This is a genomic window from Rhodococcus pseudokoreensis, assembly GCF_017068395.1.
Lineage (GTDB): Bacteria > Actinomycetota > Actinomycetes > Mycobacteriales > Mycobacteriaceae > Rhodococcus_F > Rhodococcus_F pseudokoreensis.
In genome coordinates this window covers 57,672-115,342 of the sequence record NZ_CP070618.1, presented here as the reverse complement: position 1 = coordinate 115,342, position 57,671 = coordinate 57,672, and the positions used below count along the sequence as shown (strand labels likewise).

Here is a 57,671-nt window from a genome sequence, read left to right as displayed (position 1 = left end):
CGCGGTCCCTCGAGACCGGGAGCGTCCGATGAGTAGAGCGGGGAATCGGCTGATCGCGCCGATGCTGGCCACCCCCGGGCCGCCGCCCGAGGACACCGACGGTCTCTGGGCGGCGGAAATGAAGTACGACGGCTGCCGCATCCTGGCCGCGGTCGGCGGCGATCGCCCGCCGGTGTTGTGGACCCGCAACCTGACCGTCGTCACCTCCTCCTACCCCGAGGTGACGGAGGCGCTGACCGCCGCGTTCGGCGGCCGCGGCCGCATCGTCTTCGACGGCGAACTCGTCGCCCTCACGCAGGGCGGCCCCTCATTCGCGCGGCTGCAGAAGCGAATGCACACCGTCCGACCGGGCGCCGCGCTGCGCAGGCAGGTGCCGGCGACATTTCTCCCCTTCGACGTCCTCTCCCTGGACGGGGAGGACCTGACGCACGCCCCGTATCTCGATCGCCGTGCCGCACTCGCCGACCTTGCCCATCAGCTGCCCGTCGCGGGCCTGCCCATCCAGGTCCCGCCGCACTGGGTCCAGGTCGAGAGTGAGGTCATTCTGGCCGCGGCCCGCGATTCCGCGATGGAGGGTGCGGTGTTCAAGAAAGTGTCGTCGATCTACCTGCCTGGACAGCGAACCCGGTCGTGGCGGAAGGTGCTTTTGCGCAATCGAATTAGCTGCATAATTCTGGGTTGGATTCCAGGCGAGGGAGGCTGCGCAGCCGGGTCGGGGCACTGGTGCTCGGCGCCTACGACGACGACCACGTCCTTCAGTATGTGGGCACGGTCGGAACAGGATTCAGCATGGCCGTGCGCAGGCAACTTCGGGAGAAGCTGGCCATCCTGGAGCGCCGCACCAGTCCGCTCGGGGTCGACGCCGCGGCCGTGGAGGAGTACGAGGCGGTGCGCTGGGTCGAACCCGTCATCGTGGTCGACGTCGCCCGTCACCGTCACGGAGGGCTGCGGCACCCGTCGTACCAAGGGCAGAGACCGGACGTCGATCCAGTGACTGTCTTCGTGCCCGAATCGTAGAAGACGCCGTCAGCTGAGGAGGAGGAGTGACGTCGTTGCAGGAGTTCGTGTGGTGGTTGCTCGGGGATTCGGTGTGGTACGTCCCCATTCCGGGCTTTCGGGAATGGATGGGCTTCGGATAGTGCGTGGTGCGAGCGAAGGGAAGCCGCTGTCGCCCTTCCCCGGTGACAGCGGCTTCGTTTCCTTCCCGGGAACGCTACGCAATGCAGGTCTTACCCGGTCAGGGAGACGGTGCCGGTCATATCGCCTCTCGGCAAGTGGTCGCTCGCAGCGACTTTTCTGGTGTGGTACCCGGGGTATGTCCCGCCACCGTCAGCCTCTTCAACGACCGGGTGTCGGGTGATATTCCGGACCCGTGCGGATTGGGAACCACCTGATGGTCTAGACACCCTGGCTGGTGCCCATAGTTCTTTGGTGGAACTCCTGGCACTGACTCCACACCTACCATGCGCCACCGGAGACGGGCGGACGCCCGCGTGGTCGCCGAGTTCGGCGAATGGGTGACTTGTGACGACGGCAGGTCCCGGAGGAAGGACGAAGAGCGGTACCGGAGTGAGCGCAGGGTCGTTCGGATCGCCGCCTTCAGTATCGGCCAGATAATGGCTGGACACGACATCGTGCTCAGCTCGTCCGCCTTCGCCACGATTCCGCGCGCAACTGATGGATTCCACGAGTCCGCGCGCATCCCGATGCTCATCCTCGGACCGCAGGTTTCTGCACCATTTGACGCACCCATCCGGCAATCTTCACCGGACGGGTCAAATGGCGATTCGCCAGCTTAGAGCGGTACCGGTGAACGCCCCCTTCTGGGCCGTGCCGCTGGAGGTTCGGCTTACGAACAACTGCGGGACGATCAACAGATAATGGATGCGTGGCTGTCGATTCCTCACCTGTCTCCACTGCCATCGCGCACGTCAGCGGCCTCGCCCAGGGTGTCCCGCTCGATCGGACACTCCGTGTGACACTGCACTTCCACCCAGACCTCCCCTTCACCGACAGCTCGACGCTGGAAGCGATCGCAGACCGCGGCGCGTACTTGTCGCAGTTCGAGACCCAGACCGGAAACGGTGGACTGACTGCCTACCCCGGCGGCGTCAGGTGGAAGTGGGAAAGCCGCATGTTCGGTGGCGCCTACGACGAGCACGAGTCGGCAGAACGGCCGAAGTATGGATCGCTGAACTACCGTGCCGACCCCTATGGCGGATCACCTCGTTTCGGCTCCTCCTACTTCCTGCTGGCCGAGCACACCCTCGACCGCACCACTTTCTGCTTTCCCGACAGCGTCTTCGAGCCCGACCTGTTCGGCACCGCCGAGGCGATGAACTTGATGGAGGCCGCCGCCGCGGTGGACTTCGACGATCCGCTCGACGACTACATCGAGGCGCACGTCCACGGCACCATCGACATCGCGTCGGACGTCGAGGCCCTCGTTCTCGACCCCAGCTACCGCGACACACCCTTCGCCGAGATCGCCCGGTCGCTCGCCTGCCCGGTGTTGTGGCATGACGGGTACACCGTGGCCGTCGAGAAGATTGCACACTATCCTGACTACCGGGGACCCCACATCGTCGACCTGGCCCGAGGCATTGCCCACGATGGCGTGCTCACCCCGTCCATCCTCGGTCGCGCACGGGGTGCGTCCTTCGACCCGCAGGACCTGAAAAAGGTGTGGCACTACATCGCCCGATTCGGCACCAGAGCATAGGGATCGGCGCACTTGAAGAAAGGAAATGGCGGACGTCGATTCACGCTCGTCGACTGGTCCCACCCGCCTTAGGAATGGTCGGCCAGGACTGCCTCGATACCGCGCCTCGCCACCGTAGCCAGAGCGGGATTGGTGCCCTGGTAGTACGGCAAAGCGATCAACCCGACGGACAGGGCCCAGCCGCGTCCGCGAGCCCACGTCGTGTCGTCGACCGCGAGGGCATCACGGAAGACTTTCCGCGCCTGCGGACCGAAAAGAGTCCACCCCACCATGCAGTCGCATGCTGGATCCCCGATCCCGAGGCCGCCGAAGTCGATCACCGCGGTGAGTCGACCCCGGCGGGTCAGCAGGTTTCCCGACTGTAAGTCTCCGTGGATCCACACCGCTTCCGTACTCCACCCGGGCGCATTGAGGGCCGCGTCCCACGCCCGCTCAACGGCGCGGGTGTCGAGGACTCCGCGCAAGGATTCGATCGCGGACCGCGTGGGTGCATCCCGCTGCACCAGTGGCACACCGCGGTTGAAGTTGTGCGATCCGGGTAGCGGTCCATTCGTGGTGTCGATCCGATGGAGGGCGTTGACGAATCCGGCAAGCTCGAGCGCAGCGTGGTGGGAATCGGCAGGCGGGGCATTGGTCGCATTCTCTCCGTCGAGCCACCGATACACCGACCACGGCCAGGGGTAGCCCACACCGGCCACTACCACGGCAACAGGTATCGGAACGGGCAGCGGCAGGAGCGGCGCCAACGCCGGCAGCCAACGATGCTCCTTCTCCACCTGTGCGACGGCCGCTGGGGTCCGCGGGAGCCGAACCACCAGGGCCTCACCCAAGCGGAACATCGCGTTGTCGGTGCCCGCAGAACGAACCGGCTCGATGGACAGATGTGCCCACTCCGGAAATTGCTCCTGGAGCAGCCGTCTGACGCGGACCACGTCGACCTCGATTTCATCGTCGTGCATCCTGATCCCAGAATTGGAGTCCTGCGCCATCGGAGGAGCGTACGAGCCGCCGGCTGAACGGACAACCGGGTTTCGTCGACTCACCGGGCAACGATCCGCTGCCGGGCGGTCTTCGTGAAGTCGATCAAATAGGAGACTTCAGAGTCCTACAGCGCCGTCAATCTGTTCCCGCAGTAAATCAGCGTGGCCATTGTGCCGGGCGTACTCCTCCAGCATGTGCGAGAGCACCCAGCGCAGAGATACCGGTCCTTCGCCGGGTTCGTTCCCGGTGACCTCGAGATCTGACACGGAGTTGACGTAGTGTTCCGCGAATGCGACCTCTGTCCGCCACGCGTGAAATGCTGCGACGACCGTCTCAATGTTTGCGCCTGCCACGTCGAATTCGTCGCCTGGAGTTGAGAAAAGTGCGGAGGCTTCTTCACCTGCCATCACCCGGCGGAACCAAAATCGTTCGGACTCGGCGGCGTGCCGAAGAAGCCCCAACAGCGACAGCGAGGAAGGGCTCAGCGGCTGAAGCGCGAGTTGCTCAGGGGTGAGACCGGCACACTTGAGTTCCAATGTGTTTCGATGCCACCGCAGAAACGCCAACACGTTTGTTCGCTCGTTAGCTTGCGTGGGCCGTTTTTCTCGCACGATTCTACTGCTGGCGATGAAAGGCGTAGCTGCCATGTTTCATCCTTCTTGTCCGATCCTCGGTCTACGCTGGATCGACCCTGCGCTGCTTGTCGACTACTCCGCCGTCCGCCACCTCGGCAAAGATGCGGTATCGGAGCGGCGTGTTCACAGATGCTTCTCTACCGGCTTCACGCCGTTGGCGGAAGATTTTCGATCACCCCGCCGGCGGTCACTGGTCGACTTTGACGGAACGTCAGAGTTGCAGGAGCATCGTGATCGCCCCGCCCACCGTGCCGACTGGTTCGAATCCGAACCGCTCGTACAGACGCAGCGCGTAGTTGTCCGGCTCTACGCTCAAGCTCACCGCCGTGAGGTGCTTCTCGCGGGCAGCGTCGATCAACATTTCCAGCAGACGTGTGCCGACTCCGTGACCCCGCCACCTGTGCAGGACTCCGATGGTCAGTTCCGGTGTCACCGTGTCGACGAACCCGTAACCCGGGGTGCTTTTCGGCAGGAATCGCAGCCACGCTGCTCCGACCGGACCTTCATTCTCCGCGATGACGCCGAGATCTCCCGCACGCGGCCAGCCGGTGACGTAGCGCGCCAGCTCTGGCTTCGCCAGCACGTCCTCCACGCTCCCCGATGGGCTATTGGGGTGCCAATAGGCCGCTGCTGCCAGCATTTCCGCAAGAAAATGGGCGTCCGAAACTACAGCAGGCCGAAGGCTGAGTGTCACCGTCAAACCATACCGACGCGGCAGCCGGACATGTGACGACGGCGCGGAAGACTGGGATGGAGCCACACAGACGGTACCTTTTCCGTTCGATCGAGTCGGTGCCAGGTTCGGGTGGCTCAATCCGTCTGTCCGTTCCACGCACCGTGATTTCAACCCTGACCGCGGCTGATATCGGTCACAAAGTTGCAGGTCGACTCGATCGGGCCGCACCTCCGGCGTCGCGCATACGGTCACTGCCGTGCGGTGTGGTGGGCGCTCGTCTGGAAATATCCCTACATGGTGAACAGATCCTGCCCACGATCGTGCGTGTCATGACGCATGCGGTCACGGTTCCGGTCGCACCCGCTGGCAGTCTCGTCGGCAGATGCTGGCAGGTCTGGGCAGTTGCGTGGCCGATCATCATGGTGTCAGCGATCAGTTTGATTCTCAGTGCCACCGATACCGCGCTGCTCGGACACTATTCGACGCAGGCGCTGGGGAGTGCCGCGGTGGCTTTTCCGATCTGGATCCTGTTCACGGCGATCATCATTCCGTGTGGTTCGGCGACACAGGTTCTGGTCGCTCGATGGCACGGCGCTGGGGACAGTACGTCGATTGTCCGTCTTGCCGGGGTCGGGTTCGTCGGTGTCGTGGCGGCGGGAACAGTGCTTGCGATTGCGGGTATCGCGGGTGCATCGGTGATCGTCGAGGCTACGGTGCCCGGCCGGCCTGAGGGTGGTGTCGACCCTGGTGTGGCGCACGACACCACGTCGATGCTGCGCATCTTGCTGATAGGACTGCCGTTCACGGCGGTCACGGCGCACCTGCGCGGACTACTCGGCGGTGTGGGGGATACCCGGACGGCGGCGCAGGTCACTGCCCTCGTTGCATTGGTGAACATGCCCCTGGCGTGGGTGTTGATTTTCGAGGTCGGTCTCGGGCAGGTCGGTTCGGCGATCGCCACGACCCTCGCCACTGCTTTCGGCGCGGCGTATCTGACATTTCGTGCGCGGGAAACGCTCGGCGAGTCCATCGAAGCGGCGAAGCGGGCCTCACCGGAGGGTCGCCGGGATCTTGTACGAGAGTGGCTCCGAATCGCGTGGCCGGATTCCGTCTTCGGCCTGTTCAGTTACGGCGCGGATGTCGCGTTGGTGGGGCTTGCGGCGGGACTGGGGGCTGCGGGGTTGGCAGCTTTTCGAGTGATGGGCTCGGCGGTGTCGGTGGTCTGGGTGATCATCTTCGGGTTGGCGTGTGCGATCGCGATACTGGTGGGCCAACGACTCGGGGCCAGGGACCGGGACGGGCACGAGGCATTTGTTCGTGCCGGAGCGGTGTTGATGCTGGTCGGGTCCAGCGTGGTGTCTGTGGTGCTCGCTTCATTCCCGGGGCTGTTCTTCGGCGTGTTCACCGACGACCCCGAGGTTCTCGATGTGGTGTCGGGGACTGTCGTCATTCTTCCGGTCATGACACTGATCATGGTGGCTGAGCTGGTGTATGCGGCTCAGCTCCGTGCGTTGGGCGATACCCGGGGGATCATGTACGTCTCGGTGCTGGCCACATTCTGCGGAACGGTGCCCGCTGCCTGGTTCTTCGTGGAAGTCCTCGATCGCGGACTGTGGGGCATCTATCTCGGACTGTTACTGGGATGGATCATCCGGTCGTCGGCGGTATGGATCCGCTTCCGGCGAACGGTCCAGCCTGCCCGGTAGCGGATCGCTAATCGGTCCCCCTTCGGAAGGGCTCTGTGCGAGTGTCGGCTCATGCACTCTTGCGATGATGAGCCGACGGACGACGACCACGACCTTCTCGACCTCGAGGAACCGGTCATCGACGATGGCATTCCGCAGACGATCGAAGACTTCTTTCGCGACTCGAGGGCCGGGGCAGATCCACATGAGCCCTTCCAAGTTGTCGCCGGCTCGGGTTTCCGCCCTCGCGAAGAATCCACCCTCGACGACCTCAAGACGAGTTCGATTTCCGCCCGTCCCGAAACCGAGCACAAACGTGTTCCGAGTGAATTCAGCCAAGTGCAGGCTATTCCCGGGGCACTGCAGCTCATCGACTACGACCCAGGACTCGTCAGAGCGATCCTCACGCTGGACGCACCTACCCAACGCCACCTCGCCCACTGGTGCGCAACTCAGGCGTACGAGTTCTCAGGATTGGCCAGCAAGGAGTGGGTCGTTCCGGCTCTCGTGGCGATGCGAAACGGACGACCCCTACCAGCGCCGTTCGATGATATGCAGAGCGCGATCCAACGGTGGATCGCCGATCGAACCGAAGACGATGAGCCGCAAGGGGACCCCCACTATTCCCTCGCCACTCGGCGCAATCCTTTCGACAATGGCGGATTCAACGTCCCCTATCAGGCGATCCCCGCACTCTTCAGCGCGCTCGACCGCGACCCGGTGGCTGCGGCACTTCGCACGCTGTCATACGCGTCGCATACGTATGGCGCGAGCGTAGACGACCTGCACCGCGCCCTGAAGCAGAGCTTTGTTCCGTAAGCGGATCCGCTTGGGGGACGAGACGCCGGCGGCCGACGGCACGCGCTGGCGCCGAGCTCGTCCCGGTGCGGGTTTCACTACCGGTGAGCGAGGTTCGCTCTCAGGGAGGCGGCCACACCCTCCATGAGTGCGTCGAGCGGTGTCCAGATATGCCAGAGTGTGTGGAGTGAATCGTGACCATCGGCAACAGGACTATTCACTGCGCTTCGAGTGGGGACTGACCGGAGCCACCGCAGTGGCACCGGACGCACACGTCGCGGTCATCGTCGATGTTCTGTCGTTCACCACCACCCTGTCAGTCGCGATCGATGCTGGTATCGAGGTCCTTCCCTACCGATGGCGGGACACTTCTGCGGTGCGGTATGCCGCCGACCACGATGCCGTGCTTGCCGTGGGCCGGAGTTCGGCAACGCCAGGGTCGATCAGTCTGTCGCCCAGCACCATTCGTTCGGCACAGGGGGTGGATCGCCTCGTCCTTCCGTCTCCGAACGGCTCATCGATCGCGTACGAGCTGGAGTCCTCCGCGGGAACCTGCCTCGGAGCGTCGCTACGCAACGCCCGCGCGGTCGCCGAATGGATCGCCGACAACTACACGCAGGAAACGGTGGTGGCGGTGATCGCAGCCGGGGAAAAGTGGCCGGACGGCACCTTGCGGCCGGCAGTGGAAGACCAGTGGGGCGCCGGCGCTGTGATCGCTGAGCTGATCTCCCGGGGCTGGACGGCATCGCCTGAAGCCGAAGTTACCGCGGTGGCGTGGGAGGCGGTGTCCGGTCGAATAGCGTCGGCGCTGCACGGGTGTGGATCCGGTCGCGAACTCGTCACGGCTGGATATGCCGAGGATGTGGCGATCGCAACCGAAGTTGACCAGAGCCGTTCGGTACCCGTCCTCAGAGACCACCGATTCGTCGATTCAAAGAACACCTGACACCGCGTCGCGATCGGTGACCGGACGGGACACTCTCCTCACCATTCGTTTCGATCAGAGGTGATTGGAAGACGTGACCTTATCGAGCAGGCCTGGTCTGATCAACGGATGGACCTGGGACAGCTTTCGGACGAGGTAGAAGAGATCTCGAAACACTACGCCGAACGCTTCGGGATCGAACGTGATGCAGCATGGTTTCTGCTGAAGCTACAGGAAGAGGTTGGCGAGCTGACCCAAAGTTTCCTGATGGTGACGGGACAGGCTAGAACGAAGGAGCGCTCACCGGACCAGTTGGCGGCAGCACTCCGGAACGAAGTGGCCGATGTTCTCTGTCAAACGTTGCTGCTAGCGCGTTTTCATGACATCGACCTCGCCGCAGCGGTCAATGAGAAGTGGCTGGTCTGGAAGAGCGGAGACGCGAACGCTCAAGGTGTCCATATCGACTCCCGGTAGTCGATCCACGAGGAGGGCCTTCCGAGCACTGAACGTTCGTCGAGGGATGACCGGAACCGATCTTCAGTGCGCTGAGACGCGACCGTGTCGGTGCAAGTTCTGGTACGCGCGAGATACAGGTTCAATCAGATAATGGATGCGTGCCTATCGATACCCCTCCGGGGCACATAGCCATCGCACACGTTCGCGGCTTCGCCGAGGGCGTTCCGCTTGACCGGGCACTCCGTGTGACCGTGCACTTTCACCCAGATCTCCCCTTCAACGGTGCTTCGACGCTCGAGGCGATCGCGGACCGAGGCGCATACCTGTCACAGTTCGAGACCCGGACAGGCAACGGTGGTCTGACTGCCCACCCCGGCGGCGCCAGGTGGAAGTGGGAGAGCCGCATGTTCGTTGGCGCCTACGACGAGCTCGAGCCGGCGGAGCGCCCGAAGTATGGATCGCTGAACTACCGCGCCGACCCATACGGAGGATCTCCTCGTTTCGGTTCCTCCTACTTCCTGCTGGCCGAGCACACCCTCGACCGCACCACTTTCTGCTTCCCTGACAGCGTCTTCGAACCTGACTTGTTCGGCACCGCCGAGGCGATGAACTTGGTCGATACCGCTGCGGCGGTGGAATTCGACGATCCGCTCGACGACTACATCGAGGCGCACGTTCACGGAACCATCGACATTGCGTCAGATGTCGAGGCCCTCGTTCTCGACCCCAGCTACCGCGACACGCACTTCGGCGAGATCGCCCGATCGCTCGCGTGCCCAGTGTTGTGGCACGACGGATACACAGTTGGCATCGAGGAGATTGCACACCATCCTGACTACCGGGGGCCGCACGTCGTCGACCTGGCCCGAGGCATCGCCGACGACGGCCTGCTTACCCCGGCCATCCTCGGTCGCGCACGGAGTGCATCCTTCGATCCGCAGGACCTGAAGAAGGTGTGGCACTGCATCGCCCGATATGGCGCCCGAGCGTAGGTTTCAGCGTTCCGCTCGACGATCGGCTATCGGCACAGTGTGGCGCCGATGCGGCAGTGGGAGCACGATCGAATCGAACCTGACAAATATCGGCGGCTTGCACAGCGAAGCCGGACAGGTTAGTCATGTCTTATGACCGAGAATCCGGGGACCCACGCGGGTTTGGAGATCGGCGACAAGGTCAAGGTTCATTCTGAGGGCACCTCGGTGTTCACGACCCATGAGCATTGCGGCGACGACGCTCTGGTCGAGTCGGTTCTCAGCGCCCCAGGGACTTACCCATTCCACACCAAGCTCGACCGCCTGGTCCCGGTCGAGTCCTGACACCCGCACGATGCTCCTGACCTGCACAGACGACACGTCCCCTTTGGACGTGACCCTCACTGCTTCATGGCGGTGACCGCATCGCAGAGACTCGGGTGTGTTCTCGGTGATCTCGCGCATGACCACGACGCCGGAGGGGCCGACTCCCGTGCTGCGGTTCGGATGTGACGGCCGGGGGCCTGGCCTGCGTGGGTCACCACTGCTGGAGGGGGTGTGCCATGCTGGGGGCACAGTGTCGAAGTCGGGGGACAATATGACTGTTCATACGTTGGTGCGGTCCACGGGCAGGCGTGGGTGGACGGTGCGGTGCGATCTGTGTGAGCACACCTTCACCGCGGCCGGCGCCAGCCGAGCTCAGGCGGTGGCCTTCGCCGAGACGAACGGGTGGATCGTCGGCGAGCGTACGTGGTGCCCGATGTGCGCGGTCACCCACACCTGCAGCCGCACAGGCTGACTCACTGATCCACGGGCGCTGACCCGGTGCTGCGGGGCGGTTGCCGGGCTGTGAGGATGTACCGGAAGAACTGTTGGTCTGCATAGAGGGGACGGGTGTGATGGGGGAGCTGGCGACGGCGAACAAGGTGCACGTGATGGTGTCGTACTGGTGGAGCCGCGGGGACGGACTCGCCAACCATCAGCTCGGCCAGATCCTCACCCGCACATCCGGTGTGGACGAGTTCGACATCACCGATCCGCAGTCGATCGACCGAGCGTTGCGGATCGCGGTCACCGATCCCGCGGTGCTGGCCGAGCTGGACGGGTGGTGGCAGATGGCCGAAACCCGGAGGGCCGGCAACAACACCCGGAATCCGGGTCTGGGTCTGGACGCGTCGATTCGGTACCTCACCGACCGGCTCGACGCCGACACCGTCACCCCGGAAGCGGTCGGCGAGTGCCGGCGGCAGGTCACCGCGGTCGACCAGACGATCATCGGCGCGAAGGACCTGCCCGAACTCACCCACCCGGATGCCGAGATGCTCGATCTCCTGGCCCGCTACCTGGAGGCACGGTCCCGCGTCCTGGCCCTGGCGTGAACTCACCCGACTGAGCGGCAGTGGTGTGGGCAGGCTCGGACGGCGATGTCGGCGCACTGATCAGGTGGGGACGTGTCGTTCACACAGGTCACGGCGCCTATTGTTCGCGGTGGTTCAGAGGTTCCAGAGCCCGAGCAGGGCGGTCCGCAGGGTGGGGGAGGCGATGCGGTGATCGACCCGGAGCCGGGGATTGGGGTGTCCGAGGTCGGCGAGCATGCGTTCCGCATCCGCTACCGGGATGGGCGCAAGGTCGGCTCGGCTGCGCAGCAGATGCCCGGCGGCGCCGGGGGCGTGGAGGATCGCGATCGCCTCGGAATCCACCACGGCTGGGGGATGAACCCAACTATTGTCCGCGGTCACGAACAGCAGAACATCACCCCGCTCGAGGCGAGTATCGGATCTGTGATGGCGGAACCATTCGAGCTGGTACTTCGCCGCCGGCCCGGCCGCGCCGCGCTGCCGGCGCGCCTGAGTCGCCCACAACTCCTGCTCGGTCGGGCCCGGATCGTACTCGACGGTGTGGTGCACAAACATCCGCGGGATCTTCGCGGGCAGGAACCCGGGGTCGCCGCGCCCGCGGCTGGTGACCCCGGGCAGGGGTACCGCCCGCCCGATCTGCCATTGCGCGGTGGCGTTGTCGAGGAATACCTGGTCGATCTCGGTGGTCTCCTCGATCCCGTCGATGAACGCCCGGACGGAGGCAACGATGTCGGGGTCGTCGGTGATGACCACGGCCTCGTCGGCGAGGGTGGAACTGTGGGAGGCGTTCGCGGAGCCGATGACTGCCCGCCGGTCGGTGGCGATGACGTTGGCGTGCAGGTTCGGTGACGACAGCACCCGGACTCCGGCGTCCAGGTAGTGGGCGAGCGCGACCGGGGAGGTGGCGTGCGCGCGGACGGCGGCGCGGGAGGCGTTGACGATCAGGACGTCGCCGGCGCGTAAAGGGAGCAGGGTGGGGGCGTCCTGGCCGAGGTGGGCGATCGCGGCATGGCGGGGTCCGCGCGTGCGGATGGCGCGGGTGATGTGCGGCCACGGGCTCGGCCCGTGGAAGGCGGTCCCCATAGGAAAACGGTAGCGGGTCGCCGCGCCGGGTTTGTCCGATCCGCGCATCGCGGGCGCACGTGTCATTCGCCGCGGCGGGCTGGTGCGTCACCGGTGCCACGCCTGCGCGCGGCGGTCCGCGTGGCTCTCTTTCTGTTCGTCAGTGCACGGCATGAACATATGCCTTTGTGACGCAGCGAGACCCGTGTTGAATCGCAACTTGCACATAGCAATGTCACATTGTAAGGTGATGGAATGCTGATTCGAGGGGAGATGCACATGTCCACCACTGCAGTCATCGAGGAGTCCGCCGAGCTGGCGGCTGCACGCGCTCGTTACTGCGCGGCGATCGGAGGCGGCTCGCACGAGGAATTCGTGGCCGCCAAGGTCGCGCTCGTCGAGTTGGGGACCGGGCGCACGCTGTCCGGGGACGAGATCGACTACCTGTAACCGGCGAACGAGGCTCCTGCCGCCCGGTGGGGGCCTCGTTCGTGCGTCGCGGCCGGACGCACGGGTGCCGGCGACGGGTGTTCGACGCCTCACGACACGTTCGGAGGCCTTCACCGGGCCACGCCCGACATCCTGGCCCCGCCGACTGGCCCGGGCACACACCCAGCTCCCAGAATGCGCCCGGATGGATCCCGCGCGCCCGCCTGTCACCGAGAAGGGACCCGCCATGTCTGTGCTGATTCGCCCGACCTACCGCTACACCGACCCGGCCCTGACCCCGCCGACCCCCGGCGCCGCTCTGGTCCTGGAGGTGGGTCTGGTGTTCTCCCGTCCGGGCGTCGGCCCGAAGGGCGGCGGCCGGCACGGCGGCATCCCGCTCGCGGTCGGCCCCACCACCACCCTGCTGCGCCGTCACGACGGCACCCGGCTGCGTCTGCCGAACACCGATCTGCTGCTCTGGCACACCCCGTTCCTGATGGCTGGCCACCGCCACGGCGTGGTCGGCCTGCACCATCGGCCCGGCTGGGAATGGCTGGACTGGACCCTCGCCGACCACGTCACCCACGACCACCACACAGCTGCCGCGGCGCCTGCGCACGGGGTCACCCCGGTGCGGGCGGGGCAGTCGTCACCGTTGGTGATCGTTGGCTGCGGGTCACGAAAGCGGACGGGGGTCGGAGCGGTTCCGGCCGGTGCCCTGTACCTCGGTACCTTTCATCGGCTCTGTCAGCGGGCCGCCCGCCGGCTCGCCCCGGTCGAGTCCATTCGAATATTGTCCGGAAGGTTCGGGTTGCTTCCCCTCGATACCGTGGTCGCTCCGTACGAGATGCGTGTGGGGGAACCGGGTTCGGTCACCGCCGACACTGTCCACGCGCAGGCTAGCGCCCAGGGACTCCTGGATCTAGAGGACGTGATCGTCCTCGCCGGCCGCGACTACAGCCGCATCGTCACCGCGGTGTGGCCGCAGGCCCGGACCCCGCCCGCGGGATCGGCGAACAGCAGCAGCGCCTCGCGCGCATCGCCGCCATCGGCGACGCCGCCCTCGATACCGGTGGGTCGTATCCGAGGTCGGCATGACCGAAACGTGTGGGTGCCGCGCGATAGATTCCGACACGAACAGACAGCTGGGGTCAGGGAGGGAAAAGCAGAATGGCGACCGTGTTTTGTATCTCGCACCACGCCAGGGGAGCGGTGCCGGCAGGGCGAGGGATCGTCGAACCTTGCGGAAGCGACGGTGAGTAGGGCATGACAGCCGAGAAGGTAACTCCCGCACCGTCTGAGGTGCACTGGGATACCGTCGTTCTCCACCAGTCCGAGCCGCGACCCTCACCCCTGGCAGATGGTGTCGGGTCCGCCCTCGGCGTGGTCGCCGCAGTCGGGGCGGTCTCCGCGGCGGTCACCGCGGTGATGCTCGTGGCCGGAGGTGTGGGAGCGGCCTTTCTGCATCTTGTCTGGGGGACCACCGACCCGGCCCGGTCGGACGAGGTGATCGAGGATTTCCTCGCCGTCCTGCCCGAGGCCGCGACGACACTGCTGGTGACGTGGCTGCTGACCGGCGCCGCGGTCGGCGGACTGCACCTCGTGGACCGCAGCGACCGGAAACGGCAACCCGCCCGGATCCTCGGCGGACAGCTGCGGCAGGCCCCGGAGGAGTTACGGCGGCCGATGAGCGACGCCATCCTGGCGGTCGAGCGAATCAAGGGGTCTCGGGCGTTCCGGGACGGGATGTTCACCGACCTGGACCTGCGGGCGGCCATGTGGGACCTCGGAACCCAGGTCCTCGCCGCGACCGAACTGCACGAGGCGATGACCGCGGCCGCCGGCACCGGTTCGGGGACACTCACCCCCGAGGAGGGCCGGACGTACACCCGGGCACACGCCCAGATCGAGCAGGCCGCGCGGGAGCTGCGCCAGGCCGCGGACACCGTGGCCGACCTGGACACCGACCTCGCCGCCGCCGACACCGCGGCCCGCGTCGCCGACGAGCGTGCCCGCCAACTCGCCGAATCGGACGCGCACGTCGTACGCCTGGCCCACGCCCACACCGCCGCCCAGGCGAGCACTTCGACAGCCGCGACCACGGTCACCGACCTCACCGACACGATCACCACTCGCGCTCACGCCTACCGGACCCTGCCGCGGCCGTGACCGCCACAGGTCCAGCCCGGGTGCCGGGCTGATGGGTACGCTGCCGACACTGCAGCCGGGGCATGCGACATCCGGCGTTTGCACGGGGGATCGCGGGGGCGTCTCACGCGATCGACATGAGCTGAAAAGGTAAGGGGAGGAAGGCATATGAATTTTCTCGACTATCCGGAGGTCAGTGACCATCTGACGAACTGGACCGCCGCGGGGTGGTGGGGTGGATGGGCGACGCTGCTGCTGGCCGTGCTGGTGGGGGCGGTGGCCGAGTTCACCGCCCGCACCGCCTGCTGGAAGATCGGTGGCGAGGACCGGTGGTGGCTGTGGCCGCTCGCCGCCGCCGTGCTGTGGGTGGCCTCGATCTGGGTTCTCGCCGTCGCGCTGAGCGACCTGGGCCGGCACAGCACCAACTCGCAGGTGGTGGCCTCCATCTGCCTCGGTGGTGCGCTGGTCGGTGCCGCCGCGTTCTATCCGGCGATCAAGGTCGCCGATACCGTGTTCGGGGACCCCTACGACAGCAGCGGATCGCGGCTCCGGTTCCTGGTCGGTGCCCTTCCCTCGGTCGTGGTGGTCGTCACCGCGGTCGCGGTCATCGTCAGCGAGTACTCCATTCGCGGCGAGTTGTTTCAGGCGTTCCTGCGGATGACCCTCGTCCTCGCGTTCTTCGGCATCGTGGTCGGGGGTGTCGTGAAAGTCGTCTCCCGGCCGAAGAACCGCTCCAGCTACCGCTACTGACTGCCGGAGGAGGTTCCAGGTCCGTCGAGGGGGCGGTCCAGTGCGATGACCTCGTAGGCGGGGGCTGCTTGCAGAGAGTGTTCTTCGGCGTCGACGGGCAGGGTCAGGTGCCGTGGTGCTCTCTGCCGTCGATGGCCGAGAGCAGGTAGTGCGGGCAGGTGAGCACCTGCCGCGGCACCGCAATCGCCTGCCGGTCGGTGTCGAGGTACAGGCGGTAGGCGAACTGGCCGGGCCTGTGGGTGCCGGTGTCCGGGTCGACGGCGCCCAGGAAGTATCCGTGCGCGGTGCCTGCGGTGGAGAAGATCGCCCGCACCCACTCGGCGGGCTCGGCCGGCGGCAGATACCGTGGCCCGCCTGTTGCCGCGTCGACGGTGTGCACGATGACCGTGACAGCAGCCCCGGCCGCTGCGGGGAACCCCTGTCCGGCCGGCACGTCGAACGGGGTAATCGAGGTGTGGATCCGCAGTGCGATCTCCGCCGCGGTGCGCGCCGTGACCGTGACGGTGTGCGGATCCACCCACGTGTCGTCGAGGGCCAGATTTGGCAGCGCCGAGTCGGGATCGGCGCTGAGATCTCCGGTCTGCTCGGACATGGGGGCAAGGATACGGTCCACCGGCACCGGGTCGAGAGGAGAGGCTGCACCTCGCCCGGCCGGCAACTGCTGTCGAGAATGACGCGCTGACCTGCGGTGACGGCACGTCCCCTGATGTGTCGCCCCACCCGCGGCGTGCTCGAAGACGCGCTCACTCTCGCTGCCATCCGCGACAACCTCGACCCGTCGCCTACCGCGACACCCACCTGTCTGACACAACGCACACATGCGGGCGAGCGTGGAATGCGTTGCCCTTAAGGTGATACGGAGGCAATACGACAGGGGAGGGATCACCAGCGATGTCTCGGTGCGCCGCTCGTCCGATGCACCACGCGCGCACGACCTACCCCGATGAGGAGGAATCACCCCATGGTCAGTGCCCAGGCGGCACACCACGCCAGCCGGAACACGAGCAGCCCGGAAGAACTCGCCGCCCAGGCTCTGGCCCTGCACGCGCACTACTACTCCGGCAATGGGTCGCTTTCGCGGAGCCGGGCAGCGCAGGACGCCGTCGACCTGTTGCCGGATCTGGCGTCGGCGATCACTGCCCTCCTCGGACCGGCTTTGCCCGCCCCGCTTACTCCTGTCACACCGACTCCCGTCCCGCCTGTTTCTCCTGGCGGCCCGGCTCACCCAGTGGCCGATACGTCCCCGTCAGAACTTCGTGGCAAGGCGGAGGAGCTGCTGCGCGCGCTCGCCGGCCCGGACGCCCGCCTGCGCGACGACCAATGGACCGCGATCGAAGCACTGGTCGTGCACCGCAGCCGCGCGCTGGTGGTGCAGCGGACCGGGTGGGGAAAATCCGCGGTGTACTTCCTGGCCGCGCAACTGCTGCGCAGCCAGGGGAGGGGCCCGACGGTGATCGTCTCGCCGCTGCTCGCCCTGATGCGCAACCAGGTCGCCGCCGCGCAGCGCGGCGGCGTCCGTGCTGCGACCATCCACTCCGACAACGTGAAAGAGTGGAAAACCATCCACGCCGACATCGACGCCGACCGAGTCGATGTGCTGCTGATCAGCCCCGAACGTCTCATCAAACCGGGCTTCCGGGAGAAGGTCCTGCCCGTCCTGGCCGCCAACAGCGGGCTGGTAGTAGTCGACGAGGCGCACTGCGTGTCCGACTGGGGCCACGACTTCCGGCCCTCCTACCGCGGCATCAGCGCACTCCTCGCCCAGCTCGGCGGCGACGTCCCGGTCCTGGCGACCACCGCCACCGCCAACGACCGGGTGATCAGCGACATCGCCAGCCAGCTCGGCGTCGGCGCCGACACCACCGGCACCGTCGTCCTGCGCGGCGGTCTGGATCGGCCCTCGCTGCACCTGTCCGTGATTCACCTCGACGACACGGCCGCCCGGACCGCATGGCTGACTGAGCGACTCGACGAGCTGCCCGGGTCGGGCATCATCTACACCCTCACGATCGCCGCGGCCACCGAACTGGCGGCGGTGCTCACCGAGCACGGGTACCGCGTCGCCGCCTACACCGGACGCACCGACGCCGCCGACCGCGAACGTTTGGAAGCGGATCTGCTGGACAACCGGGTCAAAGCGCTCGTCGCGACCTCCGCGCTCGGGATGGGTTTCGACAAACCCGACCTCGGATTCGTCGTCCACATGGGTGCCCCCGCCTCCCCGATCTCCTACTACCAGCACATCGGCCGCGCCGGCCGCGCCCTGCCGCGGGCGGAAGCCATCCTGCTGCCCGGGAGCGACGACCGCGAGATCTGGGACTACTTCGGATCTCTCACCTTTCCCCGCGAGGAAATCGTGAGGCAAGTACTCGACGCCCTCAGTGAAGATCGGGCCCAGCGGCTCAAGACGCTGTTGACCAAGGTCGAGCTGCGACGCACCCGGCTGCTGATGGTCCTGAATGTCCTCGAAGTCGACGGTGTCGTCGCCCGGGTCCGGAACGGGTGGATTACCACCGGTGCACCCTGGTCCTACGACGCGCAACGGTACGACGGTCTCGAAGCCGCACGGGAGGCCGAGCAGCAGGCGATGATCGACTACCAGCACACCCACGGCTGCCGGATGGAGTTCCTGCGACAACAACTCGACGACCCCGACCTCGACGACGGCCTCAATCGGTGCGGTCGCTGCGACAACTGCGCCCAGGGGTGACCACTGCTGTGCCGCAGTGATGAGGCCGCGCCGCGTGGTGACCATCGACGACTGATCGCGGCGTGGTCGCTGACGGACACGTGAGACGGTCGGCTTCTCGTCCGAGCGTGCCGATGCGGGCCGTGCGAGACCGGTCTGATCCCACCTCGGATACACCCTGCCGAGCTCCCACATATCAACGGCCGGTTCCTCTGCATTGCAGACGATATCGACGTTCGGTCCGGTATGCCGGCCACGGTCGAGGTGGTGGCTGATGTACCAGGGGACGAGCTTGCCGGCCCGCCAAAGGTCGTACTCGTCGCTGCCCGGTTCGACGAAGGGGCCACTGACGGTCAAGTCGCCGGCGAACAGTGTCAGGTGCGCGCGGGCCTCCGGTGAGTCCACACTCTGTTCGCCGCTCGGCAGTTGCGGTTCGGTCTGATCGGCGGCGGTCGCGGATCTGCGACGAAAGAACGTGAACATGGGGTGTCCTGTCGGTGTGAGGGGCGGACGGAGCTGGCGCTGCACCAGCGGCGGGTCATGTGTCGTTGTCGTCGATCCTAGGGGCGGAACCGACTGTCATCGCCTCCGCCCGTCGTGCGGAATCCAGTCTCGATCCGCCGGCGGGCCTGGGCCGGTGGGCCCGGCGCACCATCGGCTGTCGACGGCTATGGTCTGGTTGCGCATCGGATGCTTCACTCTGGCGGTGGGCGGGATGCGAATCAGCGGTGAACAAGTGGAGGGTCTTGTGATAGAGGTCTATTTCAAGGACATGATCGAGGGTGTGGCTGATGCGCTCGACCGCATCAACGAATCACCGGACGGTGCGGACCCGGCGCCGACCGCGCGGCCGTCCTACGACGTTGACGGGCGGAAGGTCTCTCCGACGGAGGGCGCCCGGATCGCTGGCCAACGAATCTGGGATTCGGCCAACGGGCATAACCCGACTTCCCGCCGACCGGTTCAGGCGCGGATCGATGAGCTGGAGGATCTGCGGGAGCAACTGAACGTGGCGATCGACCATGCAGTGGCCGAACTTTCGGGTTTTGTGCACCCGGAGTTCCGGACTGGATCGAACCGGCCTAGCTGATTTCGGTAGGCTGGCCGGCGCGGGAGTACGGCACTGGTTTGGTCACCGGATTGCTGCCCCCGTGGTAGACCCGCCTTGTGGGTCCGAGCGTGGCAGGCCGTCAATTGGGGCAACTCATGCTGCCACGCTCCGTCTTTTCAGGGTGGGATCGGCTCGGGGAGGATGATCGGCGGCGCACAACAACAGATGTCGGTGCGCTGATCGCGCGGGGACGTGTCGTTACGCAGGTCACGGCACCTATTTCTCGCGGTGGTTCAGAGGTTCCAGAGCGCAACGCCGTCCGCAAGCTGGGGGAGGCGATGCGGTGGTCGACCCGGAGTCGGGGATTGGGGTGTCCGAGGTCGGCGAGGGTCTGTTCGGCGTCCTGCACCGATGGGGGAGAGGTCGGCTCGGCTGCGCAGCAGGTGACCGATGGCGTGGGAGGCGTTGACGACGAGCACGTCGCCGGCGCGCAGCGGCAGCAGGGTGGGGGGCGTCCTGGCCGAGGTGGGCGATCGCGGCATGGCGGGGTCCGCGCGTGCGGATGGCGTGGGTGATGTGCGGCCACGGACTCGGCCCGTGGAAGGCGGTCCCTAGAAAAACGGTAGCGCGGGGCGGGAGTGCTGAACCGACATTGGCTCTGACCGGGTCGCACGATGCAGTTCTGAGATCGGTTGCACCGTCCGTATCTGCGTAAGTAGTGATGAACTGCGAAGACGACACGTCCCATTGGTAATGGATGACGGGCCACTCGACGGGGGCGAGGCGTCCAAGCGGTGCGAGAGGGGAAGTCGCTCGCACCGCTTGGTTTCCGGGTTGCAGTGTCAGGACAGGCGTTCGATGATCATCGCCATTCCCTGGCCGCCACCGACACACATGGTTTCGAGGCCGAACTGCTTGTCGTGGTACTGCAGGGAGTTGATGAGGGTGGTTGCGATGCGGGCGCCGGTCATGCCGAACGGGTGTCCGATCGCGATGCTGCTGCCGTTGATGTTGAGTTTGTCCATGCTGATGCCGAGTTCACGGGCGGAGGGTATGACCTGGGCGGCGAACGCCTCGTTGATCTCGACGAGGTCGATGTCGTCGATGGACAGGTCTGCCAGCGCCAACGCTTTGCGGCACGCTTCGATTGGGCCGAGACCCATGATTTCGGGGGACAGCCCGGACACCCCGGTAGAGACGATGCGGGCGAGTGGGGTCAGGTCGAGTTCGGCGGCCTTGGTGGCGCTCATGATCACCAGAGCGGCGGCGCCGTCGTTGAGGGGGCAGGCGTTGCCGGCGGTGACGGTGCCGTCCGGCCGGAAGACGGGCTTGAGCTGCGCCACTGCCTCTAGGGTGGTGCCCGCCCGGGGGCCGTCGTCGCGGCTCACCACTGTGCCGTCGGCCAGGGTCACTGGGACGATTTCCCGGTCCCAGAAGCCGTTGGCCTGCGACTTCTCCGTCAGGTTCTGCGAGCGGACCGCGAACTCGTCCTGCTCGGCGCGGCTGATGCCCTTCAGTTGTGCGACGTTTTCGGCGGTCTGCCCCATTTGGATGTAGACGTCGGGCAGTAGTCCGTCGGCGCTCGGATCGCGCCAGGTGTCGGCGCCGGACTGGGTGCGGCGGTCGGAGCGTTCGAGTGCGGCGGCAAAGCGCTGGTTCGTGGTGCCGGGCAGGCCGTCCGAGCGCCCGGCGGCAATGGAGCGGCTGACCGATTCCACTCCGGCCGAGATGAAGACGTCGCCTTCACCGGCTTTGATCGCGTGAAACGCCATCCGGGTGGTCTGTAGGCTCGAGGAGCAGTACCGGTTGACCGTGGTGCCGGGGACCTCCGTCAGGCCCGCGAGGATGGAGACCACGCGGCCCATGTTGTACCCGGCTTCGCCCGCCGGCTGTCCGCAGCCGAGGATCAGGTCGTCGATCTGGGTGCGGTCCAGCGCGGGGATCTTGTCCAGCGCCGCCGTGACCATTTGCGCGGTGAGGTCGTCGGGACGTAGATCCTTCAAGGATCCTTTGACGGCCCGGCCGATGGGGGAGCGGGCGGTCGAGACGATGACTGCTTCAGGCATGAGTGTTCGTCCTTCTCTTGAATGCGGCTGCGGCGGAACCGATGAGCGCGCTGGGGTTTCCGTAGTCGGGGAATAGGGATTTCAGGTGGCGGACGACGTCTCGCGCGGTGTCTTTGTCGTTCACGGCGTCGGTGAACGCGTCGATGTATGCGCGGGTTCCGTCGAGGGAGGCGGCCGGGTCGTCGTCGGGGAGGTCGGGGCGTTTGTGGCCGGCGACGACGATGCGGGGCGCCAACGCAGCGACCTCATCGATACTGGCGATCCACTGCTGCCACTCGTTCGGGCCGGAGGCGGCGAGAAACGGGTTGATTCCGTTGTAGACGATGTCGCCGGCGATGACCGCCTCGATCGCGGGAATGTGGACGACGGTGTTGTGCGGGATATCGCCCTGTCCGATCGTGAGGATCCGCAGTTCGTGACCGTCGACGGACAGTACGGTGCCCTCGAGCGGCTCCGGGATATACGAATTGTCCAGTGCGAGTCCGTCGAACATCGCGGTCCAACGCGTGCGGGTGATATCGAGTTCTTGTGCGATCTTGTCTGCGACCGCGGGAACGGCCACTGCGCGTGCCTGGGGGAAGCGTGTCAGTAGCCACTCGAGTCCGAGGTAGTGGTCGGGGTGCGCGTGGGTGATGTAGATGGTGGTCAGCGAACGACCTGAGGTCTCGAGGCGACGGGCGACTTCGTGCACGTCGTCGAGGGTGTATCCGGTGTCCACCAGGATCGCCTCGGTCGGCCCGAGCACCAGGGTCGCTGTGGTGGGGGAGAACGAGCCACCTGCCGGCAGGTCCCGTTGCGGGCTGGTGTAGACATCGAGTGAGAGCGTGGGCATAGGGTCACCTTGTGGTCGAGTGGATTTCGGTGCGCAAAGGTTGCCAGTCGGGGACCAACAAGATCAGAACACAGTCAGAAGCAGCATCCTGATTGGGATCATCTGTTCCGCAATCTGGAGCAGAGCTTCCCGTGGGTGGAACCCCGCCGCCCCGTGGTGAGGGTGGCGGGGTTCCCATCGACGGTCCCGAGTCGGGTCAGTCAGACCGTCGAAGCGTGGAAGACCTCGTCAGCCAATGCGGGGGTTTGGCTGACGAGGTCAGCGCACCAGCGCGCGTAGCCGCCACACGGCGAGCGGGTGCGGGTCAGGGTGTATTCGCATTCGCCAACCAGCTGACCGCTACTGAGGATGGCGTGGTCATTTACGTTCAGCGCCGAGCTCGGAACTTGTTGTGGTGCCGTCGGCCATGATCTGTGATTGCGCTCTCGCTGTCCGGAGTCGATGCAGTCACTCGATCACGTAACCCCCTGTGCGCCTTTTCGGTAGCTGCCGCAACCAGGAGGGCGAACCGGCGGCGGCCCCGACTATCCCGTATAGCCGGGCGGCATGAGGACGGACTTGGTCTCGCAGAAGGCTTCGAGTCCCTCCGGCCCGTTCTCACGGCCGATGCCGGAGGCCTTGTAACCGCCGAACGGTGATCCCGGGTCGAATGCGTACCAGTTGATGGCGTACGTGCCGGTCCGGATCTGCTTCGCGATCGCGAGTCCGTGATCGATGTCGGTGGTGTACACCGAGCCGGCGAGGCCGTAGTCGGAATCGTTGGCGATCTTGATCGCCTCGTCCTCGGAATCGTAGGGGATCACGGAGAGGACGGGGCCGAAGATCTCCTCGCGGGCGATCGTCATCGAGTTGTCGACGTCGGCGAAGATGGTCGGCTCCACGTACCAGCCCCTGTCGAGACCCGCCGGACGGCCGCCGCCGAGCACCACACGGGCACCCTCGTCCTTGCCCTTGGCGATGTAACCCTCGACGCGGTCGCGCTGCTTCTCGGAGATCAGCGGCCCGATTTGCGCGGCCGGGGCGGACGGATCTCCGACGGCCATGAATCCGGCACCCGCGACAAGGGCGTCCAGCACCTCGTCGTAGCGGGACCGCGGGGCGAGGATCCGGGTCTGCGCGACGCACGCCTGCCCGGTGTTCATGAGCCCGGACATCACCAGCATCGGCATCGTGGACGCGAGGTCGGCGTCCTCGAGGATGATCGCCGCCGACTTGCCGCCGAGTTCGAGGGAGCAGCGTTTGAGGTTCTGTGCGGCGATGGCCCCGATCTTGCGGCCGACAGGACTGCTGCCGGTGAACGTGATCTTGTCGATGCCGGAATGCGACACCAGGTATTCACCGGTCTCGGCGCCGCCAGGCAGAACGGAGATGACGCCCTCGGGTACCCCGGCCTCGGCGAAGATCTCCGCGAGAAGGTGTATGGAGAGCGGGGATTCGGGTGCCGGCTTCAGCAGCACCGTGCACCCGGCGAGCAGCGCCGGGGACAGCTTGTTGACGGCGACGAACAGTGGCACGTTCCAGGCGAGAACCGCGGCCACCACACCGACAGGCTCCCGCAGCACCTTCGTCTGGCCGAACACGCCGGTGCGGGTCTGCTCCCACTCGAAGTCGTTCGCGAGGCCGGCATAGAAGTTCAGGGTCGCGAGCGACGGCGTCTGCTGCATCATCCCGACCATCGCGGGCGGCTGACCCATCTCCGACGAGATCAGCGCGTTGAGGGTCTCGCCGCGCTCCTCGATGAGCTTCGCCGCCTTCGCGAGGATCTCCCCGCGCTCCGCGGGCGTCGTCTGCGGCCACGGACCTTCGTCGAATGCCTGCCTGGCGACGGCGACGGCGTCGTCGATGTCGGTAGGCGACGCGACGGGACAGCGGCCGACGCGTTCCTCGGTGGCCGGGGAGAACACTTCGAGCACCTGGTCGGTGGCCGGGTCAACCCATTTGCCGCCGATGTAGAGCTTGTCGTAGTCGGTCATGAGTCCATTCCTGTCGCGAATGTGTGCTTTTCTCTTGAATGCGGTAGACGCACTGTCTCGGTCGGTTCGAGAACCAGGGTGGCCGTTGTTGGTGAGAACGGGACTCCTCCCGGCAGTTCACGTTGTGGGCTGGTGTAGACATCGAGTGTGAGGGTCGACATGTCGATTTCCATTTCCATTTCCGTTCGATCGCTCGCGCTATATCACTCGCTGCGGGAATGGTCTGCTAGGTGTTTCGTCACTGGTCGACGAACGGATCTGGTGCCGGATGGTGGTCGAGGACAGCGCCGTCCGCGCCCGGTCGAGTGTCGCTGGATCTACGTCAACCAACAGTATGGCGACGTCGATACCCGCTGCTCCTCCATCGTGTACCCGCAACTCGTATCGGTCCTGTAGACCGGCGCCGTCCAGCATTCGCGTAAAGGAACGTTCGACCGTGTCCACCCGTAAGCGGTTCTTCAGAATCTTGCCGACCGCCGATTTCGGCAGGTCGTCGACAATGAAGAACTCCTTCGGCAGTGCGGCGCGCTCGCGCACTCGTTCCTGCATGTGCGCCGTCAGATCGTCCAGGTCGAATTCCGTGCTGTCGGTTACGACGACGTACGCGACCGGTACCTCACCGGCATCCGGATCTGGCATCCCGACCACCGAAGCTTCGGCGACGAAGGGGTACGCGAAGAGCGCCTCTTCTACTGGTGCCGGGTCGATATTGTGGCCACCACGAATTATCAAATCCTTGGCGCGGCCGGTGATCCGGAGCGCACCGCCTTCATCCATGCTGGCGAGATCGCCCGTATTCAACCAACCGTCGGGGAGTAGTACTCCCACATTCTGCAGCGGATTGAGATAGCCGGCGAAGACAGCGGGACTGCTCACTAACAGAATGCCTGCCTCCCCGGCCTCACACTCGAGGTACTCACCCTCCGCGGTCTCCCGGACTACCTTTGCGGCTGTATACGGCACCGGTAACCCAATAACGCCGGGCGTGGGTTCCATACCGCGGGGGGAGGTGACTACCGCACCGGACGTTTCGGTGAGACCGTATCCTTCTGCGATGCTGACTCCCGTCAGCCTTCGGAACCGGTCCGCGACTTCCATGGACAACGGCGCAGATCCGCTCGATACCCTGTCGACAGGGTGGAACGCCGGAATCAAGTCGGGCCGCTGAACGAGCCGATTGGCAATCGTGGGAAGCAAGGGCACGCTCGATATGGAGAATTCTTGCGCGATTGACCAGAAGTTGTCGATCACTCCGGGCCCTCGCCACCCCGCCGATGTTGGGAAGACGGCGGTGCCTCCGAGTGCAAGTCCTGTGAGTTGCGTGACGGCAATGCCGTGGACATGGAACAAGGGGGAGGCACAGATTCGAACGACCCCTATGGGCGCTTGATGCGCCATAGCCGATGACCAGCATGCGTAAATTTGGCCGCCGTGAGTTACCCGTGCCAGTTTCGGTGCACCGGTGGTTCCTCCGGTGCCGATGAACGCGCCGACGGTGTCCCACTCGATGACCCTCGACTCCGCCAGCACATCGCCGTCGTACTGGTCGAGTACGTCCATCATTTCGATAAAGCGCACACCCGGCGGAACCACGCCTGACCGCGATCCGCCAGCCCGGATCACCGTTTTGATGGTTGGGGCATGGTCCAGAATGGAAGCGATTTTCGGCCAAACATCTGTCGCAACATCTCCACCGTAGCTGACGAGAATCGTCGAACCCGCGGCGGTGATGAGCTCGCCGATAAGTTCGGGCTCGAGCATCCAGTTCAATGGATTCGCAATTCCAGCTGTCTGCGCGCCCCACAGCGCGAACTGCGGCTCCGGAGTGTTCGCTGTCAGGATCGATACGGAGTCTTCTGCACGAACGCCAAGATCATTGAAGAGGTTGGTGGTTTGCGTGATTCGCTGCAGAACATGCCGATGCGTGAGGTGTACAGCAGTGGTTAGGTCATATGCATCGGGAATGTACGTCAAGGCGATCGCGTCCGGATCAATCAGCGCACCGTTGCGGATGAACTCGTACACGCTCGTAGGCAAACCTCGCTCGGACAGCGGAGTTTGCTCGAATTCCTTGATCCTCGCCCGGCTTGAAAGGTCTACCGTTGCCCAGTACGGCGGAACGAAGTCAGCCGCAGCGATCGGTGCCTTCGCCTCGGTGTCGTGTCGTCCTGTCGCAGATCGGCTAATACTCATCTCGGTTCTCCGTCGCTTGAATAGTGGCTGTCCTCGCGATGATCGCGTTACGCCTTGCCGGCGAAGCGCGTGAAAGCTGCACGCGCGTGACCTTGGGCGAGCCTCTCTTGCTGCTTTCCACTGCAGCGATCAACAGCGTGCAAACGGTGACGATGCTGTCGAACGGGAGCGAGGGTCTCCGCTCGAGGCTCAGGGCACTGGTTGGACCGGAAGCCCCCATACCGTTGTCCGCTTTCACGCGGATGCCTGTCGAGGCGTCGCCGATTCGAGCACACGGTCACGGTCCCGGCCAGGATTCATGAACAGCAATGCGAGGATGGCAAACACCCCGGCCGCTGCACCGAGGATCTGGAAGGCGAGAGCGAACCCGTCTGCCTTCGTTTCGGCATGGTCGACGATGACTCCGGCCAGCCACGGCGCGATCAGGCCGCCGACTGCCATGATCGCCATGTAGACGCCTAAGGTTCCCGCCAGTTGCCGCTGCGGGCAAATCACACTGACGGCGGTGTTGAGCAGTGGCGCGGCCCCCGAGGCCACACCGTAGGCGATCGAGATCATTGCCACGACGAGCATCGGTGTATCGACGTAAGGAACGAACAGCAAGATTGCCGCGCACAGCAAAACCCCCGCAGCAGCCACCGCAGCCCGCGCCCGGCGGGCCGTCACACCGCGGGCCACCATGCGGTCACTCACGCGCGAGATCGTCAGCATGTACACAAGAGCGACCATGCTCGGGATTGCAAACATCGAACCGGCCTGTTGAGCGGAGAATCCCAGTCCGAGCTCGAAGTACGACGGCAGCCACGTCAGAATGACCGTCTGCAACGCGTAATAGGCCATGAACAGCAGGGCGCCGAAGACAAAGGTAGGGGCGCGGAAGATGCTCAGCCACGGCACGGTCGTGTCGTCGTGCCGCTCCACCGTAGCGTTGGCGACCGGCGTCAAATGGGGACCCTCCGACCAGCGGGTCACCCACAGGATGCACCACAGGACACCCATGATCGCCATGCTGATCAGGGCCGCCCGCCAACCGAACGAGACTGTTAGGTAGGTGAGCAGCGGCGCGAAGACAATCTTCGCAACCGAAGTTCCGCCGAGTAGAAGAGCGCTGGGAAAGCCGCGCTTGTCCGGTGCATGCCAGGAGTAGACGGCAGCGTGCATGAGCGCCGAGCTCGGGCCTTCGGCGATACCGAGGAGCATCCGACTGGCGATCAGCACAGCGAGCGTGGACGACAACACGACCGGCAGCACCGACGCGGACCAGAGCAGAGCGAGCGCCAGCAGTGCCCACCGCAGTCCGAGCCATCGGCTCAGGAGCCCTGACGTGAAGCCGCCGATGGTGAACATCAGGAAAAACAGGCTGCCGACCATTCCGATCTGCGACGACGTCAGGCCCAGTTCACGAGTAAGCGGCTGTGCGATGATGCCGTACACAGCCTTGTCGGCGTAGTTGATCATGTACAGGAGAATGACCACTGCGGTCATGGACCAAGCACTTCTACGAGTTCCGGACGACTGCGCGACTGCCGCTGTCTCTTCGACCTTTCCAACGGTCACGTGAATGTTTCCTTTCGAACCCAGGGCCAATCGGTGTCCGACGAGGACGACAACCCGATAGCCGCGGCATGCGATCCGCAATGATGAGAATTGGGGGTCCCGTACCGGCTCGGTGTCTGTAGGACACCGAGCCCGGACCGCGCGGCGCGGGAATTCCGACATCGCGCCGCGTCAGGTCGATCAATCGGGGCAACACGGTTCCCGCAACCGATGTCACGACGGTCCGGTGTCGGCACCCCCATTTTCGGCGTGTCGACACCGGCTCGGACCGACACCGCATCCGTCGTGGAACAGCGGCCTACTGGAAGGAGGTACTCCCATTACGGACGGCCTGTTCGAGCAGCGGGGCTGGAGACCAATACTCCCCATGCACCACCTCGAACTCCCGGATCCTGCGGAGCACCTCCTCGAGTCCGAGGTTCTGCGCGTAGTACATCGGACCACCCCTGGAGGCAGGGAAGCCGTAACCATCGACGTAGACGACGTCGATGTCGGACGCGCGCTGCGCGATGCCCTCGCCAAGGATCTTCGCGCCCTCATTGACGAGCGCGAGGATGCACCGGTCGACGATCTCGGCGTCACTGATTTCCCGGCGATCGATTCCGGCTTCGGCGGCGCAACGACGAATGACCGCATCGACTTCAGGATCGGGAACGGGGGTCCGGCTACCGTTTACGTACCGGTAGTAACCCGAGCCGGTTTTCTGCCCGAACCGGCCGCCCTCGCAGAGGACATCGTCGACCCGGGAGTACCGCAGGTGCTTCGGCCGCGTCGGTGCGAGGCGCTTACGAGCCGCCCATCCAATGTCGAGCCCGGCCAGGTCGGACATCGCGAACGGTCCCATGGCGAGACCGAAGTCCTGAAGAACCCGGTCGACACGGTCAGGTGTCGCGCCCTCCTCGAGCAGGAAGTCCGCTTCGCGCCGGTACGGGGAAAGCATACGATTCCCGATGAATCCGTCGCACACCTTCGAGAGCACCGGAACTTTCGCGATCTTCTGCGCGACAGCCAGACTGGTGACGACGACGTCGTCCGCTGTCGCATCGCCGCGCACCACCTCGAGCAGCTTCATCACATTCGCCGGGCTGAAGAAGTGCAGACCGATGACGTCCTGGGGTCGGGAGACCGTCCGGGCGAGTTCGTTGACGTCCAACCGGGAGGTGTTCGATGCCAGCACCGCGCCGGGCTTGCAGATTATGTCGAGTTTGGCGAACACCTCCCTCTTTACTGCCATGTCCTCGAAGACCGCTTCCACAACGAGGTCGGCCGTGGACGCGGCATGAAGGTCGAGATGTGGTTCGATCAGTGCGAGTCGCTGCTCTACCTGCTGCGCAGTCAGCCGACCCTTTGCGGCGGTGGCCTCGTAGTTGCGGCGGATCGTCGCCACGCCGCGGTCGAGAGCCTCGGTGTTCTGCTCGATCAAATCGACAGGGAAACCTCCGTTGGCGAAGGCCATCGCGATGCCGGTGCCCATAGTGCCGGCGCCGATCACGGCAACCCGCTCAATTGGCCTCGGAGCAGTGGCACGGTCGATGTCGGCGACCTTGGCAGCGTGCTTTTCGGCGAAGAAGACGTGTCGCAATGCCTTCGCCTCGGGGCTGTCGACCAGGCGCACGAAAGCCTCGCGTTCGAGGGCCAGCCCGTCGTCGATCCGGTGGGTGGTGGCAGCCTCGACAGCATCGATGGCCGCGAGTTGCGCAACCCGGTTGCGGGTGCTGGGGCGAACACGCCTGCGGGCGGCGTCGAAGTCGACACCGTCACCGCTGGCTGGCGGACGCTGGTCGATGACCGGGGCCGCGGATCCCCGCGGGACACCGTTGCTGAGGAAGGCCAGCGCGGCGTCGAGGGGGTCGCCGGGCACACAGTGATCCACAATGCCGAGTTCAGCGGCGCGGGCCGCCGTCACGGTGGTCCCGTTCTGGATCATGTTCAGCGCCTCGGCGGTGCCGATCAGCCGAGGCAAGCGCTGGGTGCCGCCGGCACCGGGGAGCAGACCCACGTTGACCTCGGGAAGTCCGATCGTCGCCCCGGTCTGGGCGATACGGTAGTTACACACCAAGGCCAACTCCAAGCCCCCACCGAGTGCGAAGCCATGGATGGCGGCCACCACTGGTTTGGGCAGTGCCTGAATCTGGTCGAAAACGTCCGGCACGGACGGCTTCACCGCGGCGGCCGGCGTTCCGAACTCCCGCAAATCTGCACCGCCGCAAAAACCCTTGCCGGCACCGACGATGACCACCGCACGGACCACATCATCATGCGCTGCAGTGATACCCGCCGAGAGCCCGGTACGGATCGAATCACCAAGACCGTTCACCGGGGGATTTGCGAGCCGAATCACCGCGACATCACCACGCACCTCGTACTGCACGGCCGGTGACAGGTCCACGATATGCTTTGTCTCACTCATAACGAAAAAGACTCTTTCTCTCTGAATTCGGCTCAGCGACCCTGGAACACGGCTTCACGCCGCTCGATGAAGGACTGAATGCCTTCCTTACAATCCTCGGAGTTCAGCACCTGCTCGCGAATGACCGGGATTTGGGCGATCGCGGCCTGCTCGGCCGCATCGAGGAACGCCATCGCACCGACCTTCGTCGCACGGATCCCGAGCGGCGCGTTCTTGCAAATCTCCCGGGCGAGTTCGATCGCTCGCGAGATCTGCTGCCCGAACGGTACGACCTCCTGAACGAATCCCATTCGCAGGGCGGTATCGGCATCGTACTCATCGCACAGCAACAGGTGATACATCGCGTTGCCCCAGCCTGTGCGCGTCAGGTAGCGGAAATGGGCGCCACCGATCGGTGCGATGCCTCGCTTGGACTCGAGTTGCTGGAACCGTGCAGTTTCCGCCGCGACGACGATGTCGGCGGCGAGCATCATCTCAATCCCCACCGTCAGCGTGAGACCCTGCACCACCGCGATGACCGGCTTGCGGCATCGTCGGCCGAGCCCGAACGGATCGACCTTCGTAGGATCACCAGGCTTCGACGTCGCACCTGGTCCGAAGAACTTCGGCATGTCCAAACCGGCCGTAGTATCCTTGCCCGCCGAGCAAAACACGGCCACCCACAGGTCGTCATCATCGTCGAACGTCGTCAGATGGTCGCTCAGTTGCTCCATCATCTCCGGCGTGTATGAGTTCTTTTTCGTCTCGTTCTCTACCGTGATGACGGCGATCCGGCCGTCGATCCGCATGGTGACTTGACCAGGCTTCGTCTCGGTGCTCATCGATCTCTTACCTTTCGTGACTGACAGGGGTGGGACAGGTCAGATCGCCGTTGCGCCGCCGTCGACCGCCAGGACCTGACCGGTGATGTGCTTGCCCGCATCGCTCGCGAAGAGCAACGTGGCGCCCTTGAGGTCGCTCTCGTCCCCGATCCGGCCCTGCGGAATGCGCGCCGTGATCGAGTCGAGTTGATTCTCCAGCGTGCCGCGCGTCATGTCCGAGGGAAAGAAGCCGGGTGCCAGGGCATTCACGGTGATGCCGTGGGGTGCCCACTCAGCGGCGAGGGCGCGCGTGAAGTTGATTACCGCAGCCTTGCTGGTGTTGTAGGCGATCGTCTTCGCACCAGTAGGAGGATTACCTTTCATGCCTGCTATCGAGGCGAGATTGATGATCCGCCCGTAGCCGGCCGGAAGCATGGATCGCTTGCCGATCTGCTGCGACAGCAGGAACAGTGAACGCACGTTCAAATTCATGACCTTGTCCCACGCGGCGAGCGGAAGGTCCTCGGTCGGCGATCCCCAGGTCGCGCCGGCGTTGTTGACCAGGATGTCGATCGTTCCGACTCGCTCGAGGGCCTCGTCCGCCAGGCGTGCGACCTCTTCCTCGCGGCTCGAGTCAGCGGCGATCCATTCAGCCTTGATTCCTTTGGCAGACAGACGTTCCTGTGCGCTTCGCAGGGAGTCTGATTTGCGTGAGCTGATCACGACGTGCGCTCCCTGCTCACCGAGTGCCTCGGCAATCTGCAGGCCGAGGCCACGCGAACCTCCGGTGACGAGTGCGGTGCGTCCGTCCAGTGCGAACAAGTTCTTTATGTCGGGCATGGTGTGAGGCCTATCTCTGATGGTTCTTTTGAAGAAGGTGCATTCTTCGACGGCTGGAGTGTGGGGAGTCCTATGGTGCGGTGCCGAAGCTGCACACTTAGAAGGCGATGGCTGCGTCGTCCATCAGAATCGCAGTGTCCGACCGAGCACGAACCAGCAGCGAGAGGGTATCGGGCAGCAATTTGTCGAAATAGTAGCGGGCGACGGCGAGCTGCTGCTTGTGAAGGTCGGTGGCCTGATCGCCCAGTTGCACGACCGTGTCCGCTGCACGCGCCCAGAAGTAGGCGAATACGTAATAACCGACGAGATTGAGGAAGTCGACCGCACTGGTTCCGACGCGAAGGTCGTCATCTTGTGCCCATCGGGCGAGGTCGGTGGTGAGAGTGTCGATTTCTCCGGCCAGCGTTATGAGAGCGACTCGGAAGAGATCCATTTCCTCGCGGCCCTCGAGCGTGTGCGCGTAGTTGCTGACCATTTCGAGCAACTGCTTGAGTCGGCGTCCCCCGTCGTTGAGGACCTTCCGCTGCAGGAGGTCGTGGGACTGCACGCCGTTGGTTCCCTCGTAGATCGGGAGGATCCGGGCGTCCCGAAGGATCTGTTCGGCGCCGTAGTCGATGATGTAGCCGGCGCCACCGTGGACCTGCATCCCCAATGAGGCAGACTCGACCGCACGATCGGAGACAAAAGCCTTGGCCACCGGGGTCAAGAGAGACAGCATGTCTTCGGCGTACTCGCGGATCGCCGGATCGGACGACGACTTGCGTAGATCGACCTGTAATGCCAACCAGTACAGGAAGAGTCGAGATCCACCGACCCAGGCCTTCTGTGTGAGCAGCATTCTCCGCACATCCGGTTGATCGATGATCGAGTCGGCGGCCTGATTCGGCGTTCGGAGCGACTCCGGTGCCCGTGACTGGATGCGTTCACGGGCGTATGCCGTGGCCTTCTGATTCGCCCTCTCGTTCATACCGAGCGCTTGCACGCCCGTGCCCAGCCGGGCGCTGTTCATCATCACGAACATCGCCGCCAAGCCCATGTTCACCTCACCCACGAGGTGCCCGACGGCGTTCTCGAAGCGCAGCACACAGGTCGAACTTCCATGCAACCCCATCTTGCTCTCGATGCTGTCGCAGTACACGCCGTTGCGGTCGCCGACGGCGCCGTCTGAGCCGACCGTATGCTTCGAGACGGCGAACAAGCTGATACCGCGGGTGCCCTTGGGTGCATCCGGAGTACGGGCCAACACGAGGTGCACGATGTTCTCTGCCAAGTCGTGTTCACCGGACGAGATGAACATCTTCGTTCCCGAGATCAGGTAGCTGCCGTCGTCGGCAGGTACTGCGCGGGTGGTGAGCAGACCCAGGTCGGTGCCGCAATGCGGCTCCGTCAAACACATGGTGCCGGTCCACTTGCCGGAAGCCAGCTGCGGCAGATACCGGCGCTTGAGGGCGTCCGACGCGTTCACGTTGAGGCACCAGTAGGTGCCGGCGGAGAGGCTGGTGTAGAGGCTCCACGAGGGATTGGACGCGGCGAGCATTTCCTTGATCACCGAACCGACGGTGGACGGCATACCACCACCGCCGTGCTCGACCTCGCAGTCCACGGCCGGCCATCCGCCGACGACGTACTGGTCGTACGCCTTCTTGAATCCCGGGGGAGTCACGACGGTGTCCCCGACCAGCCGGCACCCTTCGCGGTCACCCACAGCGTTGATTGGATCAAGCACGCGAGCACAGAAATCGCCGGCACCCTCGATCACTCCGTCGATGGTGTCGCGGTCGATGTCGATCCCGCCGCCCTGAAGCGTACCGGCGGCGTCGAGCACCTCGTGCAGCACGAACTGCATCTCACGGATCGGAGGCGTGTAGTTCATCGGTTTTCGGCCTTCCCACTATTGTTCTTGATCTGGTCCGATTGTTCCCTCGCATTCGCCCGCTTGTATGTCGGAAGACGGCGACGATCCTTGTCGGAAATTTCTGACAAACCCCGATCCGTTTGCGACTGACCGGGCGGTTGGTCGGGGCGACCCGGAAGACTTGACTACTCCTCCTGTGAGGAAGAGCATTGCCATGTTGTAGAACTGGCCGCTGCGAAACGATGGCTGCGCGGGCTCGGTAGAGAAACCGATCGCGGGTTGCTGATCCACCCATATCCACTTCGCACGGCCGACCGTCCATACGTCAACGGAGTAATTTCCCGTCGTCAACACCGATAATGCGATTCAGGAAAAACAAGTGCAGGAATTTGATTCGCCGAATATTCTCCAGCTGTTCAATGGCATCGTGGAGCAATCCGTTGCGGGCATCTACCTTCTGCAGGATGGTGTTCTGCAGTATGTCAACAACAAGTTTGCCGATCTCTTCGACACAAAACCGGACAGGATGATGGGGCGGTCGCTGGTAGATCTTGCCCCGCCAGATCAGAAGGAAAGCTTGGTCGCTCAATATGAGCGGAGAATAGAGGGCACCGATCCGGAGTCGCACTTCATTATCCGCGCCGCACTGCGTAAAAGTGGTGTGAGATTGATCGAGATCCACGGAAAGCGAGTTGAATACAGAGGCCAACCCGCCGTGGTCGGCGTCGGGATCGACGTGACCGACCGTGAACGCGCGCACGTCGAACTCGTTCGATCCCGAACACAATTGCAGGCACTGATGTCCGAGATCGAGACGATTCAGGAGACCGAGCGGGCTCGTATCGCGATGGAACTGCACGATGACGTCGGCGGCATATTGACGGCCTTGAAATTCGACGTTGCACGACTGAAGCGACGAATTGAACGCCTCAGTGGCCAGTCTGGACAGGTTGTGGACACTTCTGACCTCCTCGATCTCACACTCAGCGTCTCGGAACTTGCGCAGGAAGCAATAGATTCAGCTCGCCGTATCTCCGACGAGCTGCGTCCGACCGCACTCGAGCATCTCGGCCTGTTCGCAGCAATCCGCGACTACATCGATCGGTTCAGGATCCGTTTCAATATCGATTGTTCTCTGATTCTGCCGCATAGCGAGTCGGCGGCCAGCTCAGCAGTGGAACTGGACCTCTTTCGGATTATTCAAGAAGCTCTGACCAATGTGGCAAGACATGCGGATGCCACCAAAGTGCGAGTCAGCATCGCTCGCGAGGGCGATCGTCTCGACATTGCCATCGAAGACAACGGCCGGGGTTTGCCTGTCGGAGATGCACGCAACACCGGTTCTGGACTCATCGGCATCCGCGAGCGGGCGCACCGGGTCGGTGCTGAGTTCACAATCGACAACGTCGAGACCGGAGGGGTGCGAATCGAGTTGCATGCCCCGTGGGAGTTCACCCACTAGCATGGAAGATGTTCAGTATTCAGAAATCGTGTCGTGAGGCGCATGACCTTCGACGTCTGCCGGTTCGCTAGTCGACAAGACGATTTCTCAGCGTGTACTGCGCGAGTGCCGCATTGCTGTCGAGTCCCAACTTCTTGAGCACGCGTGATCGGTACGTGCTGACGGTTTTTACACTAACGTGCATGTCTTGCGCGATCGCGGTTAAGGCTGAGCCATTCGCGATCTCTATCATGACAGCAAACTCTCGTTCGGACAGACGCAGATGCCGGTTTTCGCCCTGCAAAGCCCCGATTCCCTCAAGCATCTTCTCCGCAACTTCGGGCGTGATATATCGGCCGCCCTCGACTACCTTGTGAATGGCGGCGACAAGGACCTCCGCATCCATGTCCTTGGAGACGTATCCGCTCGCGCCGGCTTCATATGCTCTTAGGGCGTACTGCTGTGCGGAGTACATGCTGAGCACGATCACCGGCAATTGTGGTGCGGCGACACGGAACGAAGGGAGGAACTCCAGTCCACTGCGAACTGGAAGGTTGATATCGAGCAGGACAGCGTCGAAATGATGCGTGCGAACCAAGTTGAGTGCTGTCGCACCGTCTGATGCTTGCATGACGGTTCCGATGTCACGTTCTTCCTCAAGTAACCGGACAAGGCCAGCTCGAAATATCGTGTGGTCGTCGACCAGCAGCAGATCGATCACGGACGGCGCCCTTCCATCGGTGAGGGGACACTGGGGAGTGAATCGGCCAACTTCACCGCATCCATGATACTAACCGCCGATTCCGCGGCCGCTCCTCATAGGTGTCGTTGGCGTACCAGTCCGGAAAGCCCTCAAGGCTTCGGGCTACATACACCACACCGTGTCCGACAACTGTTGAGCGGCGCCCGTTATCGACAAACCGTCCCACGGGCGCGTATCGAACGGGCCAGAGTGGCGATCAGGGGTAAATCGGACGGTGCCGGGTGCAGCGTCACCTCCACGGCTCGCCGCGTCAGGCGACGCGCGCCTCATGTGTCGATGCAAGTACGCATCAACCCACTGCCGACGGTGGAACGGTTGGATGGCGGTGCCGGGCTCATGGATTCAGTCTAGCCAACGATATGTATCGGTGGTAATTTACCCACGAGTCATATCACTGGAGGCTGTCATGCACGAGCTGTTCGACCCCTTGGGGAACCCCCTTGTCTACGCGATTCCGTTCTTCGTATTGACGATGCTGATCGAGCTCGCCGCGCTCAAGTGGCTCGACCACGACGACGAGCTGACCGGCTATTCGGTGAAGGATTCACGCACCAGCTTGCTGATGTTCGCCGGTTCAACGGTCACCCTGACCGTGTTCAAGCTGGGCTCGTTCGTCATCTTCAACCTGGTCTTCGTGTATCTCGCGCCCGTGCAACTCGATACCGGGGCGTGGTGGTACTGGCCGGCGATGCTGCTCGCGCTCGATTTCGCGTACTACTGGCAGCACCGGTTCGTTCACCGAGTGAACGTAGGATGGGCCGCCCATCAGGCGCACCATTCGAGCGAATACATGAACTTCGGCACGGCACTGCGGCAGAAGTGGAACCCGTGGTTCGAGTTCTTCTTCTGGCTTCCTTTGCCTCTGTTGGGTTTTGCGCCCTGGACACTGTACGTGGCCTTCAGTGTGAATCTCGTCTACCAGTTCTTCGTGCACACCGAGATGATCGGCAAGCTCCCGCGTCCGATCGAGTTCATCTTCAACACACCCTCACACCACCGGGTCCACCATGGCTCCGACCAGGAGTACCTCGATCGCAACTACGCCGGCATGCTGATCATCTGGGACCGGATGTTCGGCACGTTCATCGAGGAACGGCAGCGACCCACCTACGGACTGACCAAGCAGGTAGACACGTACAACGTGCTCACGTTGGAATACCGCGCGTTCGCCGACATCCTGCGCAACGTGCGATCGAGCACCCGATTCCGCGACCGGCTCGGCTACGTATTCGGCCCACCGGGCTGGGAACCGGCCAGCAACCTCACCACCACACCCCCCACCCTGGACACTGGAAGGCCGGAATCGCGACCAATGCCGGCGCCGGAGGCTCCGTCGCGGTAGCGCACAGCACTCACGCGGGATACCTCGATGCGAAGCGGTGTTCGTCACCGGCAGAGTTCTCACTTCCACCAAGTAGCTCGACGTGAGCGGGTATCGTTCGCCGCGATTCTGCTGCGGCACACCGCACAGTTGGTGCGTGAAGCGCCCCCGTACAGCAAATATCAGGTGGGCACACCTTGAGTTGGATGGAGACACCGGAGGGCGTGGTCCCGAACTCAATGGATCGCGTTTCGTTCAAGATCGTGAAACCGAAGGATGATGAATGATGACAGGTAAGAACCGGTCATGGTGGGGTTGGGGGAACGTCGAGGACGCCGTCGCTGACGGGGAGTTATCGCAATTGATCGACCGGGTAAGAGCGTTGTTTCCCAACGCAGACCTCACCGAGCACACTGCTCCCGATATCGGGTCTTTCGATGTACCGCAGAGCAGGATTCGCCCCCCGAAGCCCTTGGCGGAGCTAGCGTCGACGGCATCCGCCGAACGAATGGCGCACAGTCACGGTCAGGCTTTTCGAGACGTGGTTCGTGCACTGCTAGGACACCTGCACGACATTCCCGACGTTGTTGTTCGGCCGCGTACCGAGGACGACGTCGTCGCGGTTCTCGACTGGTGCAGCGACGCTGGAATCGCGGTCATCCCCTTCGGCGGGGGGACCTCAGTGGTGGGGGGTGTGGAACCACGTGTCGGCGATGAGTACACCGGAGTGGTGAGCCTAGACCTCACGGCGCTTGATCGAGTCCTCGAAGTCGACCCGGTCAGTCGGGCAGCGCGCGTTCAGGCCGGCGTCCTTGGACCTGACCTCGAACAACAGCTGCGGACACATGGGTTGACCCTTCGATTCTTCCCACAGTCCTTCGAGTTCTCCACGCTGGGCGGATGGCTCGCGACACGAGCCGGCGGCCACTATGCAACGGGCCCCACACACATCGACGACCTCACCGAGTCCATGCGAGTGGTGACACCCGCCGGTGTCATCGAGTCACGGCGCCTCCCAGCATCGGGAGCGGGACCGTCGCCGGACCGGATGTTTCTCGGTTCAGAGGGCACACTTGGTATCATTACCCAGGCCTGGATGAAGCTCCAGGACCGTCCTCGTTGGCGCGCCACCGCGTCGGTGTCGTTTGCTGATTTTGACCGCGGCGTCGAGGCGGTACGAGTCATTGCACAATCCGCTCTCAACCCGTCGAACTGTCGGCTACTCGACCCCGCCGAGGCCATGATCAACGCCGGAACAGCGACCACCGTACTAATTCTCGGGTTTGAATCGGCACATCATCCGGTCGAACCCTGGATGGCACAGGCCCTCGAAGTATGTCTGGACCACGGGGGAACGCTGCCAGAGCCCGTGCGTTACACCGACTCCGAGAACGCGACGGCGCGCAATGGAGCCGCTGGGGCCTGGCGGTCGTCGTTCCTTCGGATGCCCTACCGACGAGACGCTCTTGCGGCGCGCGGCATGATCGTAGAGACCTTCGAGACTGCCTGCACTTGGGATACATTCCCACAGGTCAGGGCTTCGATCGAGGCTGCAGCCCGCGAGGCGATGCGCGAGGTCGGAGCAGAAGGCGTGCTTACTTGCCGGTTCACCCATGTGTACCCCGACGGTCCAGCACCCTATTTCGGCATCTACGCAGCCGGTACCTGGGGCAAGACCGTCGAGCAGTGGGACGGGATCAAAGCCGCAGTTTCCGAGGCAATATGCGCGTCCGGAGCGACAATCACCCACCACCACGGGGTGGGTCGTGATCACCGGCCATGGTACGACCGGCAACGCCCCGACCTCTTCGCTACCACGCTCGCGGCAGGAAAGTCGGCGCTCGACCCGGCTGGCATTCTCAACCCGGCTATCTTGATCGATCCGTCATGATCCATCCGTTCTCGCATGCACCCCAACGCGAACATACGGGGGTTAAGGCGACCGACCGGCAGTCAAGCCCCCACCCACCCTCCGACCACCGCGACTCGGGCCCCGATCGCGACACCTCTCGCATCCTCGACCCCAGTGCACCGCACCTCAGTGGCTTCGCGGCGTCTGATCTGACCGACAGGGATGCGCCCGTGGTGCTGGTGATCGGCGCCGGGCCCGGCGTCAGCGGTTCGGTGGCGAAGCGATTCGCCCGTGAAGGTTACAAGGCTGCCCTGGTCGGGCTCGACGAGCAGGTGCTTGTAGATCTCGCAGCGGACCTGGAGTCCTCGAGCGTCGGGTACGCAGCAGTCGATGTCACCGACGAAGATAGTCTCAGTGCGGCGGTGAAGCATCTCGGTGACCGCGTCGGACGGTTTGACGTGCTCCACTTCAACCCCAGTTCATACCGTGCGAAGAACGCACTTGCCCTGACCGCCGAGGAACTGGCCCAAGACATCAGTCTCGGGGTCGGTGCACTGTTGACGGCCTTGCACGCTGCCAGGCCGTACATGTCTGCAGGCGGACGTATCACTGCAACTGGCAGCATGGTCGCGGACGTGCCCAACGCGATGGCTGCCAGTCTCGGGGTACAAAAGGCAGCGCTGCGCAACCTGGTGCACAGCATCGACTCGACACTCAAGGACGACGGGATCAGAGCGGTATCTGTGACGGTCCGCGGCATCCTGGCAAAAGATGGCGCATTTACACCCGACCATGTCGCCCAGGCGATCTATACCGCGGCCACTCAGGACACAACCGCTTGGCGAACAGAGGTGCCGTACTCAGGTCTGCCTTGAGTGCGTGGTACCAGTTGCACGAGGCCGATCAGGTGTTCATGTTGATCTCGCAGTACCGCGCGTTCGCTCAGCCACCGTGCGGGTGCTGACAGTGCGTTCCCATGGCATCGAATGGGGAGAACGTTATCCGGTTGGTAAAGAATCAGATTGAGACAGGAGATATGGTGCAACGCACTATCGACGGGGAACAAGAACCGAGCGCGGACCGGCGCACGTGGAATGTCCTTCGGGCATCGCGGTTCTGGATCACTCCGATTGTTCTCGTTTGCATCGTGATGACGCTACTGGTAGCCCTGTACATGGGCGGCATGCTCGACCCCACCAAGCACTTGCGCCACTTCCCGATCGCGCTCGTCAACCAGGACGAAGGCGACACCGTGCCAGGCTCGTACCCGCCGACTCGGCAGACACTCGGCACTCAGATTGCGTCCAGGCTGATCGACGGGGTGGACTCCGAGAAAATTGATCTGCGGCCTATGGGCATAGCCCAGGCACAGTCGCTACTCGATGAAGGCAAAATTTATGGCGCCATTGTCATTCCCAGCGACTTCACCAAGCGCACCTTCATCCTGGCGCACGCCAGTATTACCCCCGGTGACGTTGAAGAACCAATGATCACGGTCTACACCAATCCGCGCACCGGCACGATGAACACGAACTTGGTGCAGAACATCGGTGAGATGACCTTACGGCCTGTCAATCAGGCCGTGGGTGAGCAACTCACCGCGCAGGTCAATCAGCAGCTCGGTTCGGGCAGCGAGACGCCACTGTCGGGGGCGAGCCGGCTCGTGCTCGCCGATCCGATCGACGTGCGAACCGTCGCCCACAACCCGCTGCCCGACGGAACGGGATTCGGGCTGGCCGCCTTCTACTACGCGCTACTGCTCGTCCTGGCAGGATTCACCGGGGCGACCATCATCAGCGCCCTCGTCGACGGCATGCTCGGCTTCACGCCCACCGAGGTGGGGCCGCTGTATTTACACAACGAGGCGGTCCGGATCACCCGGTTCCACACCCTTTTGGTCAAATGGGCCATCATGGTCGCCCTCGGACTCATCGTCTCAGGGTTGTACCTGTGGATCAGCTCCGCCCTCGGGCTTCCGATCACCGATCCGCTCATGCTGTGGGAGTACGGGGCGTTTGCGATCACCGCGGTGGGCATCACCGCGGTATCCGTCATGGCGGCCTTCGGCAGCCTAGGGCAGGTCATCAACCTGATGATCTTCGTCGTTCTTGCGCTGCCGTCGTCGGGCGGAACGATTCCGTTGGAGGCCACCCCGTCGTTGTACTGGTGGCTTGGCGAGTTCGAACCCATGCATCAGATCTACCTCGGTGTCCGTGCGATTTTGTTCTTCGGCGCCAGCGGCGACGCAGGACTCTTCCACGCCGTGTGGATGACCCTCGCCGGACTAGTCATCGGCCTCACGTTCGGCGCGGTAATCACTCGGTTCTACGACCGCAAGGGTCTGCGCCGCAGCCACAAGGCTCCTATGCCCCTTCCAGCAATAGTGTCAGACTGAGTCAGCTATAGCGTTGCCCAGTGAAAGCGGTTTCGTCACCGCCAATCAGATCGGAAGCCGACGCAACAAGGAGCACGTCTCTGCGTGTGTCCGGCAGATGGAGAATGTGGTATCCGCGGCGTGACGGCAATTGTTGCGTAGTGCGTGCAAAACAAGGGGGAGCCGTTCGGCGACACCACGCCTGCACGTGGAGTGGAGTGTTGGGCGAATGTGCTGCACTGTTTCGGACTGGCGTGCAGCGCAGTTCTCAGTCGACGACCGAGACCACTCGGGGCCACTGACATGGGTAGCACGGAATTTCCGGCTACCGCATGTCTTCTCCGCGGTAGGGGAGGTGTGATCGAAGGCGACCAAAAGCGGGTTCCCACAGGATGCATCGCCGTCCGATTGCGTCGAACGAAGAATTGCGCCAAAGGTAACAAGGTCGTCAGTTTCGAGGATTTAATCCGGACGGATCTGCGCGGGGAGGATCGTGCGCTCTCGTCGCGCGGCATGGCCCACACCGGGGAGTTTGAGGTTCTTCAGTTGCGTTGTGGGTAGACTTTCGTCGCCGCAGAACAGTTGGCACCTTCATCGCCAACCAGCTCACAACGCTTTGAGCGCAACGAATCCGATCTACATCGACAATTGCTATGCGGCGGACTGCCCATCGCGGTCAGCGTCGATCGATCCACTCGACGTAGCCGGTCCCGGAGATGGCCCTGCCTCGGTATGTGCCGGAGTATTGGTAACTGCCGACGTAGCCTGCGCCGAGGCCGTAGACGAAGTCGTCGTTGCTGATTCCCTCAATCGTGACTACGTCCCGTCCCGATTGGTCTCGCACCGCCCAGCTGAACCGCCGTGGCAGTTGCATCCTCCTCCCGTCAGGGGTTAGTACCGCCGGCTCAGCATGCTCGAGGACGTCAAACCGGAACTTGTTTGTGAGCTCCTCACTGGTGCCGTCGCGATTGCGGACATAAACGGAACGTTGGAGCGGCAGACCTTGAGGTCCCCGCTGTTCGGCCAGCAGTACCTGTACGTTCGCATCGATGTTGAGCACATGGTAAGTGAAGAAGCGCACCGGCATAGGAAGATTGACGGCACGTGCGTACTCGTAGGTGCACAGTCCGGAAACTTCGATTTGCTCGCCGCCTGTGGTAAAGCCGCCGCGATAATCGCACAGCACACTCCAGTGGTCATAGAGTCCACTCCGGCGTGCAAATTGGGACACCGCCGAGGTCGGCTCGAGCACCAGCTCGATCTCCACGTCGGGCCGATTCACCGCCAACTTCACGCAGTCAGTGCTCCTTTCGAGAGTGACGCCCCCCAAGCGCAAGTGGCTGCCATCAGCGGCCAGGTCGCCGTCGTCCGCGGCGCTGTACAGATGGAAACCGTCCGTGATCGCGGCTGAGCCCAGCAGTAACCATGCCGAGTCCGCCGGTGTGGTCGTCGTATACCCGCGGTTGTCAAACACCGGAATGCGAGCGTCGCCGAGGATGAGAATTGCGTTGAAGAACCGCAGCGGGTCGGGGAGTCCTGGCACGATAACGCCGTAGTGGACCAGTCCATAGCGGCCGCGAGGGGTGTGGATCGGGGTGGTCATGGCGTCGAAGGGGCGCGAATTAATTCTGCGGTTGATACTGCCGAGGATGGCGGTCATGGCTTCCTATGGGAGCTCGCGGGTCGGGACCGTCGACCCCACGCTCTGTCGTGGGGCGCGGTCACTGCGTCATGGTCGGGGGGCGACGAGGATGTGGAACCTTTGCGATTGTGCGGCGCACTACAGCCGCGGTACCCAGCAGCTGCGGCTCGGTTGTTGCGTCCCCGCTGCGGGTGACTGTTCATTTCTTGGAAGGATGGCGAACCGAACTGCCTCAGCCCGGGATCGGACGTCGATCAGAGTCACCCACTGGAACGGCGTGGAGTCCAGACCCAACCGAGTCTCGGGAGGAATCTCCCACGGTCGCGTCAGTCGTGGGCTCCGCCGAGAGATTGCACTCGAGGGTGGGGGGTGTGGTGGTGAGGTTGCTGGCCGGTTCCCAGCCCGGTGGGCCGAATACGTAGCCGAGCCGGTCGCGGAATCGGGTGCTCGATCGCACGTTGCGCAGGATGTCGGCGAACGCGCGGTATTCCAACGTGAGCACGTTGTACGTGTCTACCTGCTTGGTCAGTCCGTAGGTGGGTCGCTGCCGTTCCTCGATGAACGTGCCGAACATCCGGTCCCAGATGATCAGCATGCCGGCGTAGTTGCGATCGAGGTACTCCTGGTCGGAGCCATGGTGGACCCGGTGGTGTGAGGGTGTGTTGAAGATGAACTCGATCGGACGCGGGAGCTTGCCGATCATCTCGGTGTGCACGAAGAACTGGTAGACGAGATTCACACTGAAGGCCACGTACAGTGTCCAGGGCGCAAAACCCAACAGAGGCAAAGGAAGCCAGAAGAAGAACTCGAACCACGGGTTCCACTTCTGCCGCAGTGCCGTGCCGAAGTTCATGTATTCGCTCGAATGGTGCGCCTGATGGGCGGCCCATCCTACGTTCACTCGGTGAACGAACCGGTGCTGCCAGTAGTACGCGAAATCGAGCGCGAGCAGCATCGCCGGCCAGTACCACCACGCCCCGGTATCGAGTTGCACGGGCGCGAGATACACGAAGACCAGGTTGAAGATGACGAACGAGCCCAGCTTGAACACGGTCAGGGTGACCGTTGAACCGGCGAACATCAGCAAGCTGGTGCGTGAATCCTTCACCGAATAGCCGGTCAGCTCGTCGTCGTGGTCGAGCCACTTGAGCGCGGCGAGCTCGATCAGCATCGTCAATACGAAGAACGGAATCGCGTAGACAAGGGGGTTCCCCAAGGGGTCGAACAGCTCGTGCATGACAGCCTCCCGTGATATGACTCGTGGGTAAATTACCACCGATACATATCGTTGGCTAGACTGAATCCATGAGCCCGGCACCGCCATCCAACCGTTCCAACGCTGGCACCAAGGGTGTCGCTCGCGCCTATCGTGAAGCGCAAATCGTCGAGGAGGCTTGCCGGTCGTTCGGCGAGGGTGGATTCATTGGCACGTCCGTCGACGACATCGCGAAAGCCGCCGGAATCTCCAAGGCGTTGATTTACAACTATTTCGGATCGAAGGAAGGGTTGTTCAGCGCGTGCCTGGTGCATGCGGGTAGTTTGCTGGCCGCCGATATGGAGCGGACCGCAGCGAGCGGCGCTGTGGGACTGCAACGAGCTGTTGTCACTCTTGAGGGTGTTTTCACGGTGCTTGAGTCGAGGCCCTGGCTCTGGCAGCTATTCTTCGATCCGACCGTGCCTGGAACTCCTGAGATCGACGAGGCGATTGCCCGCTATACCCGTCGGATCACTTTACTTGCCGAAGACGGGGTGGGTGAATTGATGGAGCTCTCCGGTAATGACGATCCGCTTGACCGAGCCGCTATGGTTGCGGTCTGGTCAAGTGTCTTCAATTCTCTGGTTACCTGGTCGATATCGCATCCCGAAGAGTCACCCGAACAGATGACCCAACGTTGTGCACGACTATTCGCAGGGCTTGCGCCGGGTCTTCAACCGCGGCGGCCGACACCACACTCGTAGCGGTGTGATTTGTATCCGGACCGGCTGGTAACTCCTGTGCAGGTAGGTGTGAGCGTGCGCGGCATGGGTGATCGCTCTCTCGGACGGAGCGATCACAGCGACTAGGATCTGCCAGTCGGCGGCTGCTCGATGTGACCTTGGTGAGCGCCGAGAGGGCGGTAGCGGTAGGTCGAGTCTTTCGAGGTGCGGAATTCCACCGGTCCGTCGACCTCAAGCCGATTGTCGAGGGTCCATACAGTCGAGCGTCGCTATGGTCGAGCGCCTGAATAACGATCGCGGGAGTGGCGTTCAGGGCTCGCCATCGTCAGACCCCCACTGCGGGCGCGGCCGCAACCGCGCTGGCCGCGACGACGAAGTGACGCAGGTGGCGGCTGCGGGCCGCCTGACGGCGACGAATGCAAGCGGATCGAGGCATTTTCTGCCGAGGGTTTCTTCGCCTACCAACAAGCTTGGTTAAACGCCAGGCCCCGCGCTGGCCGACATCGGCGACATCATCCCCAATCACCCGACCGGGGCCACTTCAGACTGGGCAGACGCACCCACTACGCCTGGCTGCCGAAGGCACCCACACTGTCCAACCGGGAGCCGGCCTCGACCCTGCGCTACAGCAGCACCCCACCGAGAGCCACGCAGCATATGCCGCGCTACGTCAGGAGTCGCGAGGTCGTCGCTGTCAGCTCACTCCGCACGCTGGGCGTAGGTTTCATGCTACGGCTTTGATGCTTCAGACTTCATGGCCTGTGGAATGCATGTGAAGCGCGTCAAGATACATTGCGGCGTTGCGTTTTATGCTGTCACGCTCGGCGTCGGTTATCTCGCGGCGTACCTTGCCAGGGACGCCCGCCACCAAGGAGCCCGGGGGGATCTCAGCGTCTTGGAGGACCAATGCGTTCGCGGCGATCAATGTGCCGGACCCAATCTTGGCGCCGTTGAGGACCGTGGCACCCATGCCGACAAGCACGTCATCTCCTATCTCACAGCCGTGCAGGATGGCATTGTGTCCCAGTGATACGCCGCTTCCGACGGTTAGCGGAATACCTGGATCGGCATGCAACACGCAGCCGTCCTGGATGTTGGTCTGATCACCGATGGTGATCAATTCCATGTCACCGCGAATGACTGCGTTGTACCAAATTCCGACGTATTTACCGAGGCACACCTTGCCGATGACCGTCGCGTTGGGGGCGATCCAGCTTGTGGCATGTACATCCGGGCAGTGGTTGCCCAACGCAATCTTCATCGATCGAATCCTTCGAGTTTTCGACACTGAGTAGGCGGTGCACCCGCTAGCTTCCGGCTGCCATTTCATCGCACAGCGGGTCGAGACGAGTTTTGCGAGCGCAATCCCTGAGGGAAACCGCATCTGCAGTCGGTGGTGCTGAACAGCTAGATGCGGGGATAGTTGCTTCGGTATTTCCGGGAGTGTGATGTGTGGTGGTCCCGCCCGGCCAGGGTGCGATTTGACCGGACGAGACCACGCGCGGACTTGGTGTTGGCGCTATCGGGGGTCGACGAGCACGCCGGGGTTCATGATGCCACTCGGGTCGACCGTCTTCTTGACCGACTGAAGCGCTGAGGCGAACAGTTCGGGACGCTGCTGGTCGTACCACGGACGGTGGAAACGGCCGACGGCGTGGTGATGGGTAATTGTCCCGCCCGCCGCGAGGACGGCCTCTGATGCCGCGGCCTTGATCGCCGCCCATTGCTCGACCTCGGCGCCCTGCTTGGCCGGGGCCAGCACGGTGTAGTAGGGCGCGGGCCCGTCGGGATAGACGTGGGTGAACCGGCACGCCACCACACCGTCACCACATTCACGCTTGGCGGCCTTGGTGGTTTCTTCCACGACACGAGCATGCAGTTCAGGGAACGCGCTCCACGTACACGCGGTCTCGAAAGTCTCCCTCAAGACACCCATCCGGGTGTAACCCTCCTTGAAATAGGGTCCGCGGACGAAGAAGTCGCGCCACCGGCCAGCCGCACCGGAATGCCCTGCATCTGGTGACGAAACGCCCTGCAGCGCTTCCTTGCTGACACGTCCGCCGTGATCGGCACAGATTTGTGCGGCCCGTTGCATCCAGGCATGTAGTTCGTGATCGGCGGACTCGAACGCCACGACGAGGATCGAGTCGGACTTCGATGCTCCCGACAGCAAGCTTTCGGTGGGATCGAGGAGCCGGCAGTTGGAGGGCTGAAGGCCTGATTGCGAAAGTGCCCGAATTGCGTTTACGGCGTTGGTGAAGTTGTCGAACGGCACCGAGGTTGCCACCTTGAACGTAGGCTTGTCCTGCAACCGCATCCATGCTTCGGTGATGATGCCGAGTGTGCCTTCCGAGCCGATGAACATGCGATCGGCGGACACTCCGGCGCCGTCACAGGGCAGGCGCCGGGTTTGCATCGTCCCGGATGGGGTCACCACTCGCATCGACTGTACGGAGTCATCGATCTGTGTGGCGCCGGTCGCGAAGTGGCCGGCTGCGCGGGTCGCGATCCAGCCACCCAGGGAAGAGAATTCGAAAGCCTGGAGGAAGAAGCGCATCGACAATCCGTGCGGGCGCAACTGGTTTTCCATGTCCGGCCCCAGCACACCGCCCTGGATTCGGGCGGAACGAGATTCTCGATCGATTTCCAGCACCTGGTTGAGGTGTCGAAGGTCGACGGTGATTGCGCCCCGGTAGTCATCGGTGACGATGGGCTCAATGCCCTGTGCCACCGAGGACCCACCGCCGTAGGGAATGACGGCGACGGCGTTGTCGTGCGCCCAGTCCAGGATCGAGACGACATCACGCTCGTTTCTGGGGAAGGCAACGAAATCAGGGGGATTGTCGAATTTGCGTTCCAAACCGCGAACGAAGTCGCCCAGATTCTTGCCCAGGGTGTGCTCTGCTCTCGTCCAGGTGTCTGACTTGCAGATGTGGGCCAAAGTGTCGGGCGGTGTGACACGAGGATCCCGCAGTTCGATCTCATCGATGGTCGGCGCCTTCGCGAGATCGTGGATGGGAAATCCGAACTTATCCCTGATCATTGTTCCCAGGGTGTCGACCTCTGCGTCCGTGATGCCGGTGTCGGCGAATCCCCAACCCCAGAACTTTCTGGTTCGTAAGTCCAGGTTTTGCTCGGCCATTTCTACCTCTTTCTCAATAATGAGTGCCACAATTGAGCGCTCGTGATTCGTTGATAGATGGTTCAGAACAAGCCGGTTATCAACCCGTAGGCCGCCCACAGGCCGATGCCGCCGACGATGAGCAAGATGACGTTTTCCCACCATTTGTTGGCGTATCCGGGCAGCATCCGACGTTTGTCGTTGGTCACGATGAGAGTGCCGACGATGATGACGGGCGCGAGGATTCCGGCGGTCGCGCTTCCGGCCACTGTCATGGCGACGACATCGGGAAAGACGGGTAACGCGAACAGGGTCGGTATGCACAGCATAAGCCCGAGTTGCACGACGCGGAATCCCAGGGTGCGGTCGGTGGGGATGTCGGCGTTCTTGCGAGAGGGAAACGCGTGATGAATGCCGGTGAAGAAGATTCTGGTGTAACCGCGTGCGTAGGTGGTGCACGAGCAGAAGGCGGTCATCATCAGGCCGAGCCACAGCAGCCACGGTCCGATCGGGCCGAGTGCAAGTGACATCATCTGGCTCAGGTCATCGAGGGTGGCGATCTTAATCCCTGCAGGGCGCAGCACCTCTGCCCCGACGATCCAGATGGAGAGGTTAACCACCACCACGGCGATAACTCCGCTCAACAGGTCGATGCGCTGCATGCGCAGGAATTCCGGACCCTTCCAGCCTTTGTCACGGATGAACTCGGGATACATGAGGTTGCCGGCCGAGCCGCCCACCGCACCGATGATCGCGGCGGCCACAAGCAAAGTGGCGAAGGCTCCAGTATCAGGAGGCGCTGAGAAGGCCAGCCCGTGAACGATATCGCCGGGTTTCGGCTGGGACTTGATGGCGGCGTATAGGAAGACAATGACAAGGATGGATACCTTGATTCGGGCGATGATCTCCAAAATGGAGTAGGCCTTCGGCCGCGTGAGGACCAGCCATCCGATCGCGGCGGCGAACACGCTCCATAGGAACGGTCCCCATGTGGACCCCCCGAATCCGCGGAAGAGGTGATGCAGGGCGTTGCCGACCATGGCGACCATGTAGGTCTGCAAGATGAAACCGCTGATCAGTGCGAGCGTCCCAATGACCAGCGGCAGTTTCTTCCATACCGCGCCGAACCCTTCGATGATGGTCTCATCGCCCACGGAATTGCATAGGCCGTATTTCGCGATCGCGCTGGTGAAAAAGAACCGGCTCAACAGGGCCAGACCCAGCGCCCACATCAGCGAGTAGCCGTAATTGGCCCCTGCGACTGATGAGTCGACGAGATCGCCGGCGCCCATCCAGGCCATGCTAACCAGCAATCCGGGACCGATTCCCTTGGCGTAGTCGGTCCACCGGCGAGGCGGAGTGGGCATCTGCGTATGGGATTTGTCTCGGGTGATACGCGACTGCGTTGGCATCGAAGGTCTCCTCGAAGTAGTCCCCCGGGGATGTCCCTTGGGGATGCCGGTGCGCCGCCTATGCGCCGCCAGTGCGCCGCGAATTGCGCCGCGGGTACGCCGCGGGCGGAGACGAGTTCCGTCCCGGAAGGCCCGTCCGGCAATGATGGTCAGGCCATCGTGGCGCTAAGAAGACGGTATGACGCGAGTCACGTTTGCGCAAGCCCCTATTTCGAAGAGAGAAAAACAAATTCCGTATCATGGAATTTCCGCCAGGGGTTACTCGGACGCCTCGGGGTAGGTGTGGCGCAGATGGTCGCGGAGCGCAGCGGCGGCGGCGTCGGCGTCGCCGTCGGCGATCGCGCCGAGGATTCGGCGATGTTCGGCCTGCAGACCCTCAGATACCGAGGGCCACGGCCCCAGCGCGCGCATCGCGGCAAGTCTGTGGCGTTCGACGGTGTCGCGGAGGGCTCCGGTGAGGTACGCGATGAGACGATTTCCGCTGGCCTGGGCAATGCCCGTGTGGAAGACCGAGTCGAGTGCATTGAACCGCAAGATGTCGACGTCCCGCCCGTCCATGGAATCGAGCGTCCGAGCCAGATCGTCGACTTCGGAAGCCGTTGCCATTGTCGCGGCTTCGCGCACCGCCCACTCTTCGACGATGAGGCGGGTTTGAACGACCTCAATCTCCGAAAAGTTGCTCAATCCGATGTGTAGTCGAAGCATGCTGGTGAGCGCGTCTGACGGTTCAGTGGCCAGCACCTTGGCGGACTCGGGACCAGAGGTAACGCGTTCGGCGATGACGCCGAGTGCTTCCAGCGAGTGCAGAGCCTCGCGCACCGAAGGCCTACTGACCCCGAGGAGCTGGCTGAGCTGCCGCTCGCTGGGAAGGCGATCGCCGCGCTGGAGTCCACCGTGGCGGATACGTTCCTCGATCTGCTCGATGACGAGTTCGTGGACGCGTGCGCGTCGAACCTTCGTCCATCCCGTGACACCGACTCCGGATTCCTCTTGCACCGACACCTTACGAAGCTTACCGTGTTAAGACCGACATGATGGTCTTACCAATAGGGGTAAACAAATGACGCTATCTGCTTCGGATCGAATCAGCTGGACCACTGAGCAGGCGGGAAGCCTGGCAGGAATTCGGGTGCTGGACTTGAGTCGCATCCTGGCCGGGCCGTACCTGACGATGATGCTGGGCGATCTGGGTGCCGACGTGATCAAAGTGGAGCGCGACGGCGGTGACGACACACGGGCGTGGGGGCCACCCTTCGCTCAGGGTGAGGCGACGTATTTCTGGAGCGCCAACCGGAATAAGCGCTCTGTGGTTCTCGATCTGCACGACACCGGCGACGCGGCGCTCGCCGCGGAACTCGCGGCCTCGGCTGACATCGTCGTGGAAAACTTCCGCCCGGGCGTCGCTGACCGAATGGGGCTAGGGTACGAACACGTTTCGGCTCTCAATCCGCGAGTAATCTACTGTTCCATTTCCGCCTTCGGCGATTCGGAGCCAGCGCGCGACCTCGCCGGATACGACCTGCTGGTACAGGCGGTCGGCGGACTGATGAGCATAACCGGAACCGAGGACAGCGGGCCGATCAAGGTCGGCGTCGCTCTCGTCGACGTGTTGGCCGCGTTGCATGCCACCGTCGGTGTCCTGGCCGCGTTGCGGCACCGTGAGTCGACGGGCGTCGGCCAGCGCGTCGATGTCACCATGCTGCAATCGTTGCTCGCCAGTTTGGCCAATCAGGCAACAGCCTTCCTGGGTTCCGGCATGTCACCGGGCAGAATGGGTAACCAGCATCCCTCGATCGCGCCGTATCAGACGTTGCACGCCCGCGATGGTCAGATCGCGTTGGCCTGCGGCAATGATCGGCAGTTCCACAAGTTGTGCGCCGCGTTGGGTGTGGTCGAGCTTGCCAGCGACCCTCGATTTGTCACCAACACCGAGCGCGTCAGTCACCGTGACGACCTGATCACGCTGCTGGAAGGTGCCTCGACCGCGCTCAGCGTCGAGGACCTCTTGAACCGGCTGCGGCAAGCCGGGGTGCCGGCCGGCCCGGTCAACTCCATCGCCGAGGCGTTCGAGTTTGCCGAGAAACTCGGACTCGAGCCGCACCGGATGGTCAGTGCCGGCGATCGAAGTGTTCCTCAGGTAAGCAGTCCACTGCGGCTTTCCGTGACGCCGGTGCGATACGACCTCCCGCCGCCGCTGCTCCCCGATCGGTCCAGAGCGCAGGAGGAGATTCCGCAGAGATGACACTGACCGAGACCACCACGGACACTGCGCGCGACGACGACACATTCCTCGATTCCTTGTGCGGTCGGCTGCGCCCTGGTGCCGTCATCGTAGATCCGACCGCGCTGCGCACGTACGAATGTGACGGCCTGACCGGCTTCCGGGTAACGCCCAGCGCGGTTGTGTTGGCTGACACGACCGAAGAGGTCCGCCAAGCGGTGCTCACCTGCCGCGAGTTCGGTGTGCCCTATGTTGCGCGCGGCGCAGGAACCGGACTCTCCGGAGGGGCGCTGCCCACATCCGACGGTATCGTCATCTCCCTGCAGCGGATGCGGGCAATCTTGGAAATCGACCCTCGCAACCTGCGGGCCGTTGTCGAACCGGGCGTCACCAACATCGACATCACCAAGGCCGCCGCACCGTTCGGACTCCATTTCGCCCCCGATCCGTCCAGTCAGCAAGTGTGTACCGTCGGCGGCAACGTCGCCGAAAACTCCGGTGGCGCACACTGTCTCAAATACGGCTTCACCGTGCATCACGTGCTGGAACTCGAAGTCGTCCTTGCCGACGGCTCGGTCGTTCGTTTGGGCGGAGTCAATCGTGAACAGCCTGGTTACGACCTGTTGGCGGCCTTCGTCGGATCAGAGGGCACCCTGGGGATCGTCACCCAAGTGGTTGTGCGGCTGGTACGCAACCCGGCAACGGTCCACACACTGTGCGCGGACTTCCCCTCCATTACCGCTGCCAGCGAGGCCGTTACCCGCATCATCGCTGCGGGGATCGTGCCCGCGGCCATCGAAATGATGGACGCCCTTGCCATCGAAGCATCCGAGGCCGCGGTCGGCGCCGGATACAGTCTGGACACAGCGGCCGCCCTGATCGTCGAAAACGACGGTCCCGCTGCGGAATCGAAGGTAGAATTCGAGGCCGTCGAACAGATTTGCCGAGACACCGGCACCACGAAGATCCGCATCGCAAAAGACTCCGCCGAGCGGGCCATGATCTGGCGGGGACGCAAGGCCGCGTTCGCGGCGGTGGGACGGATCAGTCCGGACTACATTGTTCAGGACGGCGTTGTGCCGCGCACCCGCCTCAGTGAAATCCTCTCTCGAATCGGGGAGAAGGCCGCCGAATCGGGCCTTCGAGTCGCCAACGTGTTCCATGCCGGAGATGGAAACTTGCACCCGCTTGTTCTCTACAGTGAGGCCGAAGGGCAACTCGAGCAGGCCGAAGAACTCTCGCGCGAGATCGCCGAACTGTGCGTGGAGATGAGTGGATCGTTGTCCGGTGAGCACGGAATCGGCACGGATAAGGCGTGTTCGATGCCGCGGATGTTTACCGAATCGGATCTCGCTGCGATGTGGCGGCTTCGCCGGGCTTTCGATCCCGAAGAGCTGTGTAACCCGGGCAAGCTCCTGCCGACACCCCGGCTGTGTGGCGAAAAGCCGGGCGTCTATGTTCCCCACGCTCTGGAGGTCAGCGGTGATATCGAACGCTTCTAAGGCCCAGCAAGCTGCCCGGCCGGTGTGGGAACCCGACAACGCCCGCGAGGTTGCCGAGTGCCTACGCGACGCCGCGCAGGAGCACCGTGCACTCAACATTGTCGGCGCCGGCACCGCGCAGTACTGGGGCGGCGATATCCGGGCATCCACCACCTTGCGGATACACAAGCTGGACTCAGTCCTTCGCTACGAGCCCGGTGATATGACGATTCAGGTCGAAGCGGGGATGGCGGTCGCCGATCTGCAGTCGGTCGTTGCCGATCACGGCCAGCGTCTGGCCCTCGACGCAGCCCGCATCGATCGCGGTGCCACCGTCGGCGGAATGCTCGCCACCGCCGATCAAGGCCCGGCACAGTTAGCGTTCGGCGGTCCCCGCGACCTGGTGATCGGAGCCACGCTGGTCCTATCGGACGGTGAGATCGCACGGTCAGGCGGCCACGTCATCAAGAATGTCGCCGGCTACGACCTGGCGCGGCTGGTCTCGGGCTCGCTGGGCACCCTGGCGGCGATCACCGACCTCACCTTTCGCCTCCACCCGATACCGGCAGCGACAGGAACACTAAGTATCGAGACCGGCATCGACGAGGCGGTCACCTACGCCGAGGCAATCGCCGAGACAGCCCTAGAACCCGTGGCCGCCGAGTGGATTTCCGGCAGACTGCTGATCCGCTTCGAGGGCACACGCTCCGGCGTACACGAACGTCTTGACGCCGCCGCTCACATCACTGGCGTGGGTACCAGCATCCTGGACGACGACGAGGCTACGCAGGCCTGGGCGCAGCAGGCAGCGGTCAGCAGTCGCAACGGCCACAGCGCCCAGGACACAACCACCCTGCACGGGCTAGCCCGGCCCTCCGACGTGTCATCAATTGTTCACGCAGCCGAGCGATCATGCCTCGAACACGGAGCAGTGCCGACTATCGGGGCAGGATTGCTCACTGGGCGAGTTGACTTGAGGATCGACGCCGCGACCCTCTCGGCACACGCCGCGACCGTCGACCAATGGCGCCAGGACATCGAAAGCCATGATGGCACCGTAACTCTGCGTGACCGGCCCGAAGGTCTCACCGATCTGATCGATGCGTGGGGGGAACCGCCGTCGGCGGTCGCAGCCTTGCGCGCTGTCAAAGCGGCCTACGACCCCGGCGATCTGCTCGGCCCCGGTCGATTCCATCCGTGGTTCTGATTGCTTTCAAGGAGATCTACGTTCATGTCCAGTTCCTTCGATGACCACAACCCACCCAAGCCAGAACTGTTGGCGGACTGCGTCCACTGCGGATTCTGCCTACCAACCTGTCCCACATACCAACTATGGGGCGAGGAGATGGACTCCCCAAGGGGGCGGATTCATTTGATGAATCTGGCCACCGAGGGCCAGGTTCCTATTGACGAATCCTTCGCTAGCCACTTCGACGCGTGTCTGGGATGCATGGCGTGCGTATCGTCATGCCCGTCGGGGGTGCAGTACGACCAACTGATCGAAGCGGTGCGTCCGCAGATCGAGCGGGCAGTTCCCCGCACTGTGGCCGATCGGCTGTTCCGAGCCTTGATCTTCGCCATTTTCCCCTATCCTGCCCGACTCCGGGTGGTAGCGCTCGGCGCGTGGCTGTACCAGCGTTCGGGGATCCGGTCATTACTGCACAGGACCGGGATGATGAGCATGTTGCCGGCGCGGATGCAGGCGCTGGAGGCACTGATGCCACGCGTGATACTGCGCAATATCGCGAGTCGACAACGTGAAATCAACCGCCCGGTAGGGGCGGCTCGTCGCCGTGTGGCCCTCATTTCGGGCTGTGTCCAGCAAGTGTTCTTCGCCCAAGTGAACCAGGCAACGGTCCGCGTGCTGATCGCCGAGGGATGCGAGGTCGTGGTTCCCAAGCAAGGGTGTTGCGGAGCGCTCAGTGTCCATGCCGGACGCGAAGAAGAGGGCCTCGATCGGGCGCGTAAAATGATTGAATCGTTCGAGGACCTGGATGTCGACGATATCGTGGTCAACGTCGCTGGCTGCGGATCAACACTCAAGGAGTATGGCCATCTGCTTGCTGACGACACCGAATATGCCGGACGTGCAGCAGAGTTCAGTGCGAAAATCCGCGACATCACTGAAGTGCTCGCAAGTCTCGAACCGCAGGCCCCCCGGCACCCCATTGCCGCACGCATCGCTTATCACGATGCGTGCCATCTCGCGCACGGCCAACAGATCCGTCGACAGCCCCGCGACGTTCTGCGGACAATTCCCCAACTCGAAGTGCTGGAGGTACCCGAGTCGGAACTGTGCTGCGGTTCTGCCGGCATATACAACATGGTCCAACCAGAAGCCGGTGAAGAACTCGGAAATCGCAAGGTCGCGAACATCCTTAGCGTACAACCCGACGCGGTGACAACCGGAAATCCGGGGTGCCTACTTCAAATCGCACGCTACCTTGACGGTGTTCCACTCTTCCACCCGATCGAACTCATTGATGCCTCCATCCGCGGCCTGAACCCCCTGACCTCGTCAGAACCGCGAACTCAGACACCACGAGCGCAGAAACCAATGTGTGACTCACAGTGTGATTGTGGCAATTGATCTCCGGGGCGAGGCAACCGACTGCGTGGACCGCTGTCGCCCTCGCCCCTAGATCAGCCCATCGTCCTGCACGTCCGGCGCTGCCCGGTCGGCGACGGCGCCAGGGACCGAATCCAACAAGACCTGGCGATCCTCGCCGGCCGGGCGCACTCGGCCAGTGCGTAGTTCACCTGGTTTCGCGACCTTTGCAATCCCACCAGAGATTGCCCGGTCGAACAGCGACAAGAGATCGGCGACCACCCTGAGCGCCGACTGTGGCGGAATTGACTACCGGTACTCCGGTTCGCGCCGAGTCAACACCTGCGCCGTCGAACAGACTGCCCGCCGTCGCCAGAACCGCCGTCGCTTCGTCCGGCAGCATCAACAGGTCCAACATGTCCGCGCCGATAGGGCGCGGGAATCCCAGCTTCGCGATCTAGTCCCCATCCGAATATTGACCGCGTGCGTGATCGCGTCAGGTGCGCGAGCCATGCTGCTGGCACTTCGACGATGTCTTCCGCTTCGTGGATCCTCTGAGGAGCCGGTGACTGAAGGAATGGAGGTCAGAGATGACCGCAGAAACCGGAGCTAACGCCGGCGGTGGAGTCCAGTCGGTCGAGCGAGTCTTCGACATCCTCGAGATGATGGCTTCGGCCCGCGGACCGATCGGAGTCACTGAGCTTGCCGACCTGGCAGCGCTTCCTCTTCCGACCATTCATCGGCTCGTTCGCACACTCGTGAATCGGGGGTATGTGCGTCAGGTGCCGTCCCGACGATACGCTTTGGGGCCGAAGTTGGTTCGCCTCGGTGACAGTGCAACTCAGCTCATCGGGTCCTGGTCGGGTCCTCACCTGTCGAGTCTGGTCCAACAATCCGGGGAGACAGCGAACATGGCAGTGCTCGATGGGAATATGGCGGTTTATGTGGCGCAAGTTCCGTCCCCGCATTCGATGCGAATGTTCACGGAGGTCGGTCGGCGCGTTTTCCTGCACTGCACCGGAGTCGGAAAAGCACTGCTTCTGCAGCTGTCCAACGAGGCGGTTCGCTCCTTGGTCACCAGGACGGGTATGCCGTCTTACACCGAGAATTCCCTCACCGATCCCGAGACGCTCATCGCCGATCTCGAAGTGTCTCGAAGACGCGGATACGCCCTCGATGAGGGGGAGCAGGAGATCGGCGTCCGGTGCTTTGCGGTGCCGGTGCCCAATGCGCCTACCCCGACTGCTGTTTCGATCTCGGGACCGGCGACGCGGGTAACCGTCGAATCCGCCGATCAGATTGGTCCCCTGCTCCAGCGGGTGGCTCAAGAGCTGGCGACCGAGTTCGAGAAAGACGCTGCGCTGTGATGAATGGGAGGGAGTTCACGCTTTAGGTTGTGCGCCAATTCGTCCTGTTCAGGCTAATTAGTGGTCGTCTTCGCCGATTCTGTGGACGTGGATCAGGTTGGTCGAGCCTACGGTGCCGGGCGGCGACCCCGCCACGATCACGACGAGTTCACCCTTCTGATACCGGCCCAACCCGAGCAACGCGTTGTCGACCTGCCGCACCATCGCATCCGTGCTGTCGACCGGATCGACGATGAACGTCTCCGTCCCCCACGTCAACGACAACTGGCTGCGCACCTCCGGCAACGGCGTGAACGCCAGCAACGGCAACGGCGTATGCAACCGCGCC

The 57,671-nt window shown here is 63.5% G+C and carries 46 protein-coding genes and 3 pseudogenes (1 of these 49 only partly in view); 26 read left to right on the top strand and 23 right to left on the bottom strand.

Annotated features, from left to right (window positions below; all coding sequences use genetic code 11):
- Nucleotides 1-28: 28 nt before the first annotated feature.
- Both JWS13_RS05130 and JWS13_RS05125 read left to right on the top strand, forming a co-directional pair.
- Nucleotides 29-1,017 (top strand): annotated as a pseudogene (locus JWS13_RS05130) (ATP-dependent DNA ligase).
- Nucleotides 1,018-1,888: 871 nt separating this feature from the next.
- Nucleotides 1,889-2,722, top strand: coding sequence for a DUF3626 domain-containing protein (locus tag JWS13_RS05125; protein WP_206004805.1), 834 nt, complete (start codon nucleotides 1,889-1,891; stop codon nucleotides 2,720-2,722).
- A gap of 68 nt (nucleotides 2,723-2,790) precedes the next feature.
- On the opposite strand, the gene JWS13_RS05120 is transcribed toward JWS13_RS05125, so the two are convergent.
- From JWS13_RS05120 to JWS13_RS05110, 3 genes are all read right to left on the bottom strand, one after another.
- Entirely contained in the window at nucleotides 2,791-3,681 is an 891-nt protein-coding gene (locus JWS13_RS05120; RefSeq protein WP_206004804.1) for an aminoglycoside phosphotransferase family protein, read from the bottom strand.
- A 138-nt stretch (nucleotides 3,682-3,819) separates the two neighbouring features.
- On the bottom strand, nucleotides 3,820-4,350 hold the full coding sequence (locus JWS13_RS05115; protein ID WP_206004803.1) for a DinB family protein: 531 nt from the start codon (nucleotides 4,348-4,350) through the stop codon (nucleotides 3,820-3,822).
- Nucleotides 4,351-4,549: 199 nt separating this feature from the next.
- The gene (locus JWS13_RS05110; RefSeq protein WP_338050649.1) at nucleotides 4,550-5,032 is read right to left on the bottom strand and encodes a GNAT family N-acetyltransferase; all 483 of its coding nucleotides are present in this window, start codon (nucleotides 5,030-5,032) and stop codon (nucleotides 4,550-4,552) included.
- Between the two features lie 311 nt (nucleotides 5,033-5,343).
- Between JWS13_RS05110 and JWS13_RS05105 the strand changes: the two genes are divergently transcribed.
- The 7 genes from JWS13_RS05105 (at nucleotide 5,344) to JWS13_RS05075 (ending at nucleotide 11,228) form a co-directional block, all read left to right on the top strand.
- On the top strand, nucleotides 5,344-6,720 hold the full coding sequence (locus JWS13_RS05105) for an MATE family efflux transporter (RefSeq protein ID WP_206004801.1): 1,377 nt from the start codon (nucleotides 5,344-5,346) through the stop codon (nucleotides 6,718-6,720).
- A gap of 51 nt (nucleotides 6,721-6,771) precedes the next feature.
- The gene (locus tag JWS13_RS05100; protein ID WP_206004800.1) at nucleotides 6,772-7,518 is read left to right on the top strand and encodes a hypothetical protein; all 747 of its coding nucleotides are present in this window, start codon (nucleotides 6,772-6,774) and stop codon (nucleotides 7,516-7,518) included.
- 166 nt (nucleotides 7,519-7,684) lie between these two features.
- Nucleotides 7,685-8,443 carry a 2-phosphosulfolactate phosphatase gene (locus JWS13_RS05095; protein ID WP_206004799.1) on the top strand — a complete coding sequence of 253 codons (759 nt, stop codon included), beginning with the start codon at nucleotides 7,685-7,687 and terminating at the stop codon, nucleotides 8,441-8,443.
- A 108-nt stretch (nucleotides 8,444-8,551) separates the two neighbouring features.
- On the top strand, nucleotides 8,552-8,896 hold the full coding sequence (locus JWS13_RS05090; RefSeq protein ID WP_206004798.1) for a nucleoside triphosphate pyrophosphohydrolase family protein: 345 nt from the start codon (nucleotides 8,552-8,554) through the stop codon (nucleotides 8,894-8,896).
- Nucleotides 8,897-9,036: 140 nt separating this feature from the next.
- A complete protein-coding gene (locus tag JWS13_RS05085; protein WP_206004797.1) occupies nucleotides 9,037-9,870 on the top strand; it encodes a DUF3626 domain-containing protein in 834 nt (277 codons plus the stop codon).
- A 132-nt stretch (nucleotides 9,871-10,002) separates the two neighbouring features.
- On the top strand, nucleotides 10,003-10,194 hold the full coding sequence (locus JWS13_RS05080) for a hypothetical protein (RefSeq protein WP_206004796.1): 192 nt from the start codon (nucleotides 10,003-10,005) through the stop codon (nucleotides 10,192-10,194).
- Between the two features lie 554 nt (nucleotides 10,195-10,748).
- Nucleotides 10,749-11,228, top strand: a complete 480-nt coding sequence (locus JWS13_RS05075; RefSeq protein ID WP_206004795.1) for a hypothetical protein — start codon at nucleotides 10,749-10,751, stop codon at nucleotides 11,226-11,228.
- A gap of 114 nt (nucleotides 11,229-11,342) precedes the next feature.
- Here JWS13_RS05075 and JWS13_RS05070 read toward each other — a convergent pair whose 3' ends face one another.
- Nucleotides 11,343-12,290 (bottom strand): phospholipase D family protein, encoded by a 948-nt coding sequence (locus JWS13_RS05070; RefSeq protein ID WP_206004794.1) that lies wholly within the window; start codon nucleotides 12,288-12,290, stop codon nucleotides 11,343-11,345.
- A gap of 258 nt (nucleotides 12,291-12,548) precedes the next feature.
- Between JWS13_RS05070 and JWS13_RS05065 the strand changes: the two genes are divergently transcribed.
- The 4 genes from JWS13_RS05065 to JWS13_RS05050 all read left to right on the top strand — a co-directional run bounded on the left by JWS13_RS05065 (nucleotide 12,549) and on the right by JWS13_RS05050 (nucleotide 15,596).
- On the top strand, nucleotides 12,549-12,719 hold the full coding sequence (locus JWS13_RS05065) for a hypothetical protein (protein ID WP_206004793.1): 171 nt from the start codon (nucleotides 12,549-12,551) through the stop codon (nucleotides 12,717-12,719).
- 226 nt (nucleotides 12,720-12,945) lie between these two features.
- The gene (locus JWS13_RS05060; RefSeq protein WP_241032096.1) at nucleotides 12,946-13,968 is read left to right on the top strand and encodes a DUF6884 domain-containing protein; all 1,023 of its coding nucleotides are present in this window, start codon (nucleotides 12,946-12,948) and stop codon (nucleotides 13,966-13,968) included.
- Entirely contained in the window at nucleotides 13,965-14,867 is a 903-nt protein-coding gene (locus tag JWS13_RS05055; RefSeq protein WP_206004792.1) for a hypothetical protein, read from the top strand. Before JWS13_RS05060 ends, JWS13_RS05055 begins: the two co-directional genes overlap by 4 nt.
- A gap of 147 nt (nucleotides 14,868-15,014) precedes the next feature.
- Nucleotides 15,015-15,596, top strand: coding sequence for a hypothetical protein (locus tag JWS13_RS05050; protein ID WP_206004791.1), 582 nt, complete (start codon nucleotides 15,015-15,017; stop codon nucleotides 15,594-15,596).
- 103 nt (nucleotides 15,597-15,699) lie between these two features.
- Here JWS13_RS05050 and JWS13_RS05045 read toward each other — a convergent pair whose 3' ends face one another.
- The gene (locus JWS13_RS05045; protein ID WP_206004790.1) at nucleotides 15,700-16,188 is read right to left on the bottom strand and encodes an N-formylglutamate amidohydrolase; all 489 of its coding nucleotides are present in this window, start codon (nucleotides 16,186-16,188) and stop codon (nucleotides 15,700-15,702) included.
- A 636-nt stretch (nucleotides 16,189-16,824) separates the two neighbouring features.
- On the opposite strand from JWS13_RS05045, the pseudogene JWS13_RS05040 reads away from it, so the two are divergent.
- Together JWS13_RS05040 and JWS13_RS05035 are read left to right on the top strand one after the other, a co-directional pair.
- Nucleotides 16,825-18,294 (top strand): annotated as a pseudogene (locus JWS13_RS05040) (RecQ family ATP-dependent DNA helicase); the annotation flags it as partial.
- Between the two features lie 661 nt (nucleotides 18,295-18,955).
- The gene (locus JWS13_RS05035) at nucleotides 18,956-19,375 is read left to right on the top strand and encodes a hypothetical protein (protein WP_206004788.1); all 420 of its coding nucleotides are present in this window, start codon (nucleotides 18,956-18,958) and stop codon (nucleotides 19,373-19,375) included.
- A 413-nt stretch (nucleotides 19,376-19,788) separates the two neighbouring features.
- On the opposite strand, the pseudogene JWS13_RS46395 reads toward JWS13_RS05035, so the two are convergent.
- The 10 genes and pseudogenes from JWS13_RS46395 to JWS13_RS04985 form a co-directional block, all read right to left on the bottom strand.
- Nucleotides 19,789-19,912 (bottom strand): annotated as a pseudogene (locus tag JWS13_RS46395) (phosphatidylserine/phosphatidylglycerophosphate/cardiolipin synthase family protein); the annotation flags it as partial.
- A 266-nt stretch (nucleotides 19,913-20,178) separates the two neighbouring features.
- Nucleotides 20,179-21,402, bottom strand: a complete 1,224-nt coding sequence (locus tag JWS13_RS05025) for an acetyl-CoA C-acetyltransferase (RefSeq protein ID WP_206004787.1) — start codon at nucleotides 21,400-21,402, stop codon at nucleotides 20,179-20,181.
- The gene (locus JWS13_RS05020; protein ID WP_206004786.1) at nucleotides 21,395-22,234 is read right to left on the bottom strand and encodes an MBL fold metallo-hydrolase; all 840 of its coding nucleotides are present in this window, start codon (nucleotides 22,232-22,234) and stop codon (nucleotides 21,395-21,397) included. The genes JWS13_RS05025 and JWS13_RS05020 overlap by 8 nt, the downstream gene beginning before the upstream one ends.
- Nucleotides 22,235-22,758: 524 nt before the next feature.
- Complete coding sequence (locus JWS13_RS05015) at nucleotides 22,759-24,207, bottom strand: aldehyde dehydrogenase (protein ID WP_206004785.1); 1,449 nt, start codon at nucleotides 24,205-24,207, stop codon at nucleotides 22,759-22,761.
- Between the two features lie 198 nt (nucleotides 24,208-24,405).
- Nucleotides 24,406-26,400 (bottom strand): AMP-binding protein, encoded by a 1,995-nt coding sequence (locus JWS13_RS05010; protein ID WP_206004784.1) that lies wholly within the window; start codon nucleotides 26,398-26,400, stop codon nucleotides 24,406-24,408.
- A 234-nt stretch (nucleotides 26,401-26,634) separates the two neighbouring features.
- Entirely contained in the window at nucleotides 26,635-27,957 is a 1,323-nt protein-coding gene (locus tag JWS13_RS05005; RefSeq protein WP_420854996.1) for an MFS transporter, read from the bottom strand.
- A 298-nt stretch (nucleotides 27,958-28,255) separates the two neighbouring features.
- Nucleotides 28,256-30,367, bottom strand: a complete 2,112-nt coding sequence (locus JWS13_RS05000; RefSeq protein ID WP_206004782.1) for a 3-hydroxyacyl-CoA dehydrogenase NAD-binding domain-containing protein — start codon at nucleotides 30,365-30,367, stop codon at nucleotides 28,256-28,258.
- A 32-nt stretch (nucleotides 30,368-30,399) separates the two neighbouring features.
- Entirely contained in the window at nucleotides 30,400-31,188 is a 789-nt protein-coding gene (locus JWS13_RS04995) for a crotonase/enoyl-CoA hydratase family protein (RefSeq protein ID WP_206004781.1), read from the bottom strand.
- 39 nt (nucleotides 31,189-31,227) lie between these two features.
- Nucleotides 31,228-32,007, bottom strand: coding sequence for an SDR family oxidoreductase (locus JWS13_RS04990; protein ID WP_206004780.1), 780 nt, complete (start codon nucleotides 32,005-32,007; stop codon nucleotides 31,228-31,230).
- A 97-nt stretch (nucleotides 32,008-32,104) separates the two neighbouring features.
- Nucleotides 32,105-33,880, bottom strand: a complete 1,776-nt coding sequence (locus JWS13_RS04985; protein ID WP_206004779.1) for an acyl-CoA dehydrogenase family protein — start codon at nucleotides 33,878-33,880, stop codon at nucleotides 32,105-32,107.
- Between the two features lie 361 nt (nucleotides 33,881-34,241).
- On the opposite strand from JWS13_RS04985, the gene JWS13_RS04980 reads away from it, so the two are divergent.
- Nucleotides 34,242-35,324 carry a PAS domain-containing sensor histidine kinase gene (locus tag JWS13_RS04980; protein ID WP_241032095.1) on the top strand — a complete coding sequence of 361 codons (1,083 nt, stop codon included), beginning with the start codon at nucleotides 34,242-34,244 and terminating at the stop codon, nucleotides 35,322-35,324.
- Between the two features lie 67 nt (nucleotides 35,325-35,391).
- On the opposite strand, the gene JWS13_RS04975 is transcribed toward JWS13_RS04980, so the two are convergent.
- Nucleotides 35,392-36,024: a response regulator gene (locus JWS13_RS04975; RefSeq protein ID WP_206004778.1), complete on the bottom strand. Its 633-nt coding sequence runs from the start codon at nucleotides 36,022-36,024 to the stop codon at nucleotides 35,392-35,394.
- Between the two features lie 448 nt (nucleotides 36,025-36,472).
- Between JWS13_RS04975 and JWS13_RS04970 the strand changes: the two genes are divergently transcribed.
- From JWS13_RS04970 to JWS13_RS04955, 4 genes are all read left to right on the top strand, one after another.
- Nucleotides 36,473-37,408: a sterol desaturase family protein gene (locus tag JWS13_RS04970; protein WP_206004777.1), complete on the top strand. Its 936-nt coding sequence runs from the start codon at nucleotides 36,473-36,475 to the stop codon at nucleotides 37,406-37,408.
- 265 nt (nucleotides 37,409-37,673) lie between these two features.
- Nucleotides 37,674-39,278, top strand: a complete 1,605-nt coding sequence (locus tag JWS13_RS04965; protein WP_206004847.1) for an FAD-binding oxidoreductase — start codon at nucleotides 37,674-37,676, stop codon at nucleotides 39,276-39,278.
- Between the two features lie 191 nt (nucleotides 39,279-39,469).
- Nucleotides 39,470-40,114 carry an SDR family oxidoreductase gene (locus JWS13_RS04960; RefSeq protein WP_241032094.1) on the top strand — a complete coding sequence of 215 codons (645 nt, stop codon included), beginning with the start codon at nucleotides 39,470-39,472 and terminating at the stop codon, nucleotides 40,112-40,114.
- A gap of 161 nt (nucleotides 40,115-40,275) precedes the next feature.
- Nucleotides 40,276-41,634 carry a YhgE/Pip domain-containing protein gene (locus JWS13_RS04955; RefSeq protein WP_206004846.1) on the top strand — a complete coding sequence of 453 codons (1,359 nt, stop codon included), beginning with the start codon at nucleotides 40,276-40,278 and terminating at the stop codon, nucleotides 41,632-41,634.
- A 655-nt stretch (nucleotides 41,635-42,289) separates the two neighbouring features.
- Here JWS13_RS04955 and JWS13_RS04950 read toward each other — a convergent pair.
- A complete protein-coding gene (locus tag JWS13_RS04950; protein WP_206004775.1) occupies nucleotides 42,290-43,273 on the bottom strand; it encodes a DUF6670 family protein in 984 nt (327 codons plus the stop codon).
- Between the two features lie 214 nt (nucleotides 43,274-43,487).
- Nucleotides 43,488-44,492, bottom strand: coding sequence for a sterol desaturase family protein (locus JWS13_RS04945; RefSeq protein WP_206004774.1), 1,005 nt, complete (start codon nucleotides 44,490-44,492; stop codon nucleotides 43,488-43,490).
- 68 nt (nucleotides 44,493-44,560) lie between these two features.
- Between JWS13_RS04945 and JWS13_RS45935 the strand changes: the two genes are divergently transcribed.
- A complete protein-coding gene (locus JWS13_RS45935) occupies nucleotides 44,561-45,214 on the top strand; it encodes a TetR/AcrR family transcriptional regulator (protein WP_206004773.1) in 654 nt (217 codons plus the stop codon).
- A 724-nt stretch (nucleotides 45,215-45,938) separates the two neighbouring features.
- Here JWS13_RS45935 and JWS13_RS04935 read toward each other — a convergent pair.
- The 4 genes from JWS13_RS04935 to JWS13_RS04920 all read right to left on the bottom strand — a co-directional run bounded on the left by JWS13_RS04935 (nucleotide 45,939) and on the right by JWS13_RS04920 (nucleotide 50,728).
- On the bottom strand, nucleotides 45,939-46,454 hold the full coding sequence (locus JWS13_RS04935) for a gamma carbonic anhydrase family protein (protein WP_206004772.1): 516 nt from the start codon (nucleotides 46,452-46,454) through the stop codon (nucleotides 45,939-45,941).
- Between the two features lie 258 nt (nucleotides 46,455-46,712).
- Nucleotides 46,713-48,335, bottom strand: a complete 1,623-nt coding sequence (locus tag JWS13_RS04930; RefSeq protein WP_206004771.1) for an FAD-binding oxidoreductase — start codon at nucleotides 48,333-48,335, stop codon at nucleotides 46,713-46,715.
- 62 nt (nucleotides 48,336-48,397) lie between these two features.
- A complete protein-coding gene (locus JWS13_RS04925) occupies nucleotides 48,398-49,726 on the bottom strand; it encodes an Nramp family divalent metal transporter (RefSeq protein ID WP_206004770.1) in 1,329 nt (442 codons plus the stop codon).
- Between the two features lie 258 nt (nucleotides 49,727-49,984).
- A complete protein-coding gene (locus tag JWS13_RS04920) occupies nucleotides 49,985-50,728 on the bottom strand; it encodes a FadR/GntR family transcriptional regulator (RefSeq protein WP_241032093.1) in 744 nt (247 codons plus the stop codon).
- 58 nt (nucleotides 50,729-50,786) lie between these two features.
- On the opposite strand from JWS13_RS04920, the gene JWS13_RS04915 reads away from it, so the two are divergent.
- The 5 genes from JWS13_RS04915 to JWS13_RS04895 all read left to right on the top strand — a co-directional run bounded on the left by JWS13_RS04915 (nucleotide 50,787) and on the right by JWS13_RS04895 (nucleotide 57,343).
- Nucleotides 50,787-51,968, top strand: coding sequence for a CaiB/BaiF CoA transferase family protein (locus JWS13_RS04915; RefSeq protein ID WP_206004769.1), 1,182 nt, complete (start codon nucleotides 50,787-50,789; stop codon nucleotides 51,966-51,968).
- Complete coding sequence (locus tag JWS13_RS04910) at nucleotides 51,965-53,449, top strand: FAD-binding oxidoreductase (protein ID WP_206004768.1); 1,485 nt, start codon at nucleotides 51,965-51,967, stop codon at nucleotides 53,447-53,449. The genes JWS13_RS04915 and JWS13_RS04910 overlap by 4 nt, the downstream gene beginning before the upstream one ends.
- 22 nt (nucleotides 53,450-53,471) lie before the next feature.
- On the top strand, nucleotides 53,472-54,635 hold the full coding sequence (locus JWS13_RS04905; RefSeq protein ID WP_206004767.1) for an FAD-binding oxidoreductase: 1,164 nt from the start codon (nucleotides 53,472-53,474) through the stop codon (nucleotides 54,633-54,635).
- A 24-nt stretch (nucleotides 54,636-54,659) separates the two neighbouring features.
- Nucleotides 54,660-56,018 (top strand): heterodisulfide reductase-related iron-sulfur binding cluster, encoded by a 1,359-nt coding sequence (locus tag JWS13_RS04900; protein ID WP_206004766.1) that lies wholly within the window; start codon nucleotides 54,660-54,662, stop codon nucleotides 56,016-56,018.
- Nucleotides 56,019-56,566: 548 nt separating this feature from the next.
- Complete coding sequence (locus tag JWS13_RS04895) at nucleotides 56,567-57,343, top strand: IclR family transcriptional regulator (protein WP_206004765.1); 777 nt, start codon at nucleotides 56,567-56,569, stop codon at nucleotides 57,341-57,343.
- 57 nt (nucleotides 57,344-57,400) lie between these two features.
- On the opposite strand, the gene pyk is transcribed toward JWS13_RS04895, so the two are convergent.
- A protein-coding gene (gene pyk, locus JWS13_RS04890) for a pyruvate kinase (protein WP_241032092.1) crosses the window boundary here: on the bottom strand, nucleotides 57,401-57,671 show its final stretch. 1,238 nt of this gene lie beyond the right edge of the window; only the last 271 of its 1,509 coding nucleotides appear in the window; the start codon falls outside the window, past its right edge — the gene reads right to left on this strand; the stop codon is at nucleotides 57,401-57,403.

Bases quoted from the DNA above. Each gene is read 5' to 3' on its own strand.
- JWS13_RS05120 (WP_206004804.1), bottom strand. From the start codon at position 3,681: ATGCACGACGATGAAATCGAGGTCGACGTGGTCCGCGTCAGACGGCTG.
- JWS13_RS05115 (WP_206004803.1), bottom strand. From the start codon at position 4,350: ATGGCAGCTACGCCTTTCATCGCCAGCAGTAGAATCGTGCGAGAAAAA.
- JWS13_RS05105 (WP_206004801.1), top strand. From the start codon at position 5,344: ATGACGCATGCGGTCACGGTTCCGGTCGCACCCGCTGGCAGTCTCGTC.
- JWS13_RS05100 (WP_206004800.1), top strand. From the start codon at position 6,772: ATGCACTCTTGCGATGATGAGCCGACGGACGACGACCACGACCTTCTC.
- JWS13_RS05090 (WP_206004798.1), top strand. From the start codon at position 8,552: ATGGACCTGGGACAGCTTTCGGACGAGGTAGAAGAGATCTCGAAACAC.
- JWS13_RS05080 (WP_206004796.1), top strand. From the start codon at position 10,003: ATGACCGAGAATCCGGGGACCCACGCGGGTTTGGAGATCGGCGACAAG.
- JWS13_RS05075 (WP_206004795.1), top strand. From the start codon at position 10,749: ATGGGGGAGCTGGCGACGGCGAACAAGGTGCACGTGATGGTGTCGTAC.
- JWS13_RS05070 (WP_206004794.1), bottom strand. From the start codon at position 12,290: ATGGGGACCGCCTTCCACGGGCCGAGCCCGTGGCCGCACATCACCCGC.
- JWS13_RS05065 (WP_206004793.1), top strand. From the start codon at position 12,549: ATGTCCACCACTGCAGTCATCGAGGAGTCCGCCGAGCTGGCGGCTGCA.
- JWS13_RS05060 (WP_241032096.1), top strand. From the start codon at position 12,946: ATGTCTGTGCTGATTCGCCCGACCTACCGCTACACCGACCCGGCCCTG.
- JWS13_RS05055 (WP_206004792.1), top strand. From the start codon at position 13,965: ATGACAGCCGAGAAGGTAACTCCCGCACCGTCTGAGGTGCACTGGGAT.
- JWS13_RS05050 (WP_206004791.1), top strand. From the start codon at position 15,015: ATGAATTTTCTCGACTATCCGGAGGTCAGTGACCATCTGACGAACTGG.
- JWS13_RS05045 (WP_206004790.1), bottom strand. From the start codon at position 16,188: ATGTCCGAGCAGACCGGAGATCTCAGCGCCGATCCCGACTCGGCGCTG.
- JWS13_RS05035 (WP_206004788.1), top strand. From the start codon at position 18,956: ATGGTCTGGTTGCGCATCGGATGCTTCACTCTGGCGGTGGGCGGGATG.
- JWS13_RS05025 (WP_206004787.1), bottom strand. From the start codon at position 21,402: ATGCCTGAAGCAGTCATCGTCTCGACCGCCCGCTCCCCCATCGGCCGG.
- JWS13_RS05020 (WP_206004786.1), bottom strand. From the start codon at position 22,234: ATGCCCACGCTCTCACTCGATGTCTACACCAGCCCGCAACGGGACCTG.
- JWS13_RS05015 (WP_206004785.1), bottom strand. From the start codon at position 24,207: ATGACCGACTACGACAAGCTCTACATCGGCGGCAAATGGGTTGACCCG.
- JWS13_RS05010 (WP_206004784.1), bottom strand. From the start codon at position 26,400: ATGAGTATTAGCCGATCTGCGACAGGACGACACGACACCGAGGCGAAG.
- JWS13_RS05000 (WP_206004782.1), bottom strand. From the start codon at position 30,367: ATGAGTGAGACAAAGCATATCGTGGACCTGTCACCGGCCGTGCAGTAC.
- JWS13_RS04995 (WP_206004781.1), bottom strand. From the start codon at position 31,188: ATGAGCACCGAGACGAAGCCTGGTCAAGTCACCATGCGGATCGACGGC.
- JWS13_RS04990 (WP_206004780.1), bottom strand. From the start codon at position 32,007: ATGCCCGACATAAAGAACTTGTTCGCACTGGACGGACGCACCGCACTC.
- JWS13_RS04985 (WP_206004779.1), bottom strand. From the start codon at position 33,880: ATGAACTACACGCCTCCGATCCGTGAGATGCAGTTCGTGCTGCACGAG.
- JWS13_RS04970 (WP_206004777.1), top strand. From the start codon at position 36,473: ATGCACGAGCTGTTCGACCCCTTGGGGAACCCCCTTGTCTACGCGATT.
- JWS13_RS04965 (WP_206004847.1), top strand. From the start codon at position 37,674: ATGACAGGTAAGAACCGGTCATGGTGGGGTTGGGGGAACGTCGAGGAC.
- JWS13_RS04955 (WP_206004846.1), top strand. From the start codon at position 40,276: ATGGTGCAACGCACTATCGACGGGGAACAAGAACCGAGCGCGGACCGG.
- JWS13_RS04950 (WP_206004775.1), bottom strand. From the start codon at position 43,273: ATGACCGCCATCCTCGGCAGTATCAACCGCAGAATTAATTCGCGCCCC.
- JWS13_RS04945 (WP_206004774.1), bottom strand. From the start codon at position 44,492: ATGCACGAGCTGTTCGACCCCTTGGGGAACCCCCTTGTCTACGCGATT.
- JWS13_RS45935 (WP_206004773.1), top strand. From the start codon at position 44,561: ATGAGCCCGGCACCGCCATCCAACCGTTCCAACGCTGGCACCAAGGGT.
- JWS13_RS04935 (WP_206004772.1), bottom strand. From the start codon at position 46,454: ATGAAGATTGCGTTGGGCAACCACTGCCCGGATGTACATGCCACAAGC.
- JWS13_RS04930 (WP_206004771.1), bottom strand. From the start codon at position 48,335: ATGGCCGAGCAAAACCTGGACTTACGAACCAGAAAGTTCTGGGGTTGG.
- JWS13_RS04925 (WP_206004770.1), bottom strand. From the start codon at position 49,726: ATGCCAACGCAGTCGCGTATCACCCGAGACAAATCCCATACGCAGATG.
- JWS13_RS04915 (WP_206004769.1), top strand. From the start codon at position 50,787: ATGACGCTATCTGCTTCGGATCGAATCAGCTGGACCACTGAGCAGGCG.
- JWS13_RS04910 (WP_206004768.1), top strand. From the start codon at position 51,965: ATGACACTGACCGAGACCACCACGGACACTGCGCGCGACGACGACACA.
- JWS13_RS04900 (WP_206004766.1), top strand. From the start codon at position 54,660: ATGTCCAGTTCCTTCGATGACCACAACCCACCCAAGCCAGAACTGTTG.
- JWS13_RS04895 (WP_206004765.1), top strand. From the start codon at position 56,567: ATGACCGCAGAAACCGGAGCTAACGCCGGCGGTGGAGTCCAGTCGGTC.